Source organism: Streptomyces sp. NPDC005963 (assembly GCF_040638655.1).
In the GTDB taxonomy this organism is placed as follows: Bacteria; Actinomycetota; Actinomycetes; order Streptomycetales; family Streptomycetaceae; genus Streptomyces.
Genome location: NZ_JBEXVD010000016.1, coordinates 57,672 through 115,342, shown reverse-complemented (window position 1 = coordinate 115,342; position 57,671 = coordinate 57,672). Strand labels below are relative to the sequence as shown.

General features: G+C 69.5%; 48 protein-coding genes, 1 pseudogene and 1 riboswitch (2 of these 50 cut by a window edge). Of the genes and pseudogenes, 36 read left to right on the top strand and 13 right to left on the bottom strand.

Going from position 1 to position 57,671, the window contains the following annotated elements; translation table 11 throughout:
* Nucleotides 1-696: the 3' portion of a hypothetical protein gene (locus tag ABZ348_RS21620; RefSeq protein WP_358935397.1), read on the top strand. It extends 645 nt beyond the left edge of the window; only the last 696 of its 1,341 coding nucleotides appear in the window; its start codon lies beyond the left edge, outside the window; it ends in the stop codon at nt 694-696.
* 79 nt (nt 697-775) lie between these two features.
* Entirely contained in the window at nt 776-1,150 is a 375-nt protein-coding gene (locus tag ABZ348_RS21615) for a hypothetical protein (RefSeq protein WP_358935395.1), read from the top strand.
* 65 nt (nt 1,151-1,215) lie between these two features.
* Here the strand turns inward: ABZ348_RS21615 and ABZ348_RS21610 are convergent, their stop codons facing one another.
* Nucleotides 1,216-3,249, bottom strand: a complete 2,034-nt coding sequence (locus tag ABZ348_RS21610) for a M4 family metallopeptidase (RefSeq protein ID WP_358935393.1) — start codon at nt 3,247-3,249, stop codon at nt 1,216-1,218.
* A gap of 546 nt (nt 3,250-3,795) precedes the next feature.
* On the opposite strand from ABZ348_RS21610, the gene ABZ348_RS21605 reads away from it, so the two are divergent.
* On the top strand, nt 3,796-4,899 hold the full coding sequence (locus tag ABZ348_RS21605; protein ID WP_358935391.1) for a saccharopine dehydrogenase: 1,104 nt from the start codon (nt 3,796-3,798) through the stop codon (nt 4,897-4,899).
* Nucleotides 4,896-5,543 carry a TetR/AcrR family transcriptional regulator gene (locus tag ABZ348_RS21600; protein WP_358935389.1) on the top strand — a complete coding sequence of 216 codons (648 nt, stop codon included), beginning with the start codon at nt 4,896-4,898 and terminating at the stop codon, nt 5,541-5,543. The genes ABZ348_RS21605 and ABZ348_RS21600 overlap by 4 nt, the downstream gene beginning before the upstream one ends.
* 19 nt (nt 5,544-5,562) lie before the next feature.
* On the opposite strand, the gene ABZ348_RS21595 is transcribed toward ABZ348_RS21600, so the two are convergent.
* The gene (locus tag ABZ348_RS21595) at nt 5,563-7,608 is read right to left on the bottom strand and encodes an ABC transporter ATP-binding protein (RefSeq protein WP_358935387.1); all 2,046 of its coding nucleotides are present in this window, start codon (nt 7,606-7,608) and stop codon (nt 5,563-5,565) included.
* The gene (locus tag ABZ348_RS21590) at nt 7,605-9,500 is read right to left on the bottom strand and encodes an ABC transporter ATP-binding protein (RefSeq protein ID WP_358935385.1); all 1,896 of its coding nucleotides are present in this window, start codon (nt 9,498-9,500) and stop codon (nt 7,605-7,607) included. Before ABZ348_RS21590 ends, ABZ348_RS21595 begins: the two co-directional genes overlap by 4 nt.
* Before the next feature lie 290 nt (nt 9,501-9,790).
* On the opposite strand from ABZ348_RS21590, the gene ABZ348_RS21585 reads away from it, so the two are divergent.
* The 10 genes from ABZ348_RS21585 to ABZ348_RS21540 all read left to right on the top strand — a co-directional run bounded on the left by ABZ348_RS21585 (nt 9,791) and on the right by ABZ348_RS21540 (nt 20,808).
* The gene (locus ABZ348_RS21585) at nt 9,791-11,002 is read left to right on the top strand and encodes an Ig-like domain-containing protein (protein ID WP_358935383.1); all 1,212 of its coding nucleotides are present in this window, start codon (nt 9,791-9,793) and stop codon (nt 11,000-11,002) included.
* A gap of 411 nt (nt 11,003-11,413) precedes the next feature.
* Nucleotides 11,414-12,655: an Ig-like domain-containing protein gene (locus ABZ348_RS21580; RefSeq protein WP_358935381.1), complete on the top strand. Its 1,242-nt coding sequence runs from the start codon at nt 11,414-11,416 to the stop codon at nt 12,653-12,655.
* Between the two features lie 89 nt (nt 12,656-12,744).
* On the top strand, nt 12,745-13,524 hold the full coding sequence (locus tag ABZ348_RS21575) for an enoyl-CoA hydratase-related protein (RefSeq protein ID WP_358935380.1): 780 nt from the start codon (nt 12,745-12,747) through the stop codon (nt 13,522-13,524).
* Between the two features lie 316 nt (nt 13,525-13,840).
* Nucleotides 13,841-14,371: an ATP-binding protein gene (locus ABZ348_RS21570; protein WP_358935378.1), complete on the top strand. Its 531-nt coding sequence runs from the start codon at nt 13,841-13,843 to the stop codon at nt 14,369-14,371.
* Between the two features lie 479 nt (nt 14,372-14,850).
* Nucleotides 14,851-15,645 carry a polysaccharide deacetylase family protein gene (locus ABZ348_RS21565; RefSeq protein ID WP_358935376.1) on the top strand — a complete coding sequence of 265 codons (795 nt, stop codon included), beginning with the start codon at nt 14,851-14,853 and terminating at the stop codon, nt 15,643-15,645.
* Nucleotides 15,645-16,877 carry a hypothetical protein gene (locus tag ABZ348_RS21560; RefSeq protein WP_358935374.1) on the top strand — a complete coding sequence of 411 codons (1,233 nt, stop codon included), beginning with the start codon at nt 15,645-15,647 and terminating at the stop codon, nt 16,875-16,877. Before ABZ348_RS21565 ends, ABZ348_RS21560 begins: the two co-directional genes overlap by 1 nt.
* Nucleotides 16,878-17,033: 156 nt before the next feature.
* A complete protein-coding gene (locus ABZ348_RS21555) occupies nt 17,034-17,705 on the top strand; it encodes an ADP-ribosyltransferase (RefSeq protein WP_358935372.1) in 672 nt (223 codons plus the stop codon).
* Between the two features lie 391 nt (nt 17,706-18,096).
* A complete protein-coding gene (locus ABZ348_RS21550; RefSeq protein WP_358935370.1) occupies nt 18,097-18,336 on the top strand; it encodes an EF-hand domain-containing protein in 240 nt (79 codons plus the stop codon).
* Between the two features lie 119 nt (nt 18,337-18,455).
* Entirely contained in the window at nt 18,456-19,403 is a 948-nt protein-coding gene (locus ABZ348_RS21545; protein ID WP_358935368.1) for a CopD family protein, read from the top strand.
* 184 nt (nt 19,404-19,587) lie between these two features.
* Nucleotides 19,588-20,808: a S8 family peptidase gene (locus ABZ348_RS21540; protein WP_358935366.1), complete on the top strand. Its 1,221-nt coding sequence runs from the start codon at nt 19,588-19,590 to the stop codon at nt 20,806-20,808.
* 30 nt (nt 20,809-20,838) lie between these two features.
* Here ABZ348_RS21540 and ABZ348_RS21535 read toward each other — a convergent pair.
* The 4 genes and pseudogenes from ABZ348_RS21535 to ABZ348_RS21520 form a co-directional block, all read right to left on the bottom strand.
* Nucleotides 20,839-20,968 (bottom strand): annotated as a pseudogene (locus ABZ348_RS21535) (DNA-binding protein); the annotation flags it as partial.
* A 217-nt stretch (nt 20,969-21,185) separates the two neighbouring features.
* Entirely contained in the window at nt 21,186-21,890 is a 705-nt protein-coding gene (locus ABZ348_RS21530; RefSeq protein ID WP_358935364.1) for an HAD hydrolase-like protein, read from the bottom strand.
* Entirely contained in the window at nt 21,887-22,912 is a 1,026-nt protein-coding gene (locus ABZ348_RS21525; RefSeq protein WP_358935362.1) for a transcriptional regulator, read from the bottom strand. The genes ABZ348_RS21530 and ABZ348_RS21525 overlap by 4 nt, the downstream gene beginning before the upstream one ends.
* A 29-nt stretch (nt 22,913-22,941) precedes the next feature.
* Nucleotides 22,942-23,169, bottom strand: coding sequence for a helix-turn-helix transcriptional regulator (locus ABZ348_RS21520; RefSeq protein WP_358935360.1), 228 nt, complete (start codon nt 23,167-23,169; stop codon nt 22,942-22,944).
* Between the two features lie 805 nt (nt 23,170-23,974).
* Between ABZ348_RS21520 and fxlM the strand changes: the two genes are divergently transcribed.
* The 5 genes from fxlM to ABZ348_RS21495 all read left to right on the top strand — a co-directional run bounded on the left by fxlM (nt 23,975) and on the right by ABZ348_RS21495 (nt 30,811).
* Complete coding sequence (gene fxlM / locus ABZ348_RS21515; protein ID WP_358935358.1) at nt 23,975-25,198, top strand: methyltransferase, FxLD system; 1,224 nt, start codon at nt 23,975-23,977, stop codon at nt 25,196-25,198.
* Between the two features lie 53 nt (nt 25,199-25,251).
* Nucleotides 25,252-25,446: an FxLD family lanthipeptide gene (locus ABZ348_RS21510; RefSeq protein WP_358935356.1), complete on the top strand. Its 195-nt coding sequence runs from the start codon at nt 25,252-25,254 to the stop codon at nt 25,444-25,446.
* Between the two features lie 87 nt (nt 25,447-25,533).
* Complete coding sequence (locus ABZ348_RS21505; protein ID WP_358935354.1) at nt 25,534-28,590, top strand: lantibiotic dehydratase; 3,057 nt, start codon at nt 25,534-25,536, stop codon at nt 28,588-28,590.
* On the top strand, nt 28,587-29,810 hold the full coding sequence (locus ABZ348_RS21500) for a lanthionine synthetase C family protein (RefSeq protein ID WP_358935353.1): 1,224 nt from the start codon (nt 28,587-28,589) through the stop codon (nt 29,808-29,810). Before ABZ348_RS21505 ends, ABZ348_RS21500 begins: the two co-directional genes overlap by 4 nt.
* Nucleotides 29,792-30,811, top strand: a complete 1,020-nt coding sequence (locus ABZ348_RS21495) for a thiopeptide-type bacteriocin biosynthesis protein (RefSeq protein ID WP_358935351.1) — start codon at nt 29,792-29,794, stop codon at nt 30,809-30,811. Before ABZ348_RS21500 ends, ABZ348_RS21495 begins: the two co-directional genes overlap by 19 nt.
* Nucleotides 30,812-30,953: 142 nt before the next feature.
* Here ABZ348_RS21495 and ABZ348_RS21490 read toward each other — a convergent pair whose 3' ends face one another.
* The 4 genes from ABZ348_RS21490 to gcvT form a co-directional block, all read right to left on the bottom strand.
* Nucleotides 30,954-32,321 carry an L-serine ammonia-lyase gene (locus tag ABZ348_RS21490; RefSeq protein ID WP_358935349.1) on the bottom strand — a complete coding sequence of 456 codons (1,368 nt, stop codon included), beginning with the start codon at nt 32,319-32,321 and terminating at the stop codon, nt 30,954-30,956.
* Between the two features lie 132 nt (nt 32,322-32,453).
* Nucleotides 32,454-33,710, bottom strand: coding sequence for a serine hydroxymethyltransferase (gene glyA / locus ABZ348_RS21485; RefSeq protein WP_358935347.1), 1,257 nt, complete (start codon nt 33,708-33,710; stop codon nt 32,454-32,456).
* Between the two features lie 72 nt (nt 33,711-33,782).
* Nucleotides 33,783-34,160 carry a glycine cleavage system protein GcvH gene (gene gcvH / locus ABZ348_RS21480; RefSeq protein ID WP_358935345.1) on the bottom strand — a complete coding sequence of 126 codons (378 nt, stop codon included), beginning with the start codon at nt 34,158-34,160 and terminating at the stop codon, nt 33,783-33,785.
* Nucleotides 34,161-34,281: 121 nt separating this feature from the next.
* Complete coding sequence (gene gcvT / locus ABZ348_RS21475; RefSeq protein WP_358935343.1) at nt 34,282-35,406, bottom strand: glycine cleavage system aminomethyltransferase GcvT; 1,125 nt, start codon at nt 35,404-35,406, stop codon at nt 34,282-34,284.
* Nucleotides 35,407-35,553: 147 nt separating this feature from the next.
* A riboswitch (glycine riboswitch) is annotated at nt 35,554-35,649 on the bottom strand.
* 223 nt (nt 35,650-35,872) lie between these two features.
* On the opposite strand from gcvT, the gene ABZ348_RS21470 reads away from it, so the two are divergent.
* From ABZ348_RS21470 to ABZ348_RS21420, 11 genes are all read left to right on the top strand, one after another.
* Nucleotides 35,873-36,553, top strand: a complete 681-nt coding sequence (locus ABZ348_RS21470; protein WP_358935341.1) for an AAA family ATPase — start codon at nt 35,873-35,875, stop codon at nt 36,551-36,553.
* 246 nt (nt 36,554-36,799) lie between these two features.
* The gene (locus ABZ348_RS21465; protein WP_358935339.1) at nt 36,800-37,579 is read left to right on the top strand and encodes an enhanced serine sensitivity protein SseB; all 780 of its coding nucleotides are present in this window, start codon (nt 36,800-36,802) and stop codon (nt 37,577-37,579) included.
* Nucleotides 37,580-37,720: 141 nt separating this feature from the next.
* Nucleotides 37,721-38,506: an enhanced serine sensitivity protein SseB C-terminal domain-containing protein gene (locus ABZ348_RS21460; RefSeq protein ID WP_358935337.1), complete on the top strand. Its 786-nt coding sequence runs from the start codon at nt 37,721-37,723 to the stop codon at nt 38,504-38,506.
* A 787-nt stretch (nt 38,507-39,293) separates the two neighbouring features.
* On the top strand, nt 39,294-40,295 hold the full coding sequence (locus ABZ348_RS21455) for an ABC transporter permease (protein ID WP_358935335.1): 1,002 nt from the start codon (nt 39,294-39,296) through the stop codon (nt 40,293-40,295).
* Between the two features lie 195 nt (nt 40,296-40,490).
* Entirely contained in the window at nt 40,491-42,266 is a 1,776-nt protein-coding gene (locus ABZ348_RS21450; protein ID WP_358935333.1) for an ABC transporter substrate-binding protein, read from the top strand.
* 254 nt (nt 42,267-42,520) lie between these two features.
* The gene (locus ABZ348_RS21445; RefSeq protein WP_358935489.1) at nt 42,521-43,519 is read left to right on the top strand and encodes an ABC transporter permease; all 999 of its coding nucleotides are present in this window, start codon (nt 42,521-42,523) and stop codon (nt 43,517-43,519) included.
* Nucleotides 43,516-44,631: an ABC transporter ATP-binding protein gene (locus ABZ348_RS21440; RefSeq protein ID WP_358935331.1), complete on the top strand. Its 1,116-nt coding sequence runs from the start codon at nt 43,516-43,518 to the stop codon at nt 44,629-44,631. The genes ABZ348_RS21445 and ABZ348_RS21440 overlap by 4 nt, the downstream gene beginning before the upstream one ends.
* On the top strand, nt 44,628-45,809 hold the full coding sequence (locus ABZ348_RS21435) for a dipeptide ABC transporter ATP-binding protein (RefSeq protein WP_358935329.1): 1,182 nt from the start codon (nt 44,628-44,630) through the stop codon (nt 45,807-45,809). Before ABZ348_RS21440 ends, ABZ348_RS21435 begins: the two co-directional genes overlap by 4 nt.
* Nucleotides 45,810-45,827: 18 nt before the next feature.
* Entirely contained in the window at nt 45,828-46,487 is a 660-nt protein-coding gene (locus ABZ348_RS21430; protein ID WP_358935327.1) for a trimeric intracellular cation channel family protein, read from the top strand.
* Between the two features lie 129 nt (nt 46,488-46,616).
* Nucleotides 46,617-47,462 carry a thioesterase family protein gene (locus ABZ348_RS21425; protein ID WP_358935325.1) on the top strand — a complete coding sequence of 282 codons (846 nt, stop codon included), beginning with the start codon at nt 46,617-46,619 and terminating at the stop codon, nt 47,460-47,462.
* A gap of 183 nt (nt 47,463-47,645) precedes the next feature.
* The gene (locus ABZ348_RS21420) at nt 47,646-48,809 is read left to right on the top strand and encodes a cysteine desulfurase family protein (protein WP_358935323.1); all 1,164 of its coding nucleotides are present in this window, start codon (nt 47,646-47,648) and stop codon (nt 48,807-48,809) included.
* A gap of 37 nt (nt 48,810-48,846) precedes the next feature.
* Here the strand turns inward: ABZ348_RS21420 and ABZ348_RS21415 are convergent, their stop codons facing one another.
* On the bottom strand, nt 48,847-49,542 hold the full coding sequence (locus ABZ348_RS21415) for an N-acetylmuramoyl-L-alanine amidase (protein ID WP_358935321.1): 696 nt from the start codon (nt 49,540-49,542) through the stop codon (nt 48,847-48,849).
* 60 nt (nt 49,543-49,602) lie between these two features.
* Between ABZ348_RS21415 and mnmA the strand changes: the two genes are divergently transcribed.
* Nucleotides 49,603-50,727 carry a tRNA 2-thiouridine(34) synthase MnmA gene (mnmA, locus tag ABZ348_RS21410; RefSeq protein ID WP_358935319.1) on the top strand — a complete coding sequence of 375 codons (1,125 nt, stop codon included), beginning with the start codon at nt 49,603-49,605 and terminating at the stop codon, nt 50,725-50,727.
* Between the two features lie 102 nt (nt 50,728-50,829).
* On the opposite strand, the gene ABZ348_RS21405 is transcribed toward mnmA, so the two are convergent.
* Complete coding sequence (locus tag ABZ348_RS21405) at nt 50,830-51,627, bottom strand: alpha/beta fold hydrolase (protein WP_358935317.1); 798 nt, start codon at nt 51,625-51,627, stop codon at nt 50,830-50,832.
* A 154-nt stretch (nt 51,628-51,781) separates the two neighbouring features.
* Here ABZ348_RS21405 and ABZ348_RS21400 point away from each other — a divergent pair, with 154 nt between their 5' ends.
* From ABZ348_RS21400 to ABZ348_RS21380, 5 genes are all read left to right on the top strand, one after another.
* Nucleotides 51,782-52,321, top strand: coding sequence for a TIGR00730 family Rossman fold protein (locus tag ABZ348_RS21400; RefSeq protein ID WP_358935315.1), 540 nt, complete (start codon nt 51,782-51,784; stop codon nt 52,319-52,321).
* Between the two features lie 28 nt (nt 52,322-52,349).
* Nucleotides 52,350-53,039, top strand: a complete 690-nt coding sequence (locus ABZ348_RS21395; RefSeq protein WP_358935313.1) for an SDR family oxidoreductase — start codon at nt 52,350-52,352, stop codon at nt 53,037-53,039.
* 62 nt (nt 53,040-53,101) lie between these two features.
* On the top strand, nt 53,102-54,109 hold the full coding sequence (locus ABZ348_RS21390; protein ID WP_358935311.1) for a methionine synthase: 1,008 nt from the start codon (nt 53,102-53,104) through the stop codon (nt 54,107-54,109).
* A 52-nt stretch (nt 54,110-54,161) separates the two neighbouring features.
* Nucleotides 54,162-56,345 carry an NAD-dependent DNA ligase LigA gene (gene ligA, locus ABZ348_RS21385; RefSeq protein WP_358935487.1) on the top strand — a complete coding sequence of 728 codons (2,184 nt, stop codon included), beginning with the start codon at nt 54,162-54,164 and terminating at the stop codon, nt 56,343-56,345.
* 330 nt (nt 56,346-56,675) lie between these two features.
* On the top strand, nt 56,676-57,671 hold the 5' end (the start) of the coding sequence (locus tag ABZ348_RS21380; protein WP_358935309.1) for a bifunctional diguanylate cyclase/phosphodiesterase. The gene runs 1,191 nt beyond the window's last position; only the first 996 of its 2,187 coding nucleotides appear in the window; the start codon lies at nt 56,676-56,678; the stop codon falls past the right edge of the window.

Genomic DNA, 57,671 nt, shown 5'->3' with positions numbered 1-57,671 from the left:
GGCACCCCGACCCTCCCACTGCGCTCGGCGCTGGCGGGACTCGGCGTGCCGGCGCAGCTCAGCGAGGGCGAAGGCGTCGAAGAAGCGTGCACCTCCCGCAACGTCTGTGACTCACCGCGCCGCGGTGGAGTGGGGGTGGGCTTCGCCGGTGTGCTCTGTTCGATCGGCTGGGTCGTCAACCGGGCCGGTGTGCGCGGAGCCGTGACCGCGGGCCACTGCGCCTGGGGCACCAACTCCGGCACGGTCAGTTCGGGTGCAGGGGCCTACGGCTCGCTCACCAACATCAACGCCCTCGCCGCCGGCACCCACGCCGACATGCGGTACGTCTCCATCCCGAGCGGCGGCCAGCCCTGGCTCTACGAGAGCGCCGCGGTCAAGGCCCGGGTGGTGACCGGCTCGGCACTCGGCACCGTCGGGGCGACCTCCTGTCTGTTCGGACGCAACTCCGAGAGCGCCCGTTGCGGCACCATCTCCTCCGTCAACGCCAGTCACACCAGCAGCACCTGCGGCTGTGTGGTCTACGGGCAGTCGGCCGCCTCGTACGCCAGTGCCGGCGGTGACAGCGGTGGTGCGGTCGCCAGTGGCACCACCGGATCGACGGCACGCGGGGTGCACTCCGGTTCCTTCGGCGGTGCCAAGCACTACAGCTGGATCGGGTACACCTCCACCTACAACATGGGGAGCCTGGCCACCTGACCACCGGTTCGAGCACGGTCGTGCCGCCCACCGAGCAGATGGGCGGCACGACCGTTTCCCGAGGACGGAAGGCGTACGCATGAGCAGCCCGGGCGAGGCGCTGGAACGGGCGGAGTACGTGGTGACCGCCGACATCGGACCGTACGCCGAGACCGTGGCCGATGCACGCGTCTACTCGGTGAGCACGGTGGGCCTCCCGGTGCTGAAGGGCGATGAGACGGGCCATCGCGCACTCCGCGTCACGGTCGCTCCGGAGCGCGGCCCCGACGGTGTTCCCGTCGATCCGCTCAGGGGCGTGCGGCGGGCGGTGCTCTTCCTCGTACGCGACGAGCACGACGGCGGGTGGCGCACCTTGGCCCCCGGAGTCCTGGTGGTGACCGGTGCGGGTGCGTTGACCGGTGACAACGGACCGCTCCCCGAGCACTGGCCCGGCCGCGGAGGCAGAGAACGGTGAAGCCCGGGAGGACACGGAGTCCTCCCGGGCTTCACCCGAATCGACCGGTGAGCGGACCGGGTCGGTTAGAACGTGAGCTTGAAGCTGTTGATGTACCCGGTGTCCTGGGCCGCCCGGTCCTGGACCCGCAGCTTCCAGACCCCGTTCGCCACTTCGCCCGAGGCATTGACGGTGTAGGTCGTCTGCACGTTGTCCGCGGAGTCCGAACCGCTGTACGGCTTCAGCGGGAAGACCGTGCCGTCGGGTGCGACGAGGTCCACGACCAGGTCACCGCGCCAGGTGTGGATGATGTCCACACCCACGCGCAGGGCGGCCGGTGCATTGCCCGTGCGTCCGGAGACCGTCACCGAGGAGGTGACGGCTGCGCCGTTGTCCGGGATGGCGACATCGGCGTTGTTCTCGAAGACCGTGCCCGGGTCGGGGTTGCCCCCGCCGGGACGAGCGCCGACGTTGACCCCGGCCCAGGCATCGGTGATCGACTTCACCTCGGCGCTGGTCGCCCCGTACAACTCGGTGGCCACGGCCAGCGTGCCGGCCCGCGCACCCGCGTAGTTGGTCGTCGAGTTGAACTTGGTCGTGAGCGCCTTGTACCAGATCAGCGCGGCCTTCTCACGGCCGATGCCGGTGACCGGCAGCCCGTCGCTGGTGGGCGAGTTGTAGTTCACGCCGTTGACGGTCCGGGCCCCACTGCCCTCGGATGCGAGGAAGAACCAGTGGTTCGCCGGACCGGACGAGTAGTGGACATCGACGCTGCCGATGCCGGCGTACCAGTAGTCCTTGGACACGCCGTCCTTGCTCGGCTGGTCCATGTACCGCAGCGGAGTGCCGTTGCCCCGGATGTCGATCTTCTCGCCGACCAGGTAGTCACCGGGGTCGGAGGCGTTGGCGCCGTAGAACTCGACGGCGGCGGCGAAGATGTCGGAGGTCGCTTCGTTCAGACCGCCGGACTCACCGCTGTAGACCAGCTTCGCCGTGGCCGAGGTGATGCCGTGGGCCATCTCGTGGGCGGCGACGTCGATCGAGGTGAGCGGTTTGGCGTTGGCAGCGCCGTCGCCGTAGGTCATGCAGAAGCAGCTGTCCTGCCAGAACGCGTTGACGTAGTTGTTGCCGTAGTGCACCCGGGACGAGGCGCCGACACCGTCACCGCGGATGCCGCTGCGGCCATGGACGTTCTTGAAGTAGTCCCAGGTCAGACCGGCGCCGAAGGCGGCGTCGGCACCTGCGGTCTCCAGGTTCGACGGCTGCCCGTTGCCCCAGACGTCGTCCGGCCCGGAGAACAGGGTCCCGGTCCCGGACGTGGCCCGGTTGAGGTTGAACGTCTTGTGGCTGCCGCGGCCACCGTCCGTCAGGTTGAACGAGGAGCCGGAACCCGAACTGCCCAGGGTGACCTGGCCGCTGTACTGCGTGTTGCCCGTGCCGTTCTGGACGGCCTGCCACTCGAACAGCTTCGCACCGCTGTTGGCGTCGGTGATCACGTGCAGCTCATTGGGGGTGCCGTCGTGTTGGAGCCCGCCGACGACGGTCTCGTACGCGAGGACCGGCTTTCCGCCCTGGGCCAGCCAGACGACCTTCCGCGGGGCACGGTCCGCCGTCGTCTTGGTGGAGCCCTCCGCCTTCGCCCGGCCGAGCGCCTGCTTCTCCGCGGCGGCGGGGGCGAGCGGAGCGGTGGTGTTCACACCCTTCAGGGTGGCTGCGGACGCCCTGCTGACCGACTCGGTCGTACCCGCTTTGGTCTCGGCGACCACGAGGTCGCCGCCGAGCACCGGCAGTCCGGCGAAGGTCCGCTCGTACCGGGTGTGGACGGTGCCGTCACGGTCCTGCGCGACATCGCGGACGACCAGCTTCTCCTGGGCGTCGAGCCCGAGCTCCTTGGCCGTGGCCGCCGTGGTGGCGCTCTGCTGACGGATCAACTCCGCACGCTGCGCGGGGCTCAGGCTCTTGGGGAGTGCGCCCGGGTCGGGCTTGCCCACTTGTGCGGCACCGGGTGCGGCGGCGGTGGGCTGGGCGACCGCGCCGGTTTGGAAGCCGACGGCGAGCAGTGCCGCGGTCGCTATGAGTGCTCCGGTCGCGGTGGCGCGCCGGCGATGCGTGGGTCTCACGCGGACTCCTTCTGCGAGGGGGTGACGGACGGCGGGGTGGGTCGTCCGGGCAGAGCATGCGGAGCGTGTGGTGCGTGGTACGTGGTGCGGGGACCGGGGGAAGAGTTGCAGGAGCGCATGACTTCTGTCAGGGGCGCGTCAAGAATTTGGCTGGAAGTCGTCCGTTGACCGTGCGGTCATGTCCGTTGAGCGGTGAGCTCGGTGGTGCGGTAGTCGGAGGGGCACTCCGTGTCGCCGAAAAGCGGCTGCGTGAGCCGTGGTTTCCCCGGTCAAGCGTGGGGTTCACCCCTTGGTGCGCTCGATCGCTCCCTGTGCGGCCGGGAGGCTGTGTCCGAGGGTGGGTGCGCGCTTCCCACCCGCGGATGCGGCCCATGGCGCTGGCCAAAATCCAGCGGCCAAATCCCGGTGGGTTGGTCCGCGCCTTCCGGGTTGCCCGTCTGGCGGGTCGAAGGCGCACGGTCGGATCGGCGGTGGATGTCGACCCGCGTCCGGTGTGTCTGGCCCTCCCCTGCGGCATTTATAGGTCGGGTGACCTATATTGGCTCCATGGACGATGAACTGACCTTCGACCCCAGCGGCCCCGTGCTCCTCGTCGGCGGCTACGGCACGGTCGGCGCCGAACTCGCCAGGCTGGCCGCACCCCACTGGCCGCTCCTCCTCGCCGGCCGCAGCCTCGAACGCGGCGAGGACGTGGCGAAGGAGACGGGCGCCCGACTCGTGCGTTGGGACCTGGCCGACCCGACACCGCTGCGCACATCCGTCCGGGCGGTGATCAGCATGGTCAACGATCCCGACGACCGGGTGCTGAGGGCCGCGATCCACGGCGGGGTGCCCCATGCGGACCTCACCCGATGGACCGCCCGCGTGCAGCGCGCCGCAACGGTCGCCGCCCTGCTCAACCCCACCTCCCCGGTCCTGCTCTCCTCCGCCTGGATGGGAGGTGTCGTCCCCCTGGTCGCCGCCGCGCTCGCCGCCGAACTCGGCGGCGCCGACCGCGTGGAGACGGCCATCCGCTGGGACCTCGCCGATCGCGCCGGCGCCGACTCGGTGGAGTTCATGGACCGCCTGGGGCTCGACTTCGAAGTCGTCCGCGACGGCCGGCGGCACACGATCGCGCCGCTCAGCGACGCCCGACGCGTCCGCATCGGCGCGGACGACACCAAGGTGGCCAGCATCGACACCCCCGAGCAGTTCACCCTGCCGCTCACCCTCGGCACCACCACCGCGACCACCCACATCGGCTTCAGCTCCGCCGCCTCCACCGCGGCGCTGTTGGCCGCCAAACGGCTCGGGTTCTTCCGCTGGGGCCGCGGAGAACGCTTCACCTCCGCCCGTCGCGCCCTGCTGTACGCACCCGGCGAAGGAGGCACCGCCCGATTGCGCATCGACGTCCATCACGCGGGACGCACCAGGACCGCGACCGTCGTGGACCCGGCGGGCCAAGCCCGCCTGACCGCGCTCGGTGGACTGCTCGCCCTCCAGCGGATCCTCGGCGCCGACGGCGCACCCGCCCCGGCCGGCGTCGTCTTCCCCGAGCAGGCCCCCGACCCCGCACGGGCACTGGAACAGTTGGTCGCCCACGGCGTGACGGTCAACCTCGGCGACACCGCGACCGACGCGCTGGCACTCGCACCGGGACGGACCCGATGAACACCTCCCCGACCACACCACCCGGTCGACCGGCCGGCACCGAGAAGGGCGCACTCAAGCGCGAAGCACTCCTGGACGCCGCCGAATCGGTCCTCTTCACGGCGGGATACGCGGAGCTGTCCATGCGGGCCGTCGCCACGGCGGCACAGGTCCGCCTAGGACACCTCCAGTACTACTTCCCCACGCGCGCCGACCTGGTGGGCGCGGTGCTCGCCCGGGTACTGAGCCGCTCGCTCGACCGACTGCAACCGCTGCTCGACCCCGACACGACGGTGCAGCCCCCGGACACCGCCGCCATGGTGCGAACCCTCCTCGCCGAGCAGGAGGACCCCCGGCTGGTACGGCTGTTCACCGAACTCTGGGCGCTCGCCGCCCACGACGACACGGTCGCATCGGCCGTCCGCGGCTTCTACCGCGACTACCAGGACCAGGTCAGCGCCTTCGTACGGCGCCACAGGTCGGACCTGTCGGACCGGGACTGTCGTTCCCGGGCCGCGGTGTTCACCATGCTGATGGAAGGGGCGTCACTGTTCCGCTCGGGCATCGCCGACCACCGCAGCGCCGCGACGGACGCAGAACTCCTCACCCTGGCAACCACCCTGCTCAGCGCCCCGGCCGACTGCCTGACTGAACCGCCCGACTGAACCGCGGAACCGCGCACCCCTACACCAGACTGTCGCGCCACGCCCGGTGCAGCCGTGCGAAGCGTCCCGTACCGCCGATGAGTTCGGCCGGGCTGCCGTCCTCCACGATCCGGCCCCCGTCCATCACCAGGACCCGATCGGCGCCTTCGACCGTGGAGAGCCGGTGGGCGATCACCACGGCCGTGCGTCCGCGCAGCACCGTGTCCATGGCGTGCTGCACCGCGCGTTCGCCCGGGATGTCCAGCGAGCTGGTGGCCTCGTCCAGGATCAGTACGGACGGGTCCGCGAGCAGCGCCCGGGCGAAGGCCACCAGTTGGCGTTGACCTGCGGAGATCCTTCCGCCGCGCTTGCGGACGTCCGTGTCGTAGCCGTCCGGCAGGGCGACGATGAAGTCATGGGCCCCCATCGCCTTGGCGGCCCGTTCGATGTCCGCACGGGAGGCGTCGGGACGGCCGATGGCGATGTTCTCGGCGACCGTTCCGGAGAAGAGGAAGGACTCCTGGGTCACCATCACCACGCCCCGGCGCAGTTCAGGTGTGGCCAGGCGCCGCAGATCCACGCCGTCGAGGAGGATGCGGCCCGCGGACGGATCGTAGAAGCGGGCCAGCAGCTTGGCCAGCGTGGATTTGCCGGCACCGGTGGCGCCCACGACTGCGAGCGTCTGACCTGCGGGGATCGTCAGTTCAAAGGACGGCAGCACCTCGCCGCCGGTGCGATAGCCGAAGCTGACCCCCTCGAAGACCACCTCCCGGCCGGGGTGATCGCCCTGCCGCGAAGGGAGCTCGATGGGGTCGTGTGCTTCCGGTACGGTCGGTTCCTGGGCCAGCAGCCCCGCGATCTTCCGTAGCGACGCGGCGGCGGACTCGTAGGAGTTGAGGAACATGCCCAGCCGGTCGATCGGGTCGTACAGCCGGCGCAGATAGAGCACGGCGGCGGCCAGCACGCCGAGCGCGAGCCCCCCGTCCGCCACCCGGTAGGCACCCCACAGGACGATGCCGGCCACGGCGGTGTTCGCGACCAGGCGCGAGCCCAACACATAGCGGGCCATCTCCAGCAGCGAATCCCCGTTGCTGCGGCTGTGCCGCTCGTTGAGGACGGCGAACGCGGCGTCGTTGGCCTCTTCGCGGCGGAACGCCCGCACCGGACGGATGCCGTTCATGGTCTCGGCGAACTTGACGATGACCCCCGCCATGGCGGTCGAGCGCTCGCTGTAGATGGCTCCCGCGCGCTTCTGGTAGAGCCGCACCAGCAGATACAGCGGGACGAAGGAGGCGACGGCGACCGCGCCGAGGCCCAGGTCCAGCCAGAGCAGCATGATCGAGATGTAGACGAACGCGAGGACCACATTGATGAGCTCCTGGAGGCCCTCCTCCAGTAGTTCGCGCAGGGACTCCACGTCCGTCGTGGACCGGGAGATCAAGCGCCCCGAGGTGTAGCGGTCATGGAAGTCCACGCTCAGTGCCTGCGCATGACGGAAGATCCGTCCGCGGAGGTCGAGCAGGACGTCCTGGTTGAGCCGACCCGACACCATGATGAACAGGTACTGGAGCACTCCCGCGCTCAGCGAGGCGATGGCGTATCCGGCGGCGACGGCGATCAGCGGTCCGTAGTCGTGCTCGCGGAAGGCCGGCACTCCGCGGTCGATGGCGTACGCGACGAGGAGCGGGCCGGCCTGGATGGCGGCCTGCTGGAACAGCAGGATCACCGCGACGCACAGCACCCGGGCGCGATGGGGTGCCAGGAGCGAACGCAACAGCCGTCCGGTCGCGCCCTTCTCGCTGGGCAGATCGTCCTGGTCGAAGGGGTCTTCGACCGCGCCGGCCCCGAGAGCGCTGGGTGCGGGGGGATCGGCGGTGGGCGCCGACCCGGTGTCCACACTCGATCCGTCGCCGTGCACGGCTCCGGTGGTTTCGGCATCCGCAGGATCCGTACGGTCGACGCCCGCCGGCTCCGACTCCAGTGCGGTCGCTCCCGACCCGGGGTGCCGGCCGTCCGATGCGGGCTGCCGGCCGGTATCCGTACTGCCGGGCCCGCCGGATCGGGCGGGCTTGCTGGCGGCGGTCATCGTACGTTTCCTTCCAGGGAGCTCTCGATCGCTGCGGCGGGGACGGCCGGGCCGGTACCGGGCGATGTCTGCGTCGTCGCTGCGGCCTCAGCACCCGACATCAGCCAGGCGTACTCGGCGTTCGTCCGCAGCAGTTCCTGGTGCGTGCCGACCGCCGCGATCCGTCCTCCCGACAGCAGGGCCACCCGGTCCGCGAGCAGCACCGTCGACGGCCGGTGGGCCACGACGAGTGCGGTGGTGTCCTTCAGGACCTGCCGCAGCGCCGCTTCCACCAGGGCCTCGGTGTGGACGTCCAGGGCGGACAGGGGGTCGTCGAGCACGAGGAACCGCGGGCGTCCGACGACGGCACGGGCCAGCGCCAACCGCTGGCGCTGGCCGCCCGAGAGGCTCAGGCCCTGCTCACCGACCTCGGTGTCCCCGCCCTGCGGCAGGGAGTGCACGAACGACGCCTGCGCCACGTCGAGTGCGCGTTCCAGATCTCCGGGGGAGGCGTCCTCGGCACCCATCAGGACGTTCTCCGCGACCGTCGCCGAGAAGAGGGTCGGTTCCTCGAACGCCACCGACACCAGGCCGCGCAGCCGTTCGCGCGGCAGCCGCGCGATGTCCTGACCGTCCAGGGTGATCCGCCCGGCCGTCACCTCGTGCAGTCGGGGGACCAAGGCGGTGAGCGTGGTCTTGCCGCTGCCGGTGCCCCCGACCAGGGCCATCGTCTCCCCGGGGCGGACGGCGAGATCGATCCGGGCGAGTACGGGCACGCTGTCCGGCGCCGCGTCGGGGTAGCGGAACTCGACCCCCTCGAAGCGCATCTCGCCCCGCTTCGCCGCCCCGTCCACCGTCGGTTGCGCCGGTCCGGTAGGAGGGGAATCGCCCGCGACCGTCGGGCCGGTCGAGGTCGGCGACTCCGGGTCGACGTCCATCACCTCGAAGTAACGGTTCGTCGCGGTGGCGGCCTCCTGGCTCATCGCCAGCAGGAAACCGATGGATTCCACCGGCCAGCGCAGCGCCAGCGCGGTGGAGAGGAAGGCCACCAGGGTGCCCGCGGACAGGTCGCCGTCGGCGACCTGCACGGTGCCGAGGACCAGGGCGCCGCCGACGGCGATCTCGGGAAGCACCGTCACGGCCGCCCAGATGCCGGCCAGCAGCCGTGCCTTGACCAGTTCCGTACCGCGCAGTTCCCGCGCGAGTTCGTGGAAGGCGCGGGCCTGGCTGCGGTTGCGCCCGAAGCCCTTGACGATGCGGATGCCGAGCACGCTCTCCTCGACCACCGTCGTCAGATCGCCGACCTGGTCCTGAGCACGCCGAGCGGCCAGCGAGTAGCGCGACTCGAAGTAGGAGCAGAGCACAAACAACGGCACGATCGGGGCCAGCAGCACCAGGCCGAGGGTCCACTGCTGCCAGAGCAGGATGACGAATCCGATCAGAATCGTGGTGCCGTTGACCAGGAGGAACGTCAGCGGGAACGCCAGGAACATCCGCACCAGCATCAGGTCCGTGGTGCCGCGCGAGAGCAGTTGCCCCGAGGCCCACCGATCGTGGAAGGCCATCGGCAGCCGCTGGAGGTGCGCGAAGAGCGCGGCGCGCATGCGGGCCTCGACCCCCGCGAGCGGTCGGGCGACCAGCCAGCGCCGAAAGCCGAACAGGAGCGCCTCGACGATGCCGAGGGCCAAGAGGACGAACGCGCCGAGCCAGATGCCACCCGTGTCCCGGTCGGCGACCGGCCCGTCCACTATCCACTTCAGGACGAGGGGGATGACCAGGCTCATACAGGAGGCGACGATCGCCACGAAGGCGGCGCTGAAGAGCCGCACGCGGACCGGTCGTACGTACGGCCACAGGCGCAGCAGCGATCGCACGACGGACTGGTCCTTGGTGGCTACATGTGAAGTGGACATCAGGAGTGAGCCTACGATTGATACCTGACATCGCTCACCTGAATTTGTGAGCGATCCCGGTCACTTCTCGGCCTTCCGTTCCCGGGTCCGCAGCTCCCCGCAACGGGTCGTTCTCGGGGCCCGCACCGCCCTTCGACCGGAGGTCGGCCCGGATTGGCTGACCGTTCGGATCGACCGCCGTTCCGGATCGACCGCCGTTCCGGACGTGAGTGGCGCCCGAGGCGTACTCAGGTGGCGGATCATCCCATTTCGCCACGTTTCCCTACCGGGCTGTGGTCGTTGGGTGGTGCGTGAGACACGTACTGAAGCGGGCCGAACGGGGCGTGGTCGCCGCCCTGACATGCGCAGGACTGCTGGGAGCCCTCGCCGGCTGCACCGGGAGCGGAGTCGGAGCCTTCGGCAAACCGCCGTCACCCGCTGACACCATCCGGGTCGTGCCCGACGACGGAGCCAGGGGCATCGCCACGGACGGGCGACTGGAAGTCCGACTGCCCAGCGGGCGGCTGGAACGCGTGACGGTGATGCGCATCGAGAGCGACACCCCGGCTCCTGTGGCTGGCGGCATCTCCGACGACGGCCTGCGCTGGCTCCCGGCGCAGGGCACCCGCTTGGACCTCGCCGCCAAGTACAGCGTCGACGTGGTGGCCCTCGATGCCCACGGCCGTCGCTCGGCCCGGCACACCACCTTCACCACCGCGGTGCCCGAGAACCGGTTCATCGGCTACTTCAAACCGGAGAACCGGGCCACCGTGGGCACCGGAATGATCGTCTCCTTCGACTTCAACCAGAAGATCGCGGACCGGGCCGCCGTCGAGAGGGCCATCAAGGTCACGTCGGACCCGCCGGTGGAGATCGCCGGCCACTGGTTCGACCGGGACCGGCTCGACTTCCGCCCCAAGGAGTACTGGGAGCCGGGCACCCAGGTCACCGTCGACGTGCGGCTGCGCGATGTCGAGGCGGCCCCCGGTGCCTACGGCATCCAGAACAAGCGGATCACCTTCACCGTCGGCCGGTCCCAGATCTCCCTGGTGGACGCCGAGGCCAAGACGATGCAGGTCCGCAGGGACGGGCGGCTCCTGGCGACGGTGCCGATCACGGCGGGTGCGCCCAAGTCGACCACGTACAACGGGAAGATGGTGGTCAGCGAACTGTTCGACGTCACGAGGATGAACGGCAGGACCGTCGGGTTCGGCGGTGAGTACGACATCAAGGACGTGCCGCACGCCATGCGGCTGACCGAGTCCGGCACGTTCTTGCACGGCAACTACTGGGCAGCCGCGGAGATCTTCGGCCAGGTCAACGTCAGTCACGGCTGTGTCGGACTGCGCGATGTGAAGGGCGGCAGCGCGGACACCCCGGCCGGTTGGTTCTTCGACCGCACGATCGTCGGCGATGTGGTCGAGGTCATCAACTCTCCCGATAAGCAGGTCGCACCCGGGAACGGTCTGAGCGGGTGGAACATGCAGTGGACGCAGTGGAAGCAGGGCTCCGCCCTGCGCTGAGCCGCTGCTCCGGCAGTGCCCCGATACCCCGACGCCCGGGTGCCGTTGCACATGCTCGGTGCTCGGTGCTCGGTGCTCGGTGCTCGGTGCTCGGTGCTCGGTGCTCGGTGCTCGGTGCGAGGTGTGCGGTGTGCGGTGTGCGGTGCGAGGCGTGCGGTGTGTGGTGGGGGCGCCGTGCACCGCACACCGCACGGTTCCGGGTCGTCCCGGCTGAATCGTTCCTCCGGGAGTGCCGGACCCTCCGACGCCGACCCCCGTCCGACCGTTGAGCCCCCTGCCCGTTGGGACTGAACGGTGACAATCACGCGAACAATCCACCACCACCCGTGTGGTTGTCTGTTCGATGTGCGTGTGAGAAGACGCGCGGGGGTGAGGGCCTAGGCGGGGCCGGGCCGTGCGAGGGGAGAAGCCATGAAGAACGGGCATCCGATATCGGGGACATCGGTTGGTCTTCCTCGACGGCGCAGGCGTTCGGCTCTGGTCGCGGGGACAGTGGGAGCGATGCTCGTCCTGGTCACCGCATGTGGCGGCGGCGGCACCGCGAAGGGCGACAGCAAGGGCGGGGACAGCGGACGGGTCGGCAACGCCGCCTCCCAGGCGGTCGTGACCATCGCCCCGAAGGCCGGTGCCACGGCGGTCGCCACCAGCGGGGCCCTCAAGGTCACAGCCGCACAGGGCAAACTCACCACGGTCACGGTCCAGGACGACAAGGGCGGTACGGTCCAGGGCAAGATCTCCGCCAACGGCGGCTCCTGGGAGCCCCTGCACCATCTGGCGGCGTCCACGCGCTACAAGGTGCACGCCGTGGCCAAGGACAAGGACGGACGACAGTCCGCGAAGGACGCCGTCTTCACCACCCTCGTACCGAAGAACACCTTCATCGGGCACTACACCCCTGAGGACAAGTCCACGGTCGGGGTCGGGATGCCGGTCTCCTTGAAGTTCACCCGCGGCATCACCAACCCGGAGGTCGTCGAGAAGGCGATCAAGGTGACGGCGGTGCCCGCCGTGCCGATCGAGGGCCACTGGTTCGGCAACGACCGGCTCGACTTCCGGCCCGAGAAGTACTGGGCCCCGGGCACCAAGGTCACGGTCGCGCTCAACCTCGACGGCGTCGAGGGGCGGCCGGGCGTCTACGGCAAGCAGGCCAAGACCATCTCGTTCACCATCGGCCGCAGCCAGGTGTCCACCGTCGACGCCACCTCCAAGCGGATGAAGGTCGTCCGGGACGGCGTGCAGATCAAGGACATCCCGATCACCGCGGGAGCGCCCTCCTCGACCACCTACAACGGTCAGATGGTCATCAGCGAGAAGTACAAGGTCACGCGGATGGACGGGGCCACCGTCGGCTTCGGCGGCGAGTACGACATCAAGGACGTGCCGCACGCCATGCGGCTGTCCACGTCCGGCACCTTCATCCACGGCAACTACTGGGCCTCCGCGGGGACCTTCGGTTCGCAGAACGTCAGCCACGGCTGCGTCAGCCTGCGTGACGTCCGCGGCGGCGGTGACCCGGACGCCCCCGCCCGCTGGTTCTTCGAGAACTCCCTGATCGGCGATGTGGTGGTCGTGCAGAACTCGGAGGACAAGCAGATAACCCCGGACAACGGCCTGAACGGCTGGAACATGTCCTGGGCGGAGTGGACCAAGTAGGAGTCGAGCGCGACGCGCACGCGCCCGGGCCCGGTGCTGTACCTCACAGTGCCGGGCCCCCTTGCGTTAGCGCCGGTTAACCTGCCTGCATGACGACTGCCACCACCGTGACCCTCGACGTCCGCGACGGCGTGGGCACCATCCGCCTCGACCGCCCGCCGATGAATGCGCTCGACATCGCGATCCAGGACCGACTGCGGGAGTTGGCCGACGAGGTCGGCCGCCGTGACGACGTCCGCGCTGTGATCCTCTACGGCGGGGAGAAGGTGTTCGCGGCGGGTGCGGACATCAAGGAGATGCAGCGCATGGACCACGCCGGAATGGTGGTGCGGGCCCGGGCGCTCCAGGAGTCCTTCACCGCCGTCGCCCGCATTCCCAAGCCCGTGGTGGCGGCCGTGACGGGCTACGCCCTCGGTGGCGGGTGCGAACTCGCACTCTGTGCCGACTTTCGAATCGCCGCGGACAACGCCAAGTTGGGGCAGCCCGAGATCCTGCTCGGGCTGATCCCCGGCGCGGGCGGCACCCAGCGCCTCGCCCGGCTGATCGGCCCCTCCCGGGCCAAGGACCTGATCTTCACCGGCCGTCAGGTGAGGGCCGATGAGGCGCTCGCGCTCGGTCTGGTGGACCGGGTCGTTCCCGCGGCCGAGGTCTACGAGCAGGCGCACGCATGGGCAGCCGCGTTGGCGAAGGGCCCGGCGCTGGCGCTGCGTGCCGCCAAGGAGTGCGTCGACGCCGGGCTGGAGACCGATGTGGAGACGGGTCTGACGATCGAAAGGAACTGGTTCGCGGGGCTGTTCGCGACCGAGGACCGTGAGATCGGTATGCGCAGTTTCGTGGAGGATGGTCCGGGCAAGGCCGTCTTTCGCTGACCGAACCTCTTTCGCAGGGACCTTTCAGTAGTCAGGGCCGCCGGACGAGGGCGCCCGAGCCGGGTTCGGGGCCCGGGTCCGCCGGGCACCCGGGCCGGCACTCCGTACCCTCGTAGATCTGTACGAACCCGAGAAGCCGCTGGTCGAGGCGTTGTCGGCGGACTGTTGACCATATGTCAATACCGGCATGGTCGACTTTCCAGGGCGGTCCGGCGCCCCTGGCATATGTCATCGCCATGGCCGGGGCGGCTCCGGAACGGTCAACTCCGCGGTCGGCATTCCAGGGGATCGACCACGGGCACCGCGCCCAGCGGCCATGATGGGGGGCATGGCGGGCCTTGAAGGTGTGGAGCAACCGCGGCAGCGCGGTGGCGCTGTCGCCACCCGTTCGGCGGTCACCGTCGAGGACGAACAGGCCCTGAAGGCACTGGAACTGTTCGGCAATCCGACCGACGAGGAGATCCGCCTTCCGTCCCGCCCGGAATCCGCCGCCACGGCCCGAAGGCTCACGCACGGGGTGGTGGCCCGGCAGTGGGGTCTGTCCGCGCAGACCGCCGAGTACGCGGTGCTGCTGGTCTCGGAACTCGTGGGCAATGCCGTGCGCCACACCGGTGCACGGGTGTTCGGGTTGCGGATGGTGCGCCGCAGGGGCTGGATCAGGATCGAGGTGCGCGACCCCTCGCGCGGCCTGCCTTGTCTGCTCCCGGTACAGCCGATGGATGTCAGTGGGCGGGGCCTCTTCCTCGTGGACAAGCTCTCCGACCGCTGGGGCGTGGATCTGTTGCCACGGGGCAAGACGACCTGGTTCGAGATGCGGGTGCCCGAGCGCCACTCCCCGTCGATCTAGAGCCCTGAATCGGGCGCGGGTTCCGACCTGCGGTACGGGTACGAGTGGGGCCTCGGTCGGTCGGCTCTCGACGGGCGGTTCGCCGCCGGCCCGCGTTCGATTCTCGCCGGGGGACACAGAAGCCCCCGGCGGGCCGAGGGTATCGGTGCGTGCCGGAGGCATCTGTGAAGCGCCGCGGAATGGGGGGTGTCTCCACGGCCGCTGATGACGACCTGGCCCGGGTCAAAAGGGGGTCGTGCCTCGACTATGACAGAAGACCCGGGTACGCCAAAATCTTGCATCGCCCATATGGTGTAAAAATTCCTATATCAAGCAAGATTTATAGGCGAGATCCCTCTTATGCCTCGCAAATAGCGGATGAATGCCGCCCGCGGTTGACGTTTCCTTGATCTGCCGGACTTCGGTGAGGCGACCCGACATGTTTGACAAACTGGGGCAATCATTATTTTTTACCTGATTCGCCCCTACTGTGCTCTTCCGTGACCTCGATCGACCGCCGCCGCGCCCTGCGCACGGGAGTCGGGGCCGCCGTCGCGGGTGCCCTCGCCACCGGCTGTGCCGGCACGGGCCCGGTGTCGACCGGCCCCCGCCCGCCCGCAGTCACGCCTTCCGGGGCCCCGCCGTCCCGGGGACCCGCCGGCCGGGCCGCGCCCACCGCACGCCGCTTCCCCGGACAGCCCGCGGAGATCACCCACGGGCCGCGTGACCGCGACCGGGTCGCCCTCACCTTCCACGGACACGGCGATCCGGCCACCGCACGGGCCCTGCTCGCCGAAGCCGAACGGGCCGACGCGCGGATCACCGTCCTCGCCGTGGGCAGTTGGCTCGACGAACACCCCGATCTCGCCCGCAGGATCCTGGACGGCGGTCACGACCTGGGCAACCACACCCAGCGCCATCTGACCATCACCGAGATGAGCGAGGCCGACGCCCAGGCGGAGATCGTCGGATGCGCCCGGCGGCTGCGCACCCTGACCGGGTCCATCGGCAGTTGGTTCCGACCCTCGCGCACCCAACACACCACCCCGCTCATCACCCGCCTCGCCCAACGGGCCGGATACCCCCACGTCCTCTCGTACGACCTCGACTCCCTGGACTCCACCTCGCCCGGGCCCACGGCCGTGACCCGTACCGTCACCGGGCAGATCCGGCGCGGATCGGTGGTGAGCCTCCACTTCGGCTACGCGGACACGGTCGCCGCACTGCCCGCCCTCCTCGACGATCTCGACCGCCGCGGACTGCGCGCGGTGACCACCACGGAGCTGCTGAGCTGATGCACCCGACAACCACCACCCCCCTGAGAGTCACCCGGCGCGCCGCAACCCTTGTCGCCGGGACGCTGATCGCCCTGCTGGCGGGATGCGGCAGTGACCAGACCGAGACCGCGGCGAGCGGCACCGAAGCGGAGAGGGCCAAGGCGGCGGCGAGCCGCACCAAGGCCGCGCCTCCCGTCGCACCGAAAGAAGCCGTTCCCGCCGGGCTGCCGGGGATGCCGCCCGTCCTCGATCCGAAGGACATCTATGCGGCCGACCGCCCGGGAAAGCTCTCGCCCGTGGTGCGCAAGTTTCCCTCCCGGGTGTACGTCCCCAACACCAACTCCAACACCGTCTCCGTCATCGACCCCACCACCTACAAGGTCGTCGAGACCATCCCCGTCGGAGTGCAGCCGCAGCACGTGGTCCCCTCCTGGGACCTCAAGACGCTCTGGGTCAACAACAACCGCGGCCACACGCTGACCCCGATCGACCCGGCGACGGGGAAGGCGGGCAAGGCGGTCGAGGTGCACGACCCCTACAACCTGTACTTCACCCCCAACGGCAAGTACGCCGTCGTCATGGCCTCGCTGGATCGGGAACTCGTCTTCCGTGACCCCCACACCATGGACCGCAAGAAGACCGTCCCGGTGACCTGCTACGGGGTCAACCACGCCGACTTCTCCGCGGACGGCCGTTACTTCGTGGTCTCCTGCGAGTTCTCCGGCGAACTCCTCAAGGTCGACACGGAGAAGATGGAGGTCGTCGGCCAGCAGAAGCTGCCGTTCAAGGGCGCGATGCCCCAGGACGTGAAGATCTCCCCGGACGGCAAGACGTTCTACATCGCCGACATGATGGCCCACGGGGTCTGGGTGCTCGACGGCGAGAAGTTCACCACCCCCAAGCTGATGGCCACCGGGAAGGGCGCCCACGGGCTCTACGTCAGCCGGAACTCCCGCGAGATGTACATCCCCAACCGGGGCGAGGGCTCGGTCTCCGTCTTCGACTTCGCGCGGAACGAGCTGACGAAGAAGTGGTGGCTCCCCGACGGCGGCAGCCCCGACATGGGTGGAGTCTCGGCCGACGGCAAGGTGCTCTGGCTGTCGGGACGCTATGACTCGGAGGTCTACGCGATCGACACCAGGACCGGCAAGCAGCTCGCGCGCATCCCGGTCGGCGGCGGGCCCCACGGCCTCGCGGTCTACCCCCAGCCGGGGCGCTACTCCCTCGGCCACACGGGGGTCTTCCGCTGAGCGTTCCCGAGCCGGGCACAGGCTTGTTCGTGAGTCGGGCCTGAGCTGGTCGTGTTTCGGTCGTGAGTCGGCACGACGTCACCCACGCATGGCGCCCCGCCCACGTGCGGGTGACGTTCCCCGTCGTGACGTCGTACGGCCGACAGGGTGACCCCCATGATCACCACTCGTCTGCGGCGCCGCGCCGCCGTCCTGGTCCTGGCCCTGTCGGCCGCGCTGATCCCCGCCGCGACCACCTCCGCGAACTCCCCGGCCCAGGCCGCCGCCCCGGCTGCGCCGGCTCTGAAGGCCGTGCCAGTCTTGAAGGCCGCGCCGGTTTTGAAGGCCGCCCCCGCCAACTCCTGTCCCGTCGTCACCGATCGCCTCTATGCAGCGGCCGATCTACGGGTGGACATCGACCGGATCACCCCGAACCCGTCCTGGCGCGCCAACTGCAACCAGCTCTACCGCGCCGACGGCCGCGGCCCCGAGATCATCTTCGAGCAGGGCTTCCACCCGAAGGCGCCCCTGGACGGCCAGTACGACGTCGAGCAGTACGTCCTGGTCAACCAGCCTTCCCCCTATGTCTCGACCACGTACAACCACGACCTCTACAAGTCCTGGAAGAGCCCGTGGAACTACTACGTCGACGCACCAGGGGGCGTTGACGTGAACAAGACGATCGGTGACACCCACAAGTACGCGAGTCAGGTCGAGGTCGCGTTCCCCGGTGGTGTGGCACGGGAGTTCATCGTCGGGGTCTGTCCGGTCGACCTGACCACCAAGACCGAGATCATGAACGAGTGTCTGGACAACCCGCACTACGAGCCCTGGCGCCAGGCGTTCTAAGCCGAGTCGGAGCGCCCCTGGCACCGTCAGCCGCACGAGAAGAGGGCCCCCGCGGCCACCGGTGAGAAGCCCCCCGTTGGAACGTCCGCACACTGCGGGCGTTCCCCGGTGCCACCTGCGCCCACACCGATCCGCCCGGCACCAGCCGTCGGGCGGTCCCGGTACCCGAGGGCCCGTACCACCCAGGGACGGACGGGTCGTGTCGTCGACCTCCACCACTTCCACCAAGGGGATCTCGGGTTCACCGGGCAGTGCCGTCGCCACCGTCAGAAGGTCGACGCCGTCCCTCGTCCCATCGACGCGGACCGCCGCGGGGACCCGTACTCCAGGCTGCGGATAATCTGATCTCCATCAAGTAGTGCGAACGTGCACGTGTAGGAGGGGCAAAGCAGTGGCGGACATCGAAGCGGCGCGCAGGGCGTTCGACCGGTACGACCTCAACGGGGACGGTCGGATCACGGCGTCGGAGTACAAGAGCGTGATGGCGCAGCTGGGCGACTTCAACGTCACCGAGACCGTTGCCGAAGCGGTGATCAAGACCAAGGACACCAACGGTGACGGCGAGCTGACCTGGGAAGAGTTCTGGGACTCGCTGAACAAGGGCATCAAGCCCGCGGGCGAACCGGCCTGACGTAGGGGAGTGGCTCCCCGGCGAGCGGGTCGGGGAGACCGCCCCGGCCCACCCGCACTCCAGGGGGTCGCGAACCGGCCGAAACCGCCATGCACCAGCCCGCTCGTAGTGATCGTGATGTGAGTTCCTCCGCAGCCGTGACCGACGCCGGACGGCTCTCCTGGGGCAGCAGGACCGCCGTGCTGACGGCCGCCCTGTTCCTCACCGCCCTCGCCACCGCCTACTTCGGCACGCGCTTCGCCATGCGAGGCACGGGCGAACTGCCCATCCCCGCAGCCGGCACGGCCACGCTGCTGCGCACCGTCGTCTTCGTGGCCCTCGCGATCCACCTCGGAGAACTGGTCGGAACCCGACTGGCCAGCCGGGGCGCCCGGCCCCGCTCCTGGTCCCTGGCCGCGGCGCTGGCCGGAGCGGCAGGAGCAGCAGGCCAGATCGTCCGGCTCGCGCTGGTGAGCGACATCGACATGGCCACGGCGTACGGCACGCGCGAGGGACAGCTACTGCTGATCATGGCCAATGGGTTCCTCGCCGCCGCCGGCTGCATCGCCCTCCGCCGCCCCGCCCTCGCCGCGTTGCCCCTCGCATTGGTCGTCTTCGCGGAGGCGATCCGCGCCCATCCGGAGCCCTACAGCCCGGAATTCGGTGCCGCGCTGACGGTCTGCCATCTGACGGCCGCCTCCCTGTGGGTCGGGGGGCTGCTCCATGTGCTCCGCGCACTCAGACTGCGCCGACCCAACCGTGCCGACTCCAAGGCCGTCCTCGCCCGCTACGCCCGACTGGCTGCTTGGCTCCTGGCCGTCCTCGCGGTCACCGGCACGCTCTCGACCCTGCGGCGGCTCCCCCCGGACGTCGTCTTCGACACGGCGTACGGAAGGGTGCTCATGGCCAAGGTGGTCCTGGTCGCGGTGGCGTGTGCCCTGGCACTGGTCGCCCGCCACCGGATGGTGCGGGGGCGCCCCGAGGCCGAGCGCCCCGCCCGCGTGGAACTCGTCGTCCTGTCCGTCGCGATCGTGGTCTCGGCGATGCTGACGGTCGTCCCGGATCCCCAGTGGCTGAGCACTCGATGAGCTGATCGGGGTCACTCGACCGGCGGACGAGGGCGCACGATGGCGCGTCAAGTGCACGGGCGCTGGCCCATCCGGGGAACGTTGCTCAAGTCCCGGGTGGCACAAGGACGAAACCAAAGATGTTGGCCGCTCGCAGATCGCACCCGCCGCGAGCCGTTTCGTCCCAGACATCTAGGAGCACTGCATGCGCCTGCGCGCACGCCGGGCATCAATCGCCCTCCTGCTACTCGCCCCCCTGCTCCTCGGGGGGACCGATGCCGTGGCCGGCACCGACAACAGTCCGGTGCCGATCGAGCGCTCCTCCCGGGCCATCCCCGGCCAGTACATCGTGAGCCTCAACCCGGACCAGCCCGCTGAAGCCGTGCTGCGCAAGCTCGGGGTGAAGGCGATGTACACATACGACACGGCCCTGCGCGGCTTCGCCGCCCGCCTCTCCGCCACGCAACTCGCCGCCGCCCGCACCTTCCCCGCGGTCCGGGCCGTCGAGGAGAACGCCTCGATCCATCTGGTACAGCCCGCGCGGACGGCCCGGACCGCGGGTGCCCGGCTGCCCGACCACCGGCCGCGGCGCAGCCTGGCGCCGGCCGAGAGCTGGGGGTTGGACCGGATCGACCAGCAGGCCCTGCCGCTCGACGGCCAGTTCGACGCAGTCGCGACCGGCAGCGGAGTGTCCGCGTACATCGTCGACACCGGCATCGAGACCGCGCACCCCGAGTTCCAGGGCCGGGCGTCGGTCGGATTCGACGCCGTCGGGGACGGTCGCAACGGACAGGACTGCCAGGGCCACGGCACCCATGTTGCGGGCACCGTCGGCGGCGCCAGCTACGGGGTGGCCCGATCGGCTTCGCTGGTCGCGGTGCGGGTGCTCAACTGCACCGGTGGCGGCACCCTGGCCGGAGTGCTCGCCGGCTTCGACTGGGTCGCCCAGAACGCCCAGCAGCCCGCCGTCCTCAACGCCTCGCTCGGCGGTGACGCGTCCAGGGCGTTGGACGAAGCGGTCAACGAGGTCGCGGAACGGGGTGTGCTGCCGGTCGTCGCCGCGGGCAACGAAACCCAGGACGCCTGCGACGTCTCACCCGCCCGGGCGTCCGACGTCTTCACCGTGGGGGCGACCGACAGCTCGGACCGCCAGGCCGACTTCAGCAACTACGGCACCTGCCTGGAGGCGTACGCCCCGGGTGTGGACATCACCTCCGCCCGACTCGGCGGTGGCTACGTCTCCCTCGACGGCACGTCCATGGCCAGCCCCCATGTCGCCGGGGTGGCCGCCCTGCTGAAGGAGAACAACCCGGACGCGGCCCCGGAGGACGTCAGCCTCTGGCTCACCGACAACGCGACGGAGGGCGTCATCGACCCCATCAGCTCCAGCTCGCCCAACAGGCTGCTGCACACCGGCGGGCTGTGACCCACACTCCGCCGGTGTGCAGCAGGGGCAGACCGTGATGACGCGGACGCCGGGGCGGCACAGCATGACGAGGTCCCCGGGGTCCGACGTCAGTACGGTCACGGGGGCGGGCGAGGCGAGCCGTGGCGGTCACGAGGGCGTACTCGTGGCCGTGCAGGCCCGGCAAGCTCCATGCCCCAACTTGGACAGGGCTTCACAGTCCAGGACGAGCGGCTGGGTCACGCGGTCCGCCGATGCGGCCGGGTGACCGCGGAGGATCGATTGCTGGGCCGCGGCAGCCACTTGGTCCACCGAGCCACGTTCGGCTTCTGCGGCTTCGACGAGTCCGCGCAGCCGGTAGACGGGACTTTGGCCAGGTCCTCTCGCCAAGGGCCCCTTTACACGACCTCAGTTCCGATCAGCCGCAGAAGCCGCGAAGGGTCGGTGAGGTCGGTGATCACTTGATCCGCGCCCGCGTGGGCCAGATCCGCTACCGAGGTGGTGCCGGAGGCGACGCCGATCACCCGGGCTCCGCCTTCACGTCCCGTACGGACATCCTCCAGAGAGTCCCCGACGATGACGGTATTGCTCCGGTCGAAGCTGTGGCCGTACGCGCGTTCGGCCCGCTGCTGCGCAACGCTCACCAGGGCCGGCCGATGAGGATCATCTGACGCGTACCCTCCGACCGCCGGATCGACAAGATCGATCAGGTCGAATGTCGAGAGCTTGATTTCCGCGCTGGCCTGTAGATTTCCGGTGACGACGGTCGGTAGAAGATTGGGAGACTTCCGTATTGCGGTGAGCGATTCGACCGCACCGGGGAGCAGCAGTCCATCTGTCAGCATTCTTTCTCGGTGCAGCTCCAACTCCCCGGGCATGAGACCGATGATCCGTCGGGCAAACGCGTCCACCTGATCCCCGGGGACACCGTTCACGGCGAGGAGTTCCTTCACCGCCACCGGCATGGTGACGCCCGTACCCTTTGCCGGAAGCCGCTCCGGGGCGCGTCCGACTACCTGCTCAAAGACGGTGCGGTAGACGAGCCGATCGATGTCGCCGACGTAGAGAAGAGTCCGGTCGATGTCCCACAGGACAAGAATCATGCCGCCGCGCGTCCCTTCATGACGGATTCGCCGAGCTCCAGAAGGTCGCGCGCCACAGTGGAGCCCTCGAACCGACGGACCTCCCCGAGCATGGAGCGAAGGTGATCGTCCAGGCGCGCAGAGTGCACGCCGTCCACCAGGCTGAGGACTTCCTGGGCAATCCCCCATCCGGCGTCGGGGTTCTCCGTCTGCATGTGGGCGGTCGCCGCTCGGGAGAGGAACTGTGCAGTCGTACGGATCTCCTCGTCGCTCAGCTCATCCCGTGCGGCGTCGAACGACTCCGCCGCTTCGGCGGGCCGACCGAGGTCGAGCAGACAGCTTGCCGTCTGACCGAGGATCTCGCCCGGCTTGATCCAGTACAGCCAGTGCGGATCGTCCTCCCCACGGCCTTGTGCACACAGCACCCTGGCTTCCTCAAGGGCCGCTCGGGCGGGTGACTCCTCGCCCAGCCGTGCGTGGCCTCGGGCCTGTCGGGTCAGCAGCATCGCCTTGAGGGCCGGAGCGTCGCGGTCGCTGATACCCAGCCGTGCGGTCCTGGCAGCGGTGACCGCGTCCCGTGGATCTCCGACGGAGTATCCATGGATGGCCAGGAAGGAGAGGGCCGCTGCGGTGAGGCGGGAGTCCCCGGAGGCATGGGCGGCTCGCAACGCGGCGAGGAACAGCCGCTGCGCCTTTGCGTGGTTGCCGCCATCGAACATGTACCAGCCGGCCTGGGTTGCCGCGTCCGCGGTCGCCGCCGCCAGCCGGCGTCCCCGGGCCTCGTCGTACGAACCGTGCTTCAGCAGCCTGACGAGGATCTTCAGATGCCCTACCGACGTCGCCGCCAGACTGCCGCTGCCGCTACTGGCGTCCATGTGGCGGAGAGCGTTGGTCGTCGCCTCCAGAGAAGCAATCAGCGGGACAGTGACTTTGGTGCCGTTCGGAGACATCGAGGCCATGGCCTCAGGGGCCGCGATGGTGGATTGCAGCACGTACTGCGTCAGGCCGGCCCCGCTGAGCGCCAGCACCCCACGGCGTTTCATGACACCTCCGACAGCGAACTCAAGTGAGGTCACCATACGATCTGCGTTCCACGGCAGAGCGGGGTCGAGAGGCCCGTTCGACGCCCCCCCCGGTCCGGTTCACCGAACGGGGCCAACAGCAGAGGATGAAGGTCCGCGGGAAGCCCGAGGCCGTTGAGGAAGTCGATGATGGCCTCCCCTCCTCCCAGGTGTTTCCGGCCGCGCTCCAGGTCGGAGATGAACGACTGGGTGAGACCCGTCAGAGAGCGGACGGCCATCTGAGAGAGGCCGGACCGCCTGCGCAGCAGCCGTAGTAACTCGCCGAAGTCCCAGGCGGACAGTGCTCTGCAGATCTGTTCGTCACGCCATGCCCGGTCGGGAATCCGCGTGATGTCGTCGCCCCGGGAACAAGGAGCGCACAGAGGTTCGGGGTTGTATTGGCTCAGCCCCTAACCGCACCTGCCGCACACACGAAACGACGACTTCATGAGCGGTCCTCCCTGCACTGCCTCACCCCGACCAACCGTCGGCACCAGGCTAGGCGCAGGTCGATATCGCTGGAGCGATATCGCTCCAGCGGTCCCTTTGAACCCACGCGACCCCCAGACTCCTCCCACGGCTCACCGAACGCACCGTCCGGAAGCACCGCTTCACCGACTCCGAGGAAGGGGACAGTGACCATGCGTACGGCTCAGCGCTCGAAGCGGTCGATGCGTTCGCCGATTCCTGGGGACTGTCGGATGACCGCACTTGGGTGTGGTGCTCCCTTCTGGCTCCTGAAGTCGAATCCCTCAAGGAGGCGATGCCTGCTGACTGAATCCGTTGTCGGGCCAATCGCTTCACAGCAGGTTTCGGACATTCTGCCGTCCGGCTCCCGAGGCGGCTGCCGTCCGCTGTGGCGACGGGCAGACCTTGTGACCCGCAGGAGACTGCACGACCCGACGCAGCGCATTCCGGCCTGCCCCTGTTGTTTGCCGTGGAAGGCCGACGGCCGCCGATAGCGTCCCCGGCGTGGTGGCACCGACGGCGCCCCGCCGGGCGGTTCTTCCCGCCCCGAACACGTACGAACGAAGGACACCCCTGATGACCTACACCACGGTCGACTCCGACGAGGCTGCACGGCTCCGCAACGAGGTCGTGGACCAGTTGGTCGCCGACGGCGCGATCTCCTCTCCGGAGGTCGAGGCCGTGATGCGGAAGGTCCCCCGGCACGCGTTCGCCCCTGAGGCGAGTCTGGCGAAGGCATACGCCCCGTACGCGGCCGTTATCACCAAGACGGACGAGCACGGCGTCCAGCTCAGCTCGGTGTCCGCGCCGCAAATCCAGGCGATGATGCTGGAGCAGGCCCGGGTCCGACCCGGGATGAGGGTGCTGGAGATCGGCTCGGGCGGTCTGAACGCGGCCTACCTCGCCGAGTTGGTCGGGGAAGCCGGTGACGTGGTCACCGTGGACATCGACTCCACCGTCACGGACCGGGCCCGCCGGCTGCTGGACGAGCACGGCTTCGGCCGGGTCCGCGTGGTCTGCGTCGACGCAGCGGAGCCCTTGGACGACCTCGGTACGTTCGATCTCGTCATGGTGACTGCGGGTGCGTGGGACATCCCGCCCGCGTGGACCGAGCGGCTCACCCACGGCGGGCGCCTGGTGGTACCGCTGCGGATGCGCGGGCTCACCCGGTCCGTGGCCTTCGTCCGCGTCGACGATCATCTGGAGAGCGAGTCCACGTTCGTCTGCGGCTTCGTCCCCATGCAGGGCTCGACCGCGCACCAGGAGGAACTGCTGCTCGTCGCCGGGACCCCGGAGATCGGGCTGCGGTTCGACGACGGACTGCCGGCCGACCCGAGCCTGCTCGACAACGCCGTCACCACGCCCCGGGTGGAGCTGTGGACCGGGGTCGAGGTAGGTCGCGGTGAACTCGTCGACACCCTTCAGATGTACCTGGCGATCACACTGCCCGGCTTCTGCGTGATGACGGTCGACCCTGACTTGGACACCGGCATCGTCGACCCCTCAAACAAGTCCTTCTCCCTCGCCGCTGTGGACGGCGCCGACTTCGCCTATCTCACCGTCCGCCGGACCGAGGACGACAAGGGCGTCGAGTACGGCGTCCACGCCCTCGGCCCCACGGCATCCGGCTTCGCCAAGATCGTCGCGGACCACGTCCGTCACTGGGCGCGCGACCGGCGCGGCGGCCCCAACCCGGTCATCCGCGTCCATCCGGCCGGCATCCCCGACGAGCAGATCCCGGCCGACCGGGTCATTGACAAGGTGCACAGCCGGATCTCACTCGCCTGGCCTCCGGCATAGCCGCAGGAGGCCAGGTCGTCCCGCACCATTCCCGAAGAAAGGAAAGGCACGGCATGACGAACGCCACCCTGGTCCAGGTCGAACGGCCTATGGCCTTCGATGAGGACGACTTCGCCCCGCTCGATGTGCGGGTCGTCGTCGCGGAACACCCGTACGGCAAGCTCATGTGCTCCACCGGTGACGGCTGCGGACCGACGTGCCAGGGCGGGGCCTCCGCCTGCAACTCGTTCGTGGGGGACTCCGCCTGATCAGGCGCTCTCGGTGGATCGGACCGGCCTCGGTCCGATCCACCGAACCGCTTCTTGTGGCCGCGCCGACCGAAGAGGTTCCTTTCCATGACCGCCAACACCGAGGTCGGATACCGGTGGCAGGGCGTGGCTCTGCTCCGCGCCACCACGAGCACGGACACCGCCGACCTGCCCCGCACGCTGGACCTGGACAACACCGTGCTCCTCCGAGGCTGGCTCACCCGGACCTGGCAGCGCGATGACGTACGGGAGGCACTGCGGCTTGCCGCGCCGGTGCTGTGCGAGACCGTCGAAGCCGTCGTCCAGGGACAGCAGACCCAGCCTCGGAAGATCCGCCGGGCCATGCGCTCGGTCGCCTCCTACCTCCTGCGCTGGCAGCACCGCCCCACCCCTCTTGGGTTGTTCGCCGGTACGGCTCCGCTTCTCGTCGGGTCGGAGCCTTCGGTCCGATGGGGTACGAAGCCGAGAGCGACCGTACGAGCCGATGCCGAGTGGCTCACCGAGATCATCCAGCGCCTCCAGGCCAGCCCTGTGCTCCGTGACCGGCTGCCTGTGATCGCCAACGCACCGGTTCAGATTCGTGATGACCGGCTCGTCGTCCCCGGCCAGCCCGCCGACGCCCATGCGGCGCACCTGGCGCCGGAAGAGATAGCCGTATGGAACACACGCTCGCTCGCAGCCGCGATGGACGCCGCTGGGGAACCCATCTCGTACGGGGATCTGCGTGCCCAGCTTCGTATGCGGTTCCCACGGGCCGCCATCGAGCAGATAGACACTCTGCTCCAGGAGCTCGTCTCGCACCACCTCCTCATCACGAGCCTGTGGGCGCCCATGACCGCCGTCGATGCCTTCGGCCGCCTCTGCACCGAGCTGAGGAAGGCCGACGCGGAGACGGCGCACGGGGTCGGGGACCTGGTGCGGGAGCTGTACGCGATTCACCAGGAGCTGTCAGAGGCGCGGTCTGACCGTACGACGCTCAGCGCCACGGTCGCGCGGATGCGAGCGGTCTCCTCAATCACCGCGACCCCGGTTCTCGTCGACACGGCCCTTGACTGCGAGGTCAGGATCCCCCAGCCGGTGGTGGACGAGGCGCAGCGCGCCGTCGCGGCGCTGTACTGCACCACCCCGCAGCCGTACGGCTACCAGCACTGGCGCGACTACCACCACGAGTTCCTGGCCGAGTACGGCACCGGAACGCTCGTCCCCGTTCTGGACCTGGTGTCGGACACGGGCCTCGGCCTGCCCGCCGGCTACACCGGATCCGTCCGCGAACGGACACCGAAGCAACTGACGGACCGGGACGGGATCCTTCTCGCTTTGGCTCAGGAAGCCGTCATGGCGGGTCGCGACGAGCTGGTCCTCACGGACACCGTGATCGCTGCCTTGGCCGAGGCCGCGGGCACCGACGACAGGACACTCGTGCCTCGGGTGGAGGTCGCCTTCGAGGTCCATTCCACCTCCACCGCGGCACTCGCCCGGGGCGACTTCCAGCTCGTGATCACCGGTGTGCCGAGACCGGGCAGCAGCATGGCCGGTCGCTTCGCCCATCTGCTCCCCGCAGAGCACCGGGACGCGCTGGCCGCCACGTACACGGACAAGACCGGAGGGGTCGCCGCGCAGCTCAGTTTCGCTCCCCGCCGACGGCGCAACGAGAACGTCGTCCGCGTCCCGCGCCTGCTCTCCCACGTCATCCCGCTTGCTGAGCACCGCGAGCCGGACGACGGAGTGATCCCTCTCACCGATCTCGCCGTCACCACCGATGACCGCAGCTTCCGCCTCGTCCAGGTCTCCACCGGCAGGCCGATCACCGTACGGGTGCCGCACGCCCTCGAAGCCGCGGTTCAGACCCCGCCGCTGGCCCGGTTCCTCGCCGAGATCGCCACCGCCCGGCACGCCGTCTACAAGCCGTTCGACTACGGCGCCGCCGCTCGGCTGCCGTATCTCCCTCGGGTGCGCTACCGCCGCACCATCCTCACCCCGGCCCGCTGGCTGCTGAACGATCAGGACCTTCCAGACCAGACGGCCACAACGAAGGAGTGGGTCCACGCCCTCGACGCTTGGAGGGACCGGCTTCGTGTCCCGGAACGCGTCACCATGGCCGAACACGACCAGCGCCTTCTGCTGGACCTGACCCACAGTGTCCATCGCCACATCCTCCGCACCCGCCTCGATGGAGCCGGTCGCTTGGTCCTGCGCGAAGCACCTGGCATCGACGCCCACGGTTGGCTCGGCCGTGCGCATGAGGTCTGGCTGCCGCTTCACTCCACTGATGGGAACGGCGATGCCGCGCGTTCTGCACAGACCTCGACGGTCCTGCTCGACAAGGGAGAACCCCACTTACCTGGCGCTGGTACCGTCCTGCGCGCCCAGCTCCACGCCCACCCGCGGCGACACGACGAGATCCTCGACCGGCACCTGTCCCGTCTCCTCGAACGCTTCGGAACCACCCCGCCGACGTGGTGGTTCACCCGCCACCACGGCTCCTCCCCGTACCTGGACCTGGTCCTCCACCTCGAACCCGGCACGTACGGCACGGCGGCCGAACACGTCCATGCGTGGACCCACACTCTCCACGAGAAGGCCTTGGTCTCCAAGATCGTCCTGACCGACTTCCGCCCACATCCGGGTGAGTACGGGCACGGGCAGGCGCTGGCCGCCGCCCACCGGCTCTTCGCCGCCGACTCAGCGGCAGCCCTCGCCCAGATCCGATTCACCGACCAGAACCCCAACCAGTCACCTCAAGCCCTGGCAGCGGCCAGCATCCTCAACCTCGTACGACACATTGCCCCCACCCCCGAAGAGGGGGAGGACTGGCTGATCGAACAGACACCCCAGGGAAGCGGACGCCTGGACCGGAGCCTGCGCGAACAGACCCTCGGCTTCGCCACCCTGGGCCAACGGGCCGCGCGCACAGCTTTCCCTGGCGGCACCGGGGTCACCGAGGCATGGACCACCCGTGCCACCGCCGTCCGCGACTACCGGCGAGCCCTGACCGGCCAGCGCGCCCCACTGACCACAACCCGCTCGCTGATCCACCAGCACCACGCCCGCGCCCTCGGACCGGACCTCACCGCCGAAGCCACCACGCTACGACTCGCCCGAACCGCAGCTCTGTACCACCAGCACCGGAGGGGAACGCGATGACCGACCCGGCCACCGAACTCCTCCAGCGAATCGCCGAGCGCCTGGCCAACCCCGTCCCGCCGCCTGCGGATGAGCCCTGGCGAGCCCAGTCCCTCGCCGAAGGAGCAGCGGGAATCGCCCTGCTCCACATCGAACGCGCCCGCCTCGGTCTGGCTCCCTGGAAGTACGCCCACCGCTGGATCACCCAAGCAGTGGCCGAAGAGGTCAGCGCAGCCGACACCACCGGCCTCTTCCTCGGGGCGCCGGCCGTCGCCTTCCTTCTCAGCACCACACCCCCGTCGGCCGAACATCTCTACGCCGACGCACGAGCCACCCTGCACCGGCACATCACGGAGCTCGCCCACCGTCGGACCGACGCCGCGCTCGAACGAATCCACCACGAAGGCCCGGTCTCGTTCGCCGAGTACGACGTCTTCTACGGCCTCACGGGAATCGGCGCCTACCTCTTGCGCACTGGCCCCGGGGGAGCGGCCCTGGAACGAGTCCTCGGCTACCTGGTCGCTCTGACCCGTCCGCTCAGCGAAGACCACCGTGGCCTCCCCGGCTGGTGGGTCGACCACGGCCCGAACCGCGAGCACTCCGCCGACTTCCCAGGCGGGCACGGCAACCTCGGCGTCGCCCACGGCATCGCCGGCCCGCTGCTCCTCCTCGCCCAGGCCCTCCGCCGGGGCGTCGCCGTCCCCGGCCAGCCCGAGGCCATCCGTACGATCTGCGAGCACCTCGACACCTGGAAGCAGCAGGGCGAAATGGGCCCCTGGTGGCCGGAGCACCTCACCCGCCACGACCTCGCCACCGGCCGCCCCCACCAGCCAGGCCCCGCCCGCCCGAGCTGGTGCTACGGCACCACCGGCATCGCCCGCGCCGGCCAGCTCGCAGGCATCGCTCTGAACGACGCGAAACTTCAGGCCGTCCATGAAGACGCTCTCCACCGGGCGCTGACCGACCCCACCCAGCTCGCGAGCATCACAGACAACGGTCTCTGCCACGGATGGGCCGGCATCTACCAAACGGCCGTCCGGGCCGCCCACGACGCGCACGACCCCCGTCTCCGCACTCTGCCCTCTCTTCTCGGCACCGCCTTCCGGGCTCGCGCGCACCCCGCCGGAGACCGGAACTCAGGCTTTCTGAACGGCGACGCGGGTACGGCGCTTGCCCTGACCACCCTTACCGCGCAGCAGACTCCGACCTCGGGATGGGACGCATGCCTTCTGATCGACTGACCCGGACCGATCCGTCCCAGGCGACAGAAGCGGTTCTCGACGTGCTGGCCGGGACTGCGGTGTCCGACGCCGCTCGCAAAGCAGAGATGGACCCCTCCGACCTCACCGACGCAGTCGAGCTGTTTCGGCACGCGGGGACCGAGGCCCTCCGGAGCAGCTCGACCGACTCGGAGTGGTGGCAGGTGAACCTCCACTTCGCCGAGTGGCGGATGGCCGAGTTCCACTTCCTGGCCGTGATCATGCCCCTCCTGCGTGCCGCTGAGGCCGCAGGGGACATCGACGGCTGGTGGTACACACGCAAACACCCCTGCTGGCGCCTCCGCATCCGGCTCACTTCCACGAAACCAACGGCAAGGGCTGCACTGACGGAAGGCTTCGACCGGCTCGCAGCCCCGGGCGGGAGCTTTCTCGAACGGTGGTGGGCCGGCATCTACGAACCGGAGACCACGGCCTTCGGCGGCCCGGTCGGCATGACGGCCGCGCACCGACTGTTCGTCGCGGATAGCAGGGAGATCCCCCGCATCGACGACCGCCACGACCTCCCCCTCGGCCGCCGCGAACTGTCCGTCCTCCTCTGCACCCTGATGATGCGCGCCGCCGGCCTCGAATGGTACGAACAGGCCGACGTCTGGCACCGCGTCATCACCGACGAACACCGGACCCCGGTCAACCCCATGTCCCCGGAGAAGCTCGAAGTCATCACCGAGGGCATAGGAACCCTCCTCCGAGCCGACCACGACAGCCTGCTGCGCTCCGGCGGGCCACTCGAACCCGTCAAGGAATGGGCGGCCGCCTTCAGGGAGACCGGCCAATCGCTCGCCGAAGCCGTCCGACTCGGCACACTCGACCGGGGGCTGCGCCGGATCCTCAGCCTCCACGTGATCTTCCACTGGAACCGGATGGGGCTGACCATGCATTCCCAGGGCGTCCTGGCGCTGACCGCCCGCACCGTAATCCTGGGCCAACCACAGGATTCATCCCGGCCTCCGAAGACCCCTTGAGGAGAGTGGGGTGTCGCCGTCCGGAGCTGGGCCGTGAGGGCTCACGGAGGATGCGGTGAGGGCTCACTGAACACTCACTGAGGGCTCATGGTCCGGATCTAGGCCCCAGGATCCGAACGCTGAAACGGAAGGGCCTACGCGATCAGCACTCGATGATGTTCACCGCGAGCCCGCCCCGCGCCGTCTCCTTGTACTTCACCGACATGTCCGCTCCCGTCTCCTTCATGGTCTTGATGACCTTGTCCAGGGAGACCTTGTGGCTGCCGTCGCCGCGCATCGCCATCCGGGCCGCCGTGACCGCCTTCACCGCCGCCATGCCGTTCCGCTCGATGCAGGGGATCTGCACCAGACCGCCGACCGGGTCGCAGGTCAGGCCGAGATTGTGCTCCATGCCGATCTCGGCCGCGTTCTCCACCTGCTCGGGGGTGCCGCCCAGTACCTCCGCCAGGGCTCCCGCCGCCATCGAGCACGCCGAGCCGACCTCGCCCTGGCAGCCGACCTCGGCGCCCGAGATGGAGGCGTTCTCCTTGAACAACATCCCGATCGCACCGGCCGAGAGCATGAAGCGGACCACGCCTTCGTCGTCCGCGCCGGGGACGAAGTTCATGTAGTAGTGCAACACCGCCGGGATGATGCCGGCCGCCCCGTTGGTGGGGGCGGTGACCACCCGGCCGCCGGCCGCGTTCTCCTCGTTCACGGCCATCGCGTACAGGGTGATCCACTCCATCGCGCGGGCGAGCGGGTCCCCCTCGGCGCGCAGTTGACGGGCGGAGTTCGCCGCGCGACGGCGGACGCGCAGTCCGCCGGGGAGGATGCCCTCGCGGGACATGCCGCGCGAGACGCACGCCTGCATGACGCGCCAGATCTCCAGCAGCCCCTCGCGGATCTCCTCCTCGGTGCGCCACGCCTTCTCGTTCTCCAGCATCAGCGCGGAGATCGAAAGACCCGTCTCCTGGGTGAGCCGCAGCAGCTCGTCCCCGGTGCGGAAGGGGTACTTCAGTACGGTGTCGTCGAGCACGATCCGGTCTTCGCCCACGGCGTCCTCGTCGACGACGAATCCACCGCCGACCGAGTAGTACGTCTTCTCCAGCACCGGCGCGCCCTCGGCGTCGTACGCGAAGACCGTCATTCCGTTCGCGTGGTACGGCAGCGCCTTGCGACGGTGGAGCACCAGGTCCCGGTCGAAGTCGAAGGGGATCTCATGGGTGCCGAGCAGGTCCAGCCGGCCGGCCGCCTTGATCTTCTCGACCTGTTCGTCGGCGTTCTCCACGTCGACCGTGCGCGGAGAGTTGCCGGTCAGACCGAGGAGCACCGCCTTCGGGGTGCCGTGGCCGTGTCCGGTCGCTCCGAGCGAGCCGTACAGTTCGGCGCGGACGGCTGCCGTCCGGTCGAGGAGGCCCTCGTTCTTCAGTCGCCGGGCGAACATACGTGCCGCCCGCATCGGGCCGACCGTATGGGAGCTGGAGGGGCCGATGCCGATCGAGAACAGGTCGAAGACCGAGATGGCCACGTTGGACTCCTAGTGCGACTGGTAGACGCCGTTGTCTGCCGGGGTGGTGCAGATCACGCGGTGGAACGGATGGGGGCACCGCGCTCACCGTCCAGTGTGCGTGGTGCCCCCGGTTACTCCGGGCAGGGCTGTTTACAGCCCGGGGTACAGCGGGTGCTTCGCGGCGAGCTCGGACACCCGGGCCCGCAGGGCCTCGATGTCGTACGACGGCTTGAGCGCGGCGGCGATGATGTCCGCCACCTCGCGGAAGTCGTCCGTCTGGAAGCCGCGGGTGGCCAGGGCCGGGGTGCCGATCCGCAGGCCCGAGGTCACCATGGGCGGCCGGGGGTCGTTCGGGATGGCGTTGCGGTTGACCGTGATCCCGACCTCGTGGAGGCGGTCCTCGGCCTGCTGGCCGTCCAGCTCCGAGTTGCGCAGGTCCACGAGAACCAGATGGACGTCGGTGCCGCCGGAGAGCACGGAGACGCCGTGCTCGGTGACGTCGTCCTGGACCAGGCGCTCGGCGAGGATGCGGGCCCCGTCCAGGGTGCGCTGCTGGCGCTCCTTGAACTCCTCGGAGGCCGCGACCTTGAACGACACCGCCTTCGCGGCGATCACGTGCTCCAGCGGGCCGCCCTGCTGGCCGGGGAAGACCGCGGAGTTGATCTTCTTCGCCAGGTCGGCGGTGGAGAGGATCACGCCGCCGCGGGGACCGCCGAGGGTCTTGTGCGTGGTGGTGGTCACGACATGGGCGTGCGGCACCGGGTTCGGGTGCAGGCCGGCCGCGACCAGACCGGCGAAGTGCGCCATGTCGACCATCAGATAGGCGCCGACCTCGTCCGCGATCCGACGGAAGGCGGCGAAGTCCAGCTGGCGCGGGTACGCGGACCAGCCGGCGACGATCAGCTTCGGCTGGGACTCCTTGGCCAGCTTCTCGACCTCGGCCATGTCGACCCGGCCGGTGGCGTCCACGTGGTACGCGACCACGTTGTACAGCTTGCCGGAGAAGTTGATCTTCATTCCGTGGGTCAGGTGCCCGCCGTGCGCCAGGTTCAGACCCATGATGGTGTCGCCGGGCTTGAGCAGCGCGAACATCGCCGCCGCATTGGCCTGCGCGCCCGAGTGGGGCTGCACGTTGGCGTGCTCGGCGCCGAAGAGCTCCTTGATGCGGTCGATCGCGATCTGCTCGACGACGTCGACGTGCTCGCAGCCGCCGTAGTAGCGGCGGCCGGGGTAGCCCTCGGCGTACTTGTTGGTGAGGACCGAGCCCTGGGCCTCCATCACCGCGACCGGAGCGAAGTTCTCCGAGGCGATCATTTCCAGGGTCGACTGCTGGCGGTGGAGCTCGGCGTCGACGGCGGCGGCGACGTCCGGGTCCAGCTCATGGAGAGGGGTGTTGAGAAGCGACATCTCGAAGTCCCTGTCGGGGTCGTGGTCGGTGACTGAGCGAGCCGGCCGACCGCTCGGGTCGGCCGGACCCCGTCAGCTGCTGGAGAAGGCGGCGTACTCGTCGGCCGAGAGCAGATCGTCCTGCTCACCGCTGACGCGCACCTTGAAGAGCCAGCCGCCCTCGAAGGGCGCGGTGTTCACCAGCGAAGGATCGTCCACGACGTTCTGGTTGATCTCCGTGACCTCACCCGAGACCGGGGAGTACAGATCGCTGACGGACTTGGTCGACTCCAGTTCGCCGCAGGTCTCGCCCGCGGTGACCGTGGAGCCCACCTCCGGGAGCTGGGCGAAGACGACGTCGCCGAGCGCATTGGCAGCGAACTCGGTGATGCCGATCGTCGACACGCCTTCCTCGGCGGCCGACAGCCACTCGTGTTCCTTGCTGTAGCGCAGCTGCTGGGGGTTGCTCATGACGAGGATTCTCCTGTACGCGGAACCTGCTGGTGAACGGATGGCCACCTGCCGAGACGGCGGCGGACGTGCCGGGTGCCTCGCGACTCCCGGGGGGTGTTGTCGACGCTACTTCCGTCGCTCACTTCTGGCGCTTGTAGAAGGGCAGCGCGACGACCTCGTACGCCTCGTGCGTACCGCGGATGTCGACGCCCACGCCCGTGGTGCCGGGGGCCGCATGGGCGGCGTCCACATAGGCCATGGCGATGGGCTTGCCCAGGGTGGGGGAGGGGGCCCCGGAGGTCACCTCGCCGATCACCCGGCCGTCCGCGACCACCTGCATGCCGGCGCGCGGTACCCGGCGGCCCTCGGCGATCAGACCCACGAGCTTGCGCGGAGGGGCCGTCTCGGCGCGTTCGGCGGCTGCGGCCAGGGCTTCACGGCCGATGAAGCGCCCGTCATTGGAGGTCTTCTCGAACTTCACGACCCGGCCGAGACCGGCGTCGAAGGGGGTGAGCGCATCGGTCAGCTCGTGCCCGTACAGCGGCATCCCCGCCTCCAGGCGCAGGGTGTCGCGGCAGGACAGACCACAGGGCACCAGACCGGCGGACTCCCCGGCCTCGGTCAGCGCCCGCCACAGCGCCTCGGCGTGCTGCGGCTCCACGAACAGTTCGAAACCGTCCTCGCCGGTGTAGCCGGTGCGCGCGATCAGCGCCGGCTGCCCGGCGACCGTACCGGGCAGCCCCGCGTAGTACTTCAGACCGTCGAGGTCGGCGTCGGTGACCGACTTCAGGATGCGGGCGGACTCCGGACCCTGGATGGCGAGCAGCGCATACGCGTCCCGGTCATCGCGCACGGCCGCGTCGAAGCCGGCGGCCCGCTCGGTGATCGCGTCCAGGACGACCTGGGCGTTTCCGGCGTTGGCGACCACCAGGTACTCGGTCTCGCCGAGCCGGTAGACGATCAGGTCGTCGAGGATGCCGCCGTCCTCGCGGCAGATCATGGTGTAGCGGGCGCGACCGACGGCGACCGAGCCGATGTTCCCGACCAGCGCGTGGTCGAGCAGATCGGCGGCCCCGGGGCCCGTCACGGTGATCTCGCCCATGTGCGAGAGGTCGAAGAGACCGGCGCGGGTGCGGACGGCGTTGTGCTCGTCGCGCTCGCTCGCGTACCGCAGGGGCATGTCCCAGCCCGCGAAGTCGGTCATGGTCGCGCCCAGCGAACGATGCAGTGCATCGAGGGCGGTACGACGGGGGGTAGTGCTCATGGACGGGGCTCCCAGGGCATGGCCGACGAGGACGGTCCTCCCCATCTGTCATCGGAACCTGAGAGGTTCGTCACGACCACGCACTCAGGTGGTCACGACTTGCACCTTGGGTGGAGCCGCCGGGGCGGCCCGCTTTTCAGATCTGCCTCATCACACGCGGTACGGGGCCTGAGAGATTCAAGGGAGGAACTTGCTCCTTCGGCGCCCGGCACACAGTGCTCGGGACTCTCCCGCGTGGATTCGAACGGCCGGTATGCAGTTGGCGGGCACATCATTACACGCATCTCGGCCCGGTGGGGGGGCGGGGACCTCGTGGATCTTCCGTGGTCGAGGTGCGTTCTTCGGCCATCGTCCGATCCCCGGCCGTGTCTTGGGGCGCGGCTCAGCGGCAAATAAGTTGCCTCCCATTACCATTTCTTTACGCTTCATGGGCAAGTGTGTGGTGACTGACATGGGGGAGGGTGTAATGACGTTGCAGCACTCCAGTGCCTACGCCACTACGGCGGGGGTGCCCGCCCGACCACAGGCGCCCGCCCGACCACGCCTGGGGGCGACCACGCCGGTGTTGCGGGACCTGCGGGACCGCGCAGGGCGCAGCCCCCGGAGCCTGATCTTCGCCGCGGGGGACGTGGTGGTCGTTTCCGGCCTTCCCGGCAGCGGCAAGTCGACCCTGATCCGGCGCGCGGCCAGCGGAAGCCGCATCGACTCGCAGGACACCCGGGACCGCTGGGCACTGCGGATGCCGCGCTTCCTGCCGTACGCGGTCTACCGCCCCTTCGTCCGCTACGCGCACTACGCGGGACTGCGGCGCGCCCTGCGCAGCGGGGAGAGCGTGGTGGTGCACGACTGCGGTACGCAGGCATGGGTGCGGCGCTGGTTGGCCCGGGAGGCGGGCCGGCGCGGCAGCGCCCTGCACCTGGTGCTCCTCGACGTGCCCCCACAGGTGGCCCGGCAGGGCCAGTTGGAGCGCGGCCGGGGTGTCTCCGGATACGCATTCGCCCGGCATCGGCGGGCGACCTCCCGGTTGATCGCCGATGCCGAGTCCGGGAGGCTTCCGAGCGGCTGCACCTCGGCGGTCCTGTTGGACCGTTCGGCCGCTGCGGGCCTGGCCAGGGTGCAGTTCACGGCGACGGGAGCGGCCGGCTAGTCGGCGTGCTGGGGGCCACCGGGTCCGACGCGTGGGGCCGGTGGTCGGCGCGTCTCCCTGGATCGTGGTGGGCCCTGCCCGCGTTCGACGCCGGGACGGGTGCGCCTCCTGCCGGGATTCCCGGGCCGGCCCGGACCTCTGTCTTCCCGCCGTCTCCCCGGACGGTGTCAGCGCGGCGCCCGCTCGGCATTAGGGTCTGAGGGCAAGCCGTGGGATGACCGGCCGAGCCGGGGAGAGAGCCGCCAGATGAGCATTCCAGAGCACGTACACCCGCACCCCTACGCCAGCGGCTGGCCGGCGAACGAGTTGGAGCAGACCCTCGCCGCCTCCCTGGACCACCCCGGCGCGGGCGCGAGGCTGGTCGAGGTACTCGGGCGCAGCCTGCTGTGGGTCCCCCTCCCGAACGGCGGTTCACCGGAAAGCCACGACCTCGACCTCCCCACGATCGAATTGGACGGCGCGGCCTTCGTCCCCGTCTTCAGCTCCGAAGAGCAGTTCCTGACCTGCGTCGGCAACCACATGTCCTTCACGGTCGCCCCCGCCCGGGAGTTCGCCCGCGGACTGGCGCCCCAGTTGGGCATCGCCGTCAACCCCGGGGGCACGGTCGGCGCCCCCCTCCCGCCCCCCGCCGTCGCCGAACTCTGTCGCACCGGCCGTACGCATCTGGACGGGCCGGCCTCGGGCGGCCGGGTGCGGCTGTTCGAACCGGACTGGCAGGAGGACCCGGTCGACTTCCTGGCCGCGGCAGCCGCCGAGTTCGATGCGCTGGGCGGCATCCTGACCGCACGGCGGGCGCTCGCCTCCGTCGAGGGCGATCCGCCCTCCCTGTTCATCGGTGTTCAACTCGCCGTTCCGGGCGTGCTCGAAGCCACCGACAGCGCACCCCTGGGCGCACTGGGGCGGGCGCTCGGTCGGGTCCAGGTCGGCTGGCCGGTCAACCTCGTCCTGCTGGACGCGACCCAGGACCCCGTCGTCGACTGGATGCTGACCAAGGTGCGCCCCTTCTACCGACGGGACGACCACTAGGTCGGGTCAGACGCGGTCTAGGTCGGGTCCGTCGTCAAGTCACTGTCGGCGGGGCAGATTAAGCTGGTCGTCTGGCCCCGCCTCCCGCCGTTGCGGAGGCCGTGCCGGATCGTCAGTCGAAGATGAGGGGCGGGGACCAGGGTGAGCGCGTCAGGCACCGCGGCGGCCGGACACGTCGAGCACATGCTGCGCCAGGTGATCCCGGGGCGCTTCGATGCGTACGAAGGACTGCTGAAGGCACTGGCCGACCCCGCGCAGGGGCGGGTCTGGATGTTGCTGTGGCAGGGCACCCCGGGCTCCCACGACGCGCAGTACGGCTCCATGGAGATCGACGGCGTCGGCTATGCCCCCTGTGTCACCTCGGCCCAGGAGCTGGCGGTCTCCGGCTGGAACCGCTCCCACGAGGTCGTCGCAGGGATCGACATCGCCCGCGCCCTCTATCCGGGCCGCGCGGGAATCTGGCTCAACCCCCATGCCCCGGGCGGGGGCGTCGGCATCCCCTGGCCCGATCTGCGGCGGATCGCCACCGGTCTCGATCGGATGCCCGCCGGTCCGCTGCGGCTCTCCGACCCCGCGGTCGAGATCCCGCACTTCTACGCCCTGCTCTCCCAGAACGCCCACCGCACGGCACCCATCCGCTCGCTCCGTCGGGTCTGGGTGCAGCCCGCGCTGGGCGCCCCCTATCTCGCCATCGGCCTCGATCTGTACGACACGAGCAGACAGTCGGTGGACGCGGTGCGGGCGATGATGCAGCAGTCGATCGCGGCGGTGCCGGACGGTCTGCCGGTGTCGACGGTCGCCATGTCCGACGAGTACGACCCGGTGACGATGTGGCTGCGGGCCAATGCCCGGCCCTTCTACGACCGCGATGCCCACGGCGCGGGTCCGGCGCCCGCCGGTTACGGCTATCCGCCCCGGTCCCGCTGACGCACATTCCGAACGTCCGTGCGGATGGCGGTCCGTGCAGTCGGCTTTGTGCGGGGTCCAACAGCCGGTGAGTGGCCGTCCTTGCCCCATGCCTTCCGGAAGCGCTCTGGCCTGAAGTCCCTCCGAGTTGTGCGGAACGCCTCGGTTCTTGGCGCTTCGATGCCCGCTTGAGGCGTCGCGAGGCATGTCTGGCCATCCGCGACATCCAGCCACACCCGATGCGCTGTGCCCGCGACACATCGTGCGGCGTGGCCGGGACTTGACGGTGTACACAACCTTCGCGGGAGCTTAACCGCAGGTCCACGACTCCTTCACGGATCGTCGCTTCCGCAAACCCTTCCTGCGCTGATGGCGTGATTTTCTCGGCATAAGGGGAATCAAAGCCAATTCCTCGGTTCCTGGAGTACTGGCGGAGCGTGCCCTGAAAGCGCTCTCTCGGGCGTTCCCTTCCGGTCCATCCCAATGGACGCACTCCGTCCACATGGCGGGATCTCTACCAACTATGGGGCGAATCATGGGATTTGACGGACCGCTCAGTCGGTGTCGCCGTCCGGATAACGGGTTACGCCCACGCATCACGTTTGAGCAAACATTCCCCATGGGGGCTGGCGGCTGATCGCGCGACCATTGAAGACTCCCGCTCCAAGGGCAAATTCGCCCTCGCGTACGGAGGTCGCACCCGCGCCTTCCGTGCCTCGGCTCCACCACGCACGGGATGTTGTGAACGAAGCCGCTAGCGCGGCGGGTACGGGCCGGTCAGCGCCGGCCGAGAGGGGTCCCCACCACGATGACGGCACCAATGCACGGCACCAGTGCGCAAGCGGAGGAAGCCGCGCCCGCCGATGTCACGGCTGTCGCCGAACCCAAGGTCCAGGGCCGGTCCCTGGGGCGGATCGCCTGGTCCCGTCTGAAGCGCGATCGGCTCGCCCTGGCAGGCGGCATCGTTGTCATCCTCCTGGTGCTCACCGCGGTCTTCGCACCGCTGATCGTGAGCCTGTTCGGGCACCCGCCGAACCAGTTCCACCAGGACAAGATCAACCCCATGTTCGGCACCCCGCACGGCTCGTTCGGCGGCATCAGCTCGGAGCACCTGCTCGGGGTCGAACCCAACAACGGGCGCGACGTCTTCAGCCGCGTCGTCTACGGCGCCCGGATCTCCCTCCTCGTGGCGTTCCTCTCCGCCATGGTCGCCGTCCTCCTCGGCACCGTGCTCGGCATCGTCGCGGGCTACTTCGGCGGCTGGGCGGACTCGCTCATCAGCCGGGTCATGGACATGCTGCTCGCGTTCCCACAGCTGCTGTTCATCATCTGTCTGGTGTCCGTGCTCCCCAACAACCTGCTGGGGATGACCGGAAGCACCGTCCGCATCGCGATCCTCGTCGCCGTCATCGGCTTCTTCGGCTGGCCCTACATCGGTCGCATCGTGCGCGGCCAGACGCTCTCGCTGCGGGAGAAGGAGTACGTGGAGGCCGCCCGGAGCCTGGGCGCCGGCCGGCGTTACGTGCTCTTCAAGGAGCTGCTGCCGAACCTCGTGGCTCCGATCACCGTCTACACCACGCTCATGATCCCCACCAACATCCTCACCGAGGCCGCGCTCAGCTACCTCGGCGCCGGTGTGCGCCCGCCGACCGCCTCCTGGGGCCAGATGCTCTCCAAGGCGGTGGACACCTACGAGTCCAATCCGACGTTCATGGTCGTCCCCGGAATGGCGATCTTCGTGACCGTGCTCGCCTTCAACCTCTTCGGGGACGGCGTGCGGGACGCGCTCGATCCCAAGGGCTCCCGCTGATTCCACGCACCACGGGTCCGGACCCCCGGCCCCGGCTCCCCGTGGGGGAGAGCGTCCAAGGACGCACCCCGCGGCCCCGGGCCATCCGCCCGGGCCCCGCGGACAACTGAACTGCCCCTGCCACAGCGGCCAGGCGGCTCCCCACGGTTCCCCGGCAGACGGCGGGGGCCGCGCTACCTCGGAGGTTGCAGGACTATGACACCCCTACGTTCGTCGCGGACCCAGCGCATCGCCGGAGCGGCGCTGGTGGTGGCCGCCCTCACGGCCACGGCGGCATGTGGCGGAGGCGGCTCCAAGGACGGTGAGGGCGACGGCAAGGCGGCAGGCTACAACGCCGGCGCCAAGGGCATCGCCAATCCGTCCACCAAGCAGGGCGGCACGCTGAAGTTCATCGGCAAACAGGACTTCGACTCCACCGATCCACAGCGCCAGTACTACGGGATGGCCTGGGACTTCTCCCGCTTCTACGCCCGCCAGTTGATCTCCTACGCGCCCAAGCCCGGTCAGGCCAGCGCCGAACTGGTACCGGACCTCGCCAAGGCCAAGGCCCAGATCTCGAACGACGGCAAGACGTACACGTACCAACTGCGGGACGGGATCACCTGGGAGGACGGCACGCCGATCACCTCCCAGGACATCAAGTACGGCATCCAGCGGACCTGGGCAACCGACGTCATCACCGGCGGGCCGAGCTATCTGCGCCAGGTGCTCGACCCCAAGGGCGAGTACAAGGGCCCCTACAAGGACACCACCCCGGACAAGCTGGGGCTGAAGGCGATCCAGACCCCCGACGCCAAGACCATCGTCTTCAACCTGACCACTCCCAACGGCGACTTCGAGCAGATGCTCGCCATGCCGTCCGGCTCCCCGGTGAAGAAGGAGAAGGACACGGCGGGCAAGTACCAGCTCAAGCCGTTCTCGTCGGGCCCGTACAAGTTCGAGTCGTACACCCCGAAGAAGGGTGCGGTCCTCGTCCGCAACGACAAGTGGCAGCGCGACTCCGACCAGATCAGGGCCGCCCTCCCGGACAAGATCACGGTCACGATCAACTCCAACATCGAGGCGATCGACGAACTGCTGATCAAGGGCGAGTACGACCTCGACCTGAACGCCACCGGCATGGGCCAGGCGGGTCGCACCAAGGCGTTCACCAAGCACCGCGCCAACCTCGACAACATCGAGACCAGCTTCATCCGCTACGTCGACATCGCCACCAAGGTCGCGCCGTTCGACAACATCGAGTGCCGCAAGGCCGTCATCTACGCGGCCGACTACCACTCGATGCAGACCGTGCGCGGCGGCCCCGAGGCCGGCGGCGAGATCGCCACCAACATGCTGCCCAAGTCCATCAAGGGCTCGGACGACTACGACCCGTACGGCATCCTGGCGCGCAAGGGCAAGCCCGACGTGGCCAAGGCCAAGGCCGCGCTGAAGGCGTGCGGCAAGCCGAACGGCTTCACCACCACCATCAGCGCCCGCAGCAACAACCCGGGCGAGGTGCAGACCGCCGAGGCGCTCCAGCAGTCCCTCCAGGCCGTCGGCATCAAGGCCGAGGTGGAGTCCATCGACGGCGCCGAGTCCTCCAGCATCACCGGCTCGCCCGCCGTGGTGAAGCAGCGCGGCCTCGGACTGGTCATGACGGGCTGGGGCCCCGACTTCCCGACCGGGCAGGGCTTCTCCCAGCCGCTGGTCGACGGCCGTTTCATCGCCCCGAACGGCAACTACAACGTCTCCGAGACCAATGACCCGAAGATCAACAAGTTGTTCGACGATGCGCTGAAGGAGACCGACCCCGGCAAGGCCGCCACCATCTACACGCAGATGAACCACGCGGTGGCGGACCTCGCCGTCCAGATGCCCTTCATCTACGAGAAGAACTTCACCTGGCGCAGCTCGCGACTGACGAACGCCTACTCGTCGGCCGCGTACAACGGTCGCTACGACTACGTCTCGCTGGGCGTCGTCAAGTAGTCCGTCGGGTCCCTCGCACCGGATCCGGGGCGGCAGTGAGCCGTGCGATCCGTACGAGGGACCCTCGGCGGCATCTGATCCGAGAGTGCCGACGGGACCGCCCAACGGTCCCGTCGGCACCGCTCAGCCCCACGACAGCGTCACACCCCACCATCGCCCAACCCGCCAAGCCCGAAGGGCAGGTGATGGCCTCGGGTGGCGACCCGGAGGACCGGAGCCCGCTCCGGCCCCGGATCGTCGCCGGGCCGCGCACAGTGCTTGCTTATGTCATCCGGCGCTTGTTCGCCGTCGCCATGATGTTGATGGTCGTCACCCTGACGACCTTCGTCATCTTCTTCGTACTCCCGAAGTGGGCAGGTTCCGATCCGGCGTACCTCTTCGCCGGGAAGCAGACGGACCCCGCCGCCATCGAGGGCATCCGACAGAAGCTCGGGCTCTCCGATCCGGTGCTCGTACAGTTCTGGAACTTCCTCCAGGGCCTGGTCGCCGGGCGCGAGTACACCAACGGCTCGGATGTCACCCAGTGCCCGGCTCCCTGCTTCGGCTACTCCTTCCGCACCGAGCAGGAGGTCTGGCCGCAGTTGACGGAGGCCATCCCGGTCACGCTGTCGCTCGCCGCGGGGGCCTGCGTCCTGTGGGTGGTCGGCGGGGTGGCCGCGGGCGTGGTCTCCGCGCTGCGCCGCGGCACCCTGTGGGACCGGGCGGCGATGACCGTCGCCCTGGCCGGTGTCTCGCTGCCGATCTACTTCACCGGACTGATCTCGCTCGCGATCTTCAGCTACCAACTCGACTGGATCAGCGGTGAGTACGCGCCGGTCGAGGAGGACCCGGCGCAGTGGTTCCAGACCCTGATCCTGCCCTGGATCACCCTGGCGCTGCTGTACGCGGCCATGTACGCGCGGCTGACCCGCGCCACCATGCTGGAGATCCTCGGCGAGGACTACATCCGCACCGCCCGCGCCAAGGGCCTGACCGAGCGGGTCGTCATCGGGCGGCACGCGATGCGTTCCACCTGGACGCCCGTGCTGACGCTCCTCGGCCTCGACCTCGGTGCGCTGATCGGCGGGGCGGTCCTCACCGAGTCCACCTACAGCCTGCCCGGGCTCGGACGCCTCGCCATCGACTCCATCGAGGGCAAGGACCTTCCGCTGATCCTCGGCGTCACCCTGTTCGCGGCCCTGTTCATCTGTGTCGCCAACCTCGTGGTGGACCTGTTGTACGCCATCGTCGACCCACGAGTGAGGATCGGATGAACAGCGCCCCCACCACAGGGCCCGTCTCTCCCGGCGGTGCCCCCGGCGAGGTCGCGGCGGCCGGCTCGCCCGCGCCGACGGCCTTCCTCGAAGTGCGCGACCTACGGGTGCACTTCCCCACGGACGACGGGCTGGTGAAGTCCGTCGACGGCCTCAGCTTCCGGTTGGAGAAGGGCAAGACGCTCGGCATCGTCGGCGAATCCGGCTCCGGGAAGTCCGTGACCTCACTGGGCATCATGGGCCTGCACACCGCCGGTCAGTACGGCCGTCGCAAGGCACAGATCTCCGGCGAGGTCTGGTTGGACGGCAAGGAACTGCTCGGCGCCGACCCGGACGAGGTCCGCAGGCTCCGCGGCCGGGATATGGCGATGATCTTCCAGGACCCGCTGTCCGCACTGCACCCCTACTTCACGATCGGTCGCCAGATCGTGGAGGCGTACCGGGTGCACCACGACACCGACAAGAAGACCGCCCGCAAGCGGGCGATCGAACTCCTCGACCGGGTCGGCATCCCCCAGCCCGATCAGCGGGTGGACAGCTATCCGCACGAGTTCTCCGGGGGGATGCGCCAGCGCGCGATGATCGCGATGGCGCTGGTCAACAACCCCGAGCTGCTGATCGCCGACGAGCCGACGACCGCGCTCGACGTGACCGTGCAGGCGCAGATCCTCGATCTGATCCGCGACCTCCAGCGGGAGTTCGGCTCGGCCGTCATCGTCATTACCCACGACCTGGGGGTGGTCGCCGAACTCGCGGACGACATCCTGGTGATGTACGGCGGGCGCTGTGTGGAGCGCGGACCGTCGGAACAGGTCTTCTACGAGCCTCAACACCCCTACACCTGGGGCCTGTTGGGTTCCATGCCGCGCATCGACCGCGACCACGCCGAGCGCCTGGTACCCGTGAAGGGGTCCCCGCCCAGTCTGATCAACCTGCCGCACGGCTGCGCCTTCCATCCGCGCTGCCCCTACGCGGACCTGCCCAAGGACCAGGTGACGCGGACCGTACGCCCCGAACTCCAGCAGGTGTCCGACGGGCACTTCTCCGCCTGTCATCTGCCGCGGGAGCAGCGGACGCGGATCTGGACCGAAGAGATTGCGCCCCGGCTGTGAGCGACGACGTGAAGATTCCCCAGCAGCAGAGCGCGTCCGATGCGCTGTTGACCGTGGACGGACTGGTCAAGCACTTCCCGATCCGGGAGGGGCTGCTCAAGCGGCAGACCGGCGCCGTGCAGGCGGTCGACGGGCTGACGTTCGACGTGCGGCCGGGCGAGACCCTGGGGGTGGTGGGGGAGTCCGGGTGCGGCAAGTCGACGATGGGCCGGCTGATCACCCGGCTGTTGGAGCCGACCGCTGGGAAGATCACCTTCCAGGGGCAGGACATCACCCATCTCTCCGTGGGGCAGATGCGGCCCCTGCGGCGGGATGTGCAGATGATCTTCCAGGACCCGTACTCCTCGCTCAACCCCCGGCACACCATCGGCACGATCGTCTCCGCGCCCTTCAAACTCCAGGGCATCACCCCGGAGGGCGGGATCAAGCGGGAGGTACAGCGGCTGCTGGAACTGGTCGGCCTCAACCCGGAGCACTACAACCGGTATCCGCACGAGTTCTCCGGCGGCCAGCGCCAGCGCATCGGCATCGCACGGGCCCTGGCGCTCAAGCCCAAGCTGGTGGTGGCGGACGAGCCGGTGTCCGCGCTCGACGTCTCGATCCAGGCGCAGGTGGTGAATCTGCTCGACGACCTCCAGGACGAGCTGGGGCTCACCTATGTGATCATCGCCCATGACCTCTCGGTGATCCGCCATGTGTCCGACCGGATCGCGGTCATGTACCTCGGCAAGATCGTGGAACTGGCCGACCGGACCTCGCTCTACGAATCCCCCCTCCACCCGTACACCAGGGCGCTGCTGTCGGCGGTGCCGGTGCCCGATCCCAGGCGCCGGGGCGTCAAGAGCGAGCGCATCCTGCTCAAGGGGGACGTGCCGTCGCCCATCTCACCCCCGCAGGGCTGCCGCTTCCACACCCGCTGCTGGAAGGCGACCGAGGTCTGCACCCGGACCGAGCCGCCGCTGGTGGCACTGAAACCGGGGCAGTCGGTGGCGTGCCACCATCCGGAGAACGCGGCGGACCGGGTGCCGGACGAAGAGGTGCTGGAGTCGGCGCGGAACGCGGTCGACGTGGTGCCGCTCGCCCCGGAGCCCGTATCTCCTGAGCGGAAGCGGTCATCGGATTCCGGGCAGAGGGGCCCGCACGCCCGGAAGCCGTCGGGAGGCGCCCCCGCCGAGTAGACCCGGCACAATCGTCCGGTGCTCCATGAACTCTTCTCCCCCTCCGTCCAACATGCGCTCGACCTCGCCGGAATCTTCGTCTTCGCGATCTCCGGTGCACTGCTCGCGGTACGCAAGAACTTCGACGTCTTCGGCATCGCCGTGCTGGCCGAGGTGACCGCGCTGGGCGGAGGGCTCTTTCGCGACCTGATGATCGGAGCGGTGCCCCCGGCCGCCTTCACCGATCTCGGCTACTTCCTGATGCCGCTGGTCGCGACGGCGCTGGTCTTCTTCCTCCACCCGGAGGTCGAGCGCATCCAACTGGGGGTGAACGTCTTCGACGCGGCGGGCCTCGGCCTCTTCTGCGTGACGGGCACGATCAAGGCGTACGAGTACGGTCTGGGGCTGACCTCGTCCGCGGTGCTGGGGCTCGCGACCGCCGTGGGCGGCGGCGTGCTGCGGGACGTGCTGGCCAATGAGATCCCTTCCCTGCTGCGCTGGGACCGCGATCTGTATGCGGTTCCTGCGATCGTCGGCGCCACGATGGTGGTGCTCTGCATCCGCTGGGAGGTGCTGAACACGCTCACGACCGTGCTCGCCGTCGTGACCGCCTTCTCGTTGCGGCTGCTGGCCCTGCGCTTCCACTGGCGGGCACCGCGGGCGTGGAACCGCCGCTCGTCCGCGGCCGAGGAGGTCTGAAGCCCGCACGCGGCCTCCGGTCCGGCCCCTCCCGGTCCGGCCGGTTCCGGTCCGGCCGGTTCCGGTCCGGCCGGTTCCGATAGCAGGCAAAAGCTACCGCTTAGTAGTTCATTGTTGTACGGTGCCGTCATGGCACAGGCAGTACAGGCATCCATCGGCGACAGCGAGTTCGACCGGGACACCGCCGTCACCCTTCGCGCCCCCGGCGTCTACGACGCCTTCCTCTCGCCCGGCTGGACGATCATCCGCGCCATCAACGGCGGCTATCTGCTGGCCCTGCTCGGCCGGGCCCTGGGCGACGCACTGGCCCACCCCGACCCGTTCACCGTCTCGGCCCACTATCTGAGCGCGTCCGCGCCCGGTCCTGCCACCATCCGCACCGAGACCATAAGGACCGGTCGGACGCTCTCCACCGGTCAGGCGTCCCTGATCCAGCAGGACGAAGACGGCACGGAGGTCGAACGCATCCGCGTACTGGCGACCTACGGTGACCTGGACGCACTTCCCGACGAGGTGCGGACCTCGGCGAGTCTGCCGCCCATCCCCGCCCACGGCAGCTGTCTGAGCGCGTCCGATGCACCGGTACCCGCCATCTCCGGCAGCTCGGAGATCCTCCACCGCATCGACATCCGCCTCGACCCGGCGACCGTGGGCTGGGCGGTCGGCGCCCCCTCCGGCAAGGGGGAGATGCGCGGCTGGTTCTCCCTCGCGGACGGTCGCGACCCCGACCCGCTGTCGCTGCTGCTGACCGTGGACGCACTGCCGCCCACCGCCTTTGAGCTCGGGCTCCAGGGATGGACGCCGACGGTGGAGCTCACCACCCACGTCCGCGCCCGTCCGGCACCCGGTCCGCTGCGGGTCGCCATCACCACCCGCAACCTCGCCGGCGGCTTCCTGGAGGAGGACGCGGAGGTCTGGGATAGCAAGGACCGTCTCGTCGCCCAGTCGCGCCAGCTGGCCAAGACCTCCCGCTGACGCCCGCCCCGCCCGCCCCGCCCGCTCGGCAACGAGCGGCACGGGATGCCGCGGGACGGCCGCTGCGGGTGTCCTTCGGAGTCGACGCCGGGCGCCGCCGCCCGGCGTCGGCGGGTCCGTGCGGCTGGAACACGTATGCGCCGCACCAGGGCTCCACCCCGGCCTCGTAGAATCGTGGCCACCATGGCATACCTCGACCACGCTGCGACGACTCCGATGCTGCCGGAGGCCATCGACGCGATGACCGCGCAGCTCACCGTCACCGGCAATGCCTCCGCACTGCACGGAGCGGGCCGCCGCGCCCGCCGTACGGTCGAGGAGGCCCGGGAGACCCTCGCCGATGCACTCAGTGCCCGACCCAGCGAGGTGGTGTTCACCTCGGGCGGTACGGAAGCGGACAATCTCGCGGTCAAGGGCCTGTACTGGCAGCGCCGGGACGCCGATCCCGCCCGGACCAGAGTGCTCGCCAGCCCGGTCGAACACCACGCGGTGCTCGACGCCGTCGAATGGCTCGGCGAACACGAGGGCGCGACCGTCGAGTACCTGCCCGTCGACGCCTATGGGCGGGTGCATCCCGATGCCCTGCGCGAGGCCGTCGAACGCGACCCGGACTCCGTCGCCCTCGCCACCGTGATGTGGGCGAACAACGAGATCGGCACCATCATGCCGATCAAGGAGCTCGCCGCCGTGGCCGCCGAGTTCGGCATCCCCCTGCACGCGGACGCCGTCCAGGCGTTCGGGCAGATCGAGGTCGACTTCGCGGCATCCGGCCTCGCCGCCATGACCGTCTCCGCCCATAAGATCGGCGGCCCCTACGGCATCGGTGCCCTGCTGCTCGGGCGCGAGTACACCCCGGTCCCCGTGCTCCACGGCGGTGGACAGGAACGACACGTGCGGTCCGGGACGCTCGACGCTCCGGCGATCGCCTCCTTCGCCGTCGCGGGACGGCTCGCCGCCGAGCACCACAAGGAGTTCGCCCGCGAGGTCGGCGGTCTGCGCGACGCCCTGGTGGACGCCGTACGGACGGCCGTCCCCGACGCGATCCTCGGCGGTGACCCCGACGACCGGCTCCCCGCCAACGCCCACTTCACCTTCCCCGGCTGCGAGGGCGACTCGCTGCTGCTGCTGCTCGATGCCCAGGGCATCGAGTGCTCCACCGGATCGGCGTGCACGGCGGGCGTCGCCCAGCCCAGCCATGTGCTGCTCGCCACGGGCACCGATCCCGACCTGGCCCGGGGCACCCTGCGCTTCAGCCTCGGGCACACCTCCACCCGGGCCGATGTGGACGCGGTCGCCCGGGCGATCGGGCCCGCCGTGGAACGGGCCCGTACGGCAGGTCTCAGCTGACCCTCGCCCGCCACGGCCGCCCCACCCATCCGGGACGTCACACGGCCTTCCCGTCGGGCTGCGGCGCCGCCCGGGCGCGCTTCACCAGCTCGATGTAGCGGTCCCAGTCCCAGTGCGGACCCGGGTCCGTGTGGTCCGTGCCCGGCACCTCCACATGGCCGATGATGTGCGAGCGGTCCACCGGCAGGTCGTAGCGCGCGCAGATGCCGGCCGTCAGTTTCGCCGAACCCCGGTACATCGCGTCGGTGAAGTCCTGCGGGCGGTCCACGAAGCCCTCGTGCTCGATACCTATGCTCCGCTCGTTGAACCCGCGGTTGCCCGCGTGGAAGGCCACGTCGAGCTCCCGGATCATCTGCGCCACGTGCCCGTCCTTCCGGACGACGTAGTGCGTGGCAGCCCCGTGGCCCGGGTTCTTGAAGACCTTCAGCGCGGTCGGAAAGCTGCCCTGGACGACATGGATGATCACGCGGTCGATGCGGTAGTCGTCGGGGCGGTCCGCCAGCCGCCAGTTCGCCCGGGAGGCCGCTGTCCACTCCGCCCCGGGGTGGTCCAGCTCACCGTCCTTGCGCGGCTTGGTCATCCCCGGCACCTGCCACCACAGCCGCCGCAACTCGTCCTGCGCGAGCAGTCCGCCACCGCCCAGCACCACGGCGGTACCGCCGATGATCAACCCCCGCCGACCGATCTTCGGCCGGCCGGCCCTGCGTCTACCACGCTCTGCATCGCTCCCCATGAGCTGTTCAACGTATATCCGCGACTCCCCGGTTCCCGAGGCCCGTACCCTGGTAGGGCTATGACTCAGACATCCCAGCGCCCCCTGCGTGTGCTCGCCGCCATGTCGGGCGGAGTGGACTCCGCCGTTGCCGCCGCCCGCGCCGCCGAGGCCGGACACGACGTGACGGGAGTGCACCTCGCCCTCTCCGCGAACCCGCAGTCCTTCCGTACGGGTGCGCGCGGCTGCTGCACCATCGAGGACTCGCGCGACGCCCGCCGCGCCGCGGACATCATCGGCATCCCCTTCTACGTGTGGGACCTCGCCGAGCGATTCCGTGAGGACGTGGTCGAGGACTTCATCGCCGAGTACGAGGCCGGCCGCACCCCGAACCCCTGCCTGCGCTGCAACGAGAAGATCAAGTTCGCCGCGCTGCTGGACAAGGCCCTCGCCCTCGGCTTCGACGCGGTGTGCACCGGCCACTACGCGACGGTGGTGCTGGCGGCGGACGGCAGCCGCGAACTGCACCGGGCCAGCGACATGGCCAAGGACCAGTCGTACGTCCTCGGTGTCCTCGACGAGCGCCAGCTCGCCCATGCGATGTTCCCGCTGGGTGACACGCTCACCACCAAGGACGAGATCCGGGCGGAGGCGGAGCGGCGCGGTCTCGCGGTCGCCAAGAAGCCGGACAGCCACGACATCTGCTTCATCGCGGACGGCGACACCCAGGGCTTTCTCGCGGGGCGCCTCGGCACGGCGGAGGGCGACATCCTCGACGAGTCGGGCGCCAAGCTCGGCACGCACGACGGCGCCTTCGGCTTCACGATCGGCCAGCGCAAGGGCCTGCGGATCGGACACCCCGCGCCCGACGGCAAGCCGCGTTACGTCCTGGACATCTCCCCGGTCAACAACACCGTGACGGTCGGGCCCGTCGAGGCGCTCGACGTCACCGCGCTCACGGCCATCCGGCCCCGCTGGTGCGGAACCGCTCCCACCGGCCCGGGCACGTACACCGCACAGCTGCGCGCCCACGGCGGCGAGACCGAGGTCACGGCCTCGCTCGACGGCGATGAGCTGACGGTCCACTTCACCGAGCCGGTGCGGGGCGTCGCTCCCGGGCAGGCGATCGTGCTGTACGACGGCACCCGTGTGGTCGGCTCGGCGACGATCTCCGCGACCCGCAAGGCGTCGGTCTCGCTGGCCTGAGCCGTACGGTCGGTGGCGCGGCCCAGGTCGGCTCGGCGACGATCTCGACGATTTCCCGCCGCCGCGAGGGGTTGCCGGCGCGAGGGGTCGACACAGCCCCCTTCAGGCGGTGAAGAAGTCCGCCAGCACCGGGGCCAGCACATGCGGGGCCACCTCATGGGTCTGGCCGGTCAGGGTGCGGTGTCTGCCCCGGGGGAGCGCACGGGCGACCAGGGCGGCTGCCTCCCGCATCCAGGGCGGACTGGCACCCCCGTCCACCACCATCACCCGGATGCCGACGCGCTTTAGCAGGGCCGTCGGCACCGTGCCGTTCCCCATCACCGCGTGGTCGTGCGGCAGGGTGTGGGCGACCGTTTCCAACGCGGACCACAGGGGCGCCCTCCGCATGTCCGCGATGGTCTCGGACGGCATCCCCGCCTCGGTGAGGAAGACCGCGAGCGCCTCCCCCCGCTCGCCCTCGGCCAGCAGTTCGTCCAGCCGCGCCACATAGGGGGCCGGTTTCTGGTCCACCCGTGCGGTCGGGCTGTAGGGCGGCTCGTACACCGAGAGTTGGGCGATGGGCACCCCGGCAGCGGCGGCGCGCAAGGCCAGTCCGCCGCCGGACGACGTCCCGTGCACACCGGTCTCGCCGCCCAGTTCGCCGATGAGCGCGGCGAGGTCCTCGACCTCGCGCTCCACGGCGTACGCGCCGCCCGGCCCGCTCGCGCCCCGGCCGCGGCGGTCGTAGGTGACGACGGTGAAGCGCGGCGCGAGGAGTTCGGCGAGGGGGGAGTCCGTCGCGCCGGTGCACAGCGCGCCGCCGACCAGGACCAGCGGCGGGCCCTCGCCCCGCTGTTCGTAGGCGATCGGGGTGCCGTCCCGGGAGTGGACCTTGCCGAGCGTGGGGCTTGTCTTGTTCATGGGAGGGCTGACCGTCCCGTCTCGGGCAACTCATCGCTCGCGGAGAAGATTTTCTGGGGGAAATTCCATTGAAATATGAAAAGTTGACGCATCACCCATCTAGGCGGAGGAGAAGCACCCCGGTGGCCCCGGCACACCCCCTTACGGTGGGCCCATGGACATCTGCGTATTCCTCTCCGCCGCCGACCTCGACGAGCGCTACACGCGCCCCGCCCGTGAGTTCGCCGAACTCCTCGGCAAGGGTGGCCACACCCTGGTCTGGGGCGGCTCCGAGACGGGACTGATGAAGGTCGTCGCCGACGGGGTGCGGGAAGCGGGCGGGCGGTTGGTCGGAGTCTCCGTCGCATTTCTCCACACCCTCGCCCGCGCCGACGTCGACGAGATGGTGATCGCCAAGGACCTCGCCGAACGCAAGGCGTTGCTCCTCGCCAAGGCCGACGCCGTCGTGATCATGGTGGGAGGCACCGGGACGCTGGATGAGGCCACCGAGATCCTGGAGTTGAAGAAGCACGGCCACCACACCAAACCGGTCGTCCTGCTCAACACCGCCGGCTTCTACGACGGACTCAAGGCCCAGTTCCGACGGATGGACGCCGAGGGCTTCCTCCCGCTCCCCCTCACCGATCTCGTCTTCTTCGCCGAAGACGGGGTGTCCGCCCTCGCCTACCTGGAGGAATCGGCCGGAGTGCAGTAGTCCGCGAGGAGGGTGCGAGCATGTCCGCATGGCTACTCATCTGATCACCGGCGCTGGCTCGGGCATCGGCGAGGCCGTCACCCGCAGGCTCCACGCCCGCGGTGACGACCTCATCCTGTTGGCGCGCGACGCCGGCCGCGCCAAGGAACTCGCCGCCGCCCACCCCGGGGCGCGCACCCTCGTCGCCGACCTGGCCGATCCCGACCGAATCTCCTGGGCCTTCTCCCACCAGCCCATGCCCGACCGGCTCGACTCCCTGGTGCACGTCGCCGGCATCGTCGACCTCGGCCCGATCGCCGAGATGCGGCCGAAGACCTGGCACCAGCAGCTCAACGTCAATTTGATCTCCCCCGCCGAGCTGACCCGGCTCCTCCTGCCGCAACTGCGCGCCTCCCGCGGACAGGTCGTCTTCATCAACTCCGGAGCCGGACTCCGGGCGAGTCCCCAGTGGGGCGTGTACGCCGCGTCCAAGCACGGGCTCAAGGCGCTCGCCGACTCCCTGCGCCAGGAGGAACACGCCCACGGAGTACGGGTCACCTCCATCCACCCCGGTCGCACCGCCAGCCCCATGCAGGCCAAGGTGCACTCCCAGGAGGGCAAGGAGTACGACCCCTCCGAGTGGATCGACCCCGAGTCGGTGGCGACGACCGTCGTGACCGCGATCGATCTGCCCAGGGACGCCGAGATCACCGATCTGAGCGTGCGCCCCGGCCGCTGAGGGACGGAACCGAACGCCCGGCCGGGCACCGGGGCCCACCGCCCGGGACGTACGCTTCCCGGGTGAGCGAGACGAGCAAGAAGCACGAGTTCAGCTGGGGTCCCGCGACGGGCGTCGGGTCCATGCCCGGGACGGACGCGCGCGAGGCCGCGAAGACCGTCACCGGTTCCTTCGAAGCCTTCCCCCACCTGCCCGAACTGCCCGCCCGCGGGCCCGGCGCCGACATGATCGGCCGCACGATCGGACTCCTCGTCGAGTTGTACGGCCACGTCGAGCCCAGCGGCTGGCGGATCAGTGACCGCCCCGGACGCGACACCCGTCGCGCCCGCTCCTGGCTCGGCGAGGACCTCGATGCCCTGGAGGAGTTCACACAAGGGTACGAAGGCCCGCTGAAGGTGCAGGCGGTGGGACCCTGGACGCTCGCTGCGGCCCTGGAACTGCGCAACGGCGAATCCACGCTCTCCGACCCCGGCGCCTGCCGCGATCTCGCCGCCTCCCTCGCGGAGGGCCTGCGCACCCACCTCGCGGACGTCCGCCGCCGGGTCCCGGGCGCCGACGTGGTCCTCCAGCTCGACGAGCCGTCGCTCACCGCGGTCCTCCAGGGGCGCGTCCGATCGGCCAGCGGCTACCGCACCCACCGCGCCGTCGACCGCCAACTCGTCGAGTCCGCACTGCGCGACCTGATCGCGGACGAACCGGTGGTCGTGCACTCCTGCGCCCCCGACGTCCCCTTCGCACTGCTGCGGCGGGCCGGGGCCGTCGGTCTCTCCTTCGACTTCGAGCTCCTGACGGAGCGTGATGAGGAACCGCTGGGCGAGGCCGTCGAGGCCGGCACCAAGCTGTTCGCCGGAGTCGTACCGCCCACCGACGCCGGATTGTCAGACCCGGGCGGTAGCGTCATGGGTGTTCGGACGCTGTGGCGCAGGTTGGGGCTGAACCCGGGGACGCTAGCCCAGTCCTTGGTGATCACCCCCGCATGTGGTCTCGCAGGCGCCTCCCCGGCGTACGCACGGGAGGCGCTCGCCCACTGCGTCCGTGCCGCGAGATCACTCGCAGATAACCCTGAGTAATGGGTGTTGGGAATCGGAGGACATAACGGTGGCTGGCGAAGAGCAGACGGGACTGCCGGCGGAGGCGTCGGCGGAGCTGCCGGTACGGGCGCGCGAGCAGCACGCGGAACTCGCCGAGCAGATCGAGGAGCACCGTCGCCGTTACTACGGCAAGGACCAGCCCGTCGTCAGCGACGCCGAGTTCGACACCCTGCTGCGCTCCTTGGAGGCGCTCGAAGGGGAGTACCCGGCGCTGCGCACGCCCGACTCCCCGACCCAGAAGGTCGCCGGGGACTACGAGACGGACCTGACCAAGGTCGAGCACAGCGAGCAGATGCTGTCCCTGGACAACGCCTTCGACGAGGCGGAGCTGGTGGCCTGGGCCGAGCGGGTGGAGCGGCAGGCCGGGAGCAAGGACTTCCACTTCCTGTGCGAGCTCAAGATCGACGGGGTCGCCGTGAACCTCACCTACGAGAAGGGGCGTCTCATCCGGGCGGCGACCCGGGGCAACGGCCTGGTCGGTGAGGACGTCACAGCGAACGTCCGTACCATCACTGACATCCCCGAGCGCTTGCAGGGCGAGCGTATCCCCGAGCTGGTGGAGATCCGTGGTGAGGTCTTCTTCCCGATGGATGAGTTCCAGGAGTTGAACGCCCGTCGGGTCGCCGCCGGCGAGCAGCCCTACGCCAACCCCCGCAACTCCGCCTCCGGTTCGTTGCGCCAGAAGGATTCGAGGGTCACCGCGACCCTGCCGCTGCACATGGTGGTGCACGGTATCGGCGCCCGGAAGGGTTTCGACATCGACCGCCTTTCGCACGCCTACGACCTGCTGCGCGAATGGGGTCTGCCCACGGCCCGGCACAACAAGGTGGTGGACTGTCTCGACGGGGTCCGGGAGTTCATCGCCCACTTCGGTGAGAACCGCCACTCCATGGAGCACGAGATCGACGGCGTGGTCGTCAAGCTCGACGAGATCCCCCTCCAGGGCCGGCTCGGCTCCACGACGCGTGCCCCGCGCTGGGCCATCGCCTGGAAGTACCCGCCTGAAGAGGTCAACACCAAGCTCCTCGCCATTCGTGTCGGAGTCGGCCGCACTGGCAGGGTCACCCCGTACGCCCAGGTGGAACCGGTCAAGGTGGCGGGCTCCGAGGTGGAGTTCGCCACCCTGCACAACCAGGAGGTGGTCAAGGCCAAGGGCGTCCTCATCGGCGACACGGTCGTCCTGCGCAAGGCGGGAGACGTCATCCCGGAGATCCTCGGCCCCGTGGTCGACCTGCGGGACGGCAGCGAGCGGGAGTTCGTGATGCCTACCAAGTGCCGAGACTGCGGCACCGCACTAAAGCCGATGAAGGAGGGCGATGTCGATCTGCGCTGTCCCAACGCCCGCTCCTGCCCGGCCCAGTTGCGCGAGCGGCTGTTCTACCTCGCCGGCCGCAAATGCCTGGATATCGAGCACTTCGGCTATGTCGCCGCCGCCGCCCTGACCAATCCCCTGGAGCCAGGTATCCCGCCGCTCCAGGACGAGGGGGACCTCTTCTCGCTGACGGCCGATCAACTGCTCCCCATCAAGGCGTACGTCCTCGACCAGGACAGCGGTCTGCCCAAGCGGGACCCGCAGACGGGTCAGGAGAAGATCGTCACGGTCTTCGCCAACCAGAAGGGCGAGCTGAAGAAGAACGCCGTCGGGATGCTGGAGAACATCGCAGCGGCCAAGGAGCGTCCGCTCGCCCGGGTGCTCACCGGACTGTCCATCCGCCATGTGGGCCCCGTGGCCGCCGAGGCACTCGCCCGGGAGTTCCGCTCCATCGACCGGATCAGGGAGGCGACCGAGGAACAACTGGCCGCGACCGACGGTGTCGGGGCGATCATCGCGGCCTCGCTCAAGCAGTGGTTCGCCGAGCCGTGGCACGAGGAGATCCTCCGGAAATGGGCCGCCGCTGGAGTACGGCTGGAGGAGGAGGGTGCCGGAGAGGACGAAGGCCCCCGTCCGCTCGAAGGTCTCACCGTGGTCGTGACCGGAACGCTTGAGCGGTATACGCGGGATGGCGCAAAAGAAGCCCTCCAGAACCTTGGTGCAAAAGTGACTGGTTCTGTTTCTAAGAAAACTGCGTTCGTTGTGGTGGGTGACAACCCCGGTTCCAAGTACGACAAGGCCATGCAGTTGAAGGTCCCCGTTCTGGACGAGGACGGGTTCGTCATCCTGCTCGAACAAGGGCCCGAAGAGGCGCGTGAGGCGGCAGTGCCGCAAGAGGAGTAACGCAGGGGGCGTACGCGGCGTCAACGATGGGCACACCCAGAAAATGGCAAGAGGCTTATCCGACGGGAACAAGCCGTCTTCTCCCTTAGCGGAACGACGGGTACAGGTCACCCGTTCAGCGCATAGCAGATGGATAAGGGTGGCCGGGTCGCATTCGGGCAAGAGCTGTAGAGCGCTGCCCGTGAATGCGTTCCGCCACTTACTGTTGAATCGTGCGCCTGTCGTGCACGGCCGCGTGATGAGATTCGCGTGATGAGATTTCAGTCGTGGTGGCATGACAACGGGAACCATCGCGAAGCATCGGCACCGCCGGCTGTGAGAGGGACGGGAATGGAACCGACCGAGAGCGCCGCCCCGGTCTCACGGCCGCGCGGATCCGCGGCCCTTGCTGGCCTGGCCCCTCAACTGCCGGCCGTGGTGGTCGCCTGCGCCGCACTGGTGCTCACGGCCGGGGTCGTCGACGCCGTTCGCCACGGCCATGCCCTCTTCCCCGGCTCCACGGTGGGCTGGGCCTTCGCGGCCCTCACCGGAATCATCGTCGGGCACCTGGTGGCACTGGGACGCGACCGCTGGTGGGGCGGCACCGGTTCGGGTGCCGCCCTCACCGTCGCCGTGCTCCTCCTCTACGGCTGGCTGCCGGCCGGCCTGGTAAGCCTGGCCGTCGTCACCCTCGTCGGCGCCGCCCGGCGCAACCGCTGGCGGCACGGCGTCGTGCACGGCTCCGCCGACATCCTCGGACTGGGAGCCGCCGCACTCGTCCTCGACCTGTTCGGTGCGTCACCGAGCGTCAAGGACCCCTGGGACCCACTCGACTGGGGCATCGGCACCGCCCATGAAGTCGCCATCGCCGCCACCGTCTATCTCGCGGTGGCCCGACTGCTGCTGTGGTTCGTCCTCGCTCCCCAGCGCGGCGGCCTGCCCACCATCGCCCGAACGGCCCTGTTGCGACAGGGGCTCATAGCAGTGGCACTGCTCGGGATCGCCCCGCTGATCTGCGTGGTCGCCGTCGCCAGGCCCCTGCTGCTGCCGCTGTTCGCGGTACCGCTGATAGCCCTGGACTCCACCCTGTGGATCGCCCGCGCCCGGGCCGAGGAGCAGCTGCGCGATCCGCTCACCGGACTGCCCAACAGACAGTGGCTGCTGGAGCGGACCTGGGCCGCCCTGGAGGACGCCGAGAACAGCGGAACGCGCGCCGCGCTCGTCCTGATCGACCTCGATCGGTTCCGGTCGGTCAATGACACACTCGGTCATCTGGCGGGTGATCGACTCCTGCTCCAGATAGCCCAGCGGCTGCGGCACGCCCTACCGCGCGGCGCCGAGGCGGCC

Bases quoted from the DNA above. Each gene is read 5' to 3' on its own strand.
- ABZ348_RS21615 (WP_358935395.1), top strand. From the start codon at position 776: ATGAGCAGCCCGGGCGAGGCGCTGGAACGGGCGGAGTACGTGGTGACC.
- ABZ348_RS21605 (WP_358935391.1), top strand. From the start codon at position 3,796: ATGGACGATGAACTGACCTTCGACCCCAGCGGCCCCGTGCTCCTCGTC.
- ABZ348_RS21600 (WP_358935389.1), top strand. From the start codon at position 4,896: ATGAACACCTCCCCGACCACACCACCCGGTCGACCGGCCGGCACCGAG.
- ABZ348_RS21595 (WP_358935387.1), bottom strand. From the start codon at position 7,608: ATGACCGCCGCCAGCAAGCCCGCCCGATCCGGCGGGCCCGGCAGTACG.
- ABZ348_RS21590 (WP_358935385.1), bottom strand. From the start codon at position 9,500: ATGTCCACTTCACATGTAGCCACCAAGGACCAGTCCGTCGTGCGATCG.
- ABZ348_RS21580 (WP_358935381.1), top strand. From the start codon at position 11,414: ATGAAGAACGGGCATCCGATATCGGGGACATCGGTTGGTCTTCCTCGA.
- ABZ348_RS21575 (WP_358935380.1), top strand. From the start codon at position 12,745: ATGACGACTGCCACCACCGTGACCCTCGACGTCCGCGACGGCGTGGGC.
- ABZ348_RS21570 (WP_358935378.1), top strand. From the start codon at position 13,841: ATGATGGGGGGCATGGCGGGCCTTGAAGGTGTGGAGCAACCGCGGCAG.
- ABZ348_RS21560 (WP_358935374.1), top strand. From the start codon at position 15,645: ATGCACCCGACAACCACCACCCCCCTGAGAGTCACCCGGCGCGCCGCA.
- ABZ348_RS21555 (WP_358935372.1), top strand. From the start codon at position 17,034: ATGATCACCACTCGTCTGCGGCGCCGCGCCGCCGTCCTGGTCCTGGCC.
- ABZ348_RS21540 (WP_358935366.1), top strand. From the start codon at position 19,588: ATGCGCCTGCGCGCACGCCGGGCATCAATCGCCCTCCTGCTACTCGCC.
- ABZ348_RS21530 (WP_358935364.1), bottom strand. From the start codon at position 21,890: ATGATTCTTGTCCTGTGGGACATCGACCGGACTCTTCTCTACGTCGGC.
- ABZ348_RS21525 (WP_358935362.1), bottom strand. From the start codon at position 22,912: ATGAAACGCCGTGGGGTGCTGGCGCTCAGCGGGGCCGGCCTGACGCAG.
- ABZ348_RS21520 (WP_358935360.1), bottom strand. From the start codon at position 23,169: ATGGCCGTCCGCTCTCTGACGGGTCTCACCCAGTCGTTCATCTCCGAC.
- fxlM (WP_358935358.1), top strand. From the start codon at position 23,975: ATGACCTACACCACGGTCGACTCCGACGAGGCTGCACGGCTCCGCAAC.
- ABZ348_RS21510 (WP_358935356.1), top strand. From the start codon at position 25,252: ATGACGAACGCCACCCTGGTCCAGGTCGAACGGCCTATGGCCTTCGAT.
- ABZ348_RS21505 (WP_358935354.1), top strand. From the start codon at position 25,534: ATGACCGCCAACACCGAGGTCGGATACCGGTGGCAGGGCGTGGCTCTG.
- ABZ348_RS21500 (WP_358935353.1), top strand. From the start codon at position 28,587: ATGACCGACCCGGCCACCGAACTCCTCCAGCGAATCGCCGAGCGCCTG.
- ABZ348_RS21495 (WP_358935351.1), top strand. From the start codon at position 29,792: ATGCCTTCTGATCGACTGACCCGGACCGATCCGTCCCAGGCGACAGAA.
- glyA (WP_358935347.1), bottom strand. From the start codon at position 33,710: ATGTCGCTTCTCAACACCCCTCTCCATGAGCTGGACCCGGACGTCGCC.
- gcvH (WP_358935345.1), bottom strand. From the start codon at position 34,160: ATGAGCAACCCCCAGCAGCTGCGCTACAGCAAGGAACACGAGTGGCTG.
- gcvT (WP_358935343.1), bottom strand. From the start codon at position 35,406: ATGAGCACTACCCCCCGTCGTACCGCCCTCGATGCACTGCATCGTTCG.
- ABZ348_RS21470 (WP_358935341.1), top strand. From the start codon at position 35,873: ATGACGTTGCAGCACTCCAGTGCCTACGCCACTACGGCGGGGGTGCCC.
- ABZ348_RS21465 (WP_358935339.1), top strand. From the start codon at position 36,800: ATGAGCATTCCAGAGCACGTACACCCGCACCCCTACGCCAGCGGCTGG.
- ABZ348_RS21455 (WP_358935335.1), top strand. From the start codon at position 39,294: ATGACGGCACCAATGCACGGCACCAGTGCGCAAGCGGAGGAAGCCGCG.
- ABZ348_RS21450 (WP_358935333.1), top strand. From the start codon at position 40,491: ATGACACCCCTACGTTCGTCGCGGACCCAGCGCATCGCCGGAGCGGCG.
- ABZ348_RS21440 (WP_358935331.1), top strand. From the start codon at position 43,516: ATGAACAGCGCCCCCACCACAGGGCCCGTCTCTCCCGGCGGTGCCCCC.
- ABZ348_RS21425 (WP_358935325.1), top strand. From the start codon at position 46,617: ATGGCACAGGCAGTACAGGCATCCATCGGCGACAGCGAGTTCGACCGG.
- ABZ348_RS21420 (WP_358935323.1), top strand. From the start codon at position 47,646: ATGGCATACCTCGACCACGCTGCGACGACTCCGATGCTGCCGGAGGCC.
- ABZ348_RS21415 (WP_358935321.1), bottom strand. From the start codon at position 49,542: ATGGGGAGCGATGCAGAGCGTGGTAGACGCAGGGCCGGCCGGCCGAAG.
- mnmA (WP_358935319.1), top strand. From the start codon at position 49,603: ATGACTCAGACATCCCAGCGCCCCCTGCGTGTGCTCGCCGCCATGTCG.
- ABZ348_RS21405 (WP_358935317.1), bottom strand. From the start codon at position 51,627: ATGAACAAGACAAGCCCCACGCTCGGCAAGGTCCACTCCCGGGACGGC.
- ABZ348_RS21400 (WP_358935315.1), top strand. From the start codon at position 51,782: ATGGACATCTGCGTATTCCTCTCCGCCGCCGACCTCGACGAGCGCTAC.
- ABZ348_RS21395 (WP_358935313.1), top strand. From the start codon at position 52,350: ATGGCTACTCATCTGATCACCGGCGCTGGCTCGGGCATCGGCGAGGCC.